Consider the following 57671-nt stretch of genomic DNA (forward strand, 5'->3'; position numbering starts at 1 on the left):
GCGTCGTTCATCGAATTCTTCGGTGAAGAAGCAAAGCGCGTTTACGGCGAGACGATCCCCGGCCACCAGCGCGACAAGCGGATCATGGTGCTGAAACAGCCGATCGGCGTTGCGGCCTCGATCACACCCTGGAACTTCCCCAATGCGATGATCACCCGCAAGGCGGCTCCGGCGCTGGCCGCGGGCTGTGCCTTTGTTGCGCGCCCTGCCAAGGAAACGCCGCTTTCGGCTCTGGTTATGGGCGTTCTGGCGGAACAGGCCGGTATCCCGGCTGGTGTATTCAACGTCCTTCCATCCTCCAGCGCGAGCGAAATCGGCAAGGAGTTCTGCGAAAACCCGGGCGTCCGCAAGCTGACCTTCACCGGCTCGACCGAAGTGGGCCGCATCCTTCTGAAGCAAGCCGCCGATCAGGTGATGAAGTGCTCGATGGAACTGGGCGGCAATGCGCCGTTCATCGTGTTTGACGATGCCGATCTGGACGCCGCCGTCGAAGGCGCGATGATGTGCAAGTTCCGCAACAACGGTCAGACCTGCGTCTGCGCCAACCGCATCTATGTGCAGGCCGGTGTGTATGACGAGTTCGCCGCCAAGCTGAAAGCCGCCGTCGAGGCGCTGAAAGTTGGTGATGGACTGGCCGAGGGCGTCACGACCGGACCGCTGATCAACGAAGAAGCCGTCGCCAAGGTTGAAGAACACATCAAGGACGTGACCGACAAGGGCGGTGCGGTTCTGACTGGTGGCCTGCCCCATGATCTGGGCGGTACCTTCTTCCAGCCGACCATCGTAACCGGCGTCACGCAGGACATGATGGTTGCGCAGGACGAAACCTTTGGCCCACTGGCCCCGCTGTTCAAGTTCGAAGACGAGGACGATGTGATCGCGATGGCCAACGACACGATTTTTGGTCTGGCGTCGTATTTCTACGCCAAGGATCTGAGCCGCGTCTACAAAGTGGCCGAAGCGCTGGAATACGGTATCGTCGGCGTGAACACCGGCATCATCTCGACCGAGCTTGGCCCGTTCGGCGGCGTCAAACAGTCCGGTCTGGGCCGCGAAGGCAGCCACCACGGGATGGAAGACTATCTTGAGATGAAATACGTCTGCCTGTCGGTCTGATCAAACAAGGCCCCGGCGCAAGCGCGCCGGGGCCATCCAGTTTGTCACAAAACTGCAAACAAACCGTCACATCCCTGCAATGACCCGCGTCCATCCCCCTTGCAGCCAAGCAAGAGAGGATACCAACCGATGTCATTGCGCTTTGTCTGCCTGACGTCTGCCCTTGCCCTGACCGCCGGTCAGGCCGTGGCAGAAATGAACTTCAACCGAATTGCGTCTTTCCCCGTCGTCAAGAACATGGCCGAGGGGGCAGATACCACCCGTGAAACCTCGCCCGAGATCATCGCGGCGACGGCGGACGGCATGACGCTGGTCTACACCGACAGCCCGCTGGGCGTGATCGGCATGGTCGACATCACCAACCCCGCAAACCCGGCCCCACTCGGCGCAATGGAAGTGGGTGGCGAACCGACATCCGTAGGCATTGTGGGCACGACAGCCTTTGTCGGCGTGAACACGTCGGAAAGTTATACAGCCCCTTCGGGAAAGCTGATCTCGGTCGATATCGCTGGCAAGGCCGAAACCGGCGCTTGTGATCTGGGCGGTCAGCCTGACAGCGTCGCCATTGCGCCGGATGGTAGCTTTGTCGCCGTAGCGATCGAGAACGAGCGCGACGAAGACCTGAACGACGGCATTATCCCGCAGCTGCCCGCCGGGTCGCTGGCTCTGGTGCCGCTGAAAGATGGCGCGCTGGATTGCGCGGCCATGAAAATGGCGTCTCTGACTGGTCTGGCCGAGGTTGCCCCAACCGACCCCGAGCCTGAGTTTGTGGACATCAACACTCTGGGCGAAACCGTCGTCACTCTGCAGGAGAACAACTACATCGCGGTGGTCGACAAGGACGGCAACGTGGTCAGCCATTTCTCAGCGGGTAGCGTGGATCTGGAAGGCATCGACGCCACAGATGAACGCGGCGCGCTGATATTCACCGAAAGCCAAAAGGGCCGTCTGCGTGAGCCGGATGCGGTGAAATGGATCGACGACAACCACTTCGCCACCGCCAACGAAGGCGATTACGAGGGCGGTTCGCGCGGCTGGACGATCTTCCACAAGGACGGCACCGTTGTTTACGAAAACGGCACCGATTTCGAGAAAGCCATCATACAGATCGGCCACTACCCCGACAAACGCTCGGACGCCAAAGGCGTTGAGCCAGAAAGCGTAACCGCTGCCACCTTTGGCGGCACGCCGATGATCTTTGTTGGGGCCGAGCGCGCCTCGGTCGTGGGTGTCTATGACGCCACCGACCCGGCAAACCCGGTACTGAAGCAGCTTCTACCGTCGGGCGTTGGGCCGGAAGGCTATGTGGCGATCCCCGAGCGCAACCTGCTGATCTCGGCCAATGAAAAGGACCTTATCGAAGATGGCGGCCCGCGTGCGCATGTCTCGATCTTCGAATATCAGGACGCCCCTGCCAACTATCCGCATCTGACCTCCGCAGGCGCGGATGAGCTGATCGGATGGGGTGCCCTGTCCGGTCTGGTCGCGGACGAGGACGGCATGATCTATGCGGTCAATGACAGCTTCTACGGTTTCCAGCCTTCGATCTTCAAGATCGACCCCAGCCAGCAGCCCGCCCGCATCGTGGACGTGATCCGCATTCACCGTCAGGACGGCAACCCGGCGCAAAAGCTGGACCTTGAGGGCATCACGCTGGACGGCAAGGGCGGCTTCTACGTCGCGTCCGAAGGCCGCACCGATCGTGTCATCCCGCACGCGATCTACCACGTCTCTGCCGAGGGCAAGATCAAGGATCGCAAGGGCGAGATTGGCCTGCCGCCGGAATTGATGGCGGTCGAGAAACGCTTTGGTTTCGAAGGCATCACTAAGGTCGGTGACACTCTGTGGATGGCCGTTCAGCGCGAATGGAAAGACGACCCAGAGAACCACGTGAAACTGGTCGCCTACAATCTGGACACCAAGGAATGGGGTGCCGTGCACTATCCCAAAGCCGACCCGGAAAAAGGATGGGTTGGGCTGTCTGAAATCGTGGCCTTCGGCGACCATGTGTATGTCATCGAACGCGACAATCAGCACGACCACCGCGCCGTGACCAAAAAGATCTACCGCATCCCGCTGTCCGACATGACCCCGGCACCGCTGGGTGGAGACCTGCCTGTCGTCAGCAAAGAAGAGGTCCGCGACCTGCTGCCCGACCTGACCTCGACCGGCGGTTACGTTCTGGACAAGATCGAAGGCCTGGCGATCCTGCCCTCGGGCGAAGCGTTCGTGATGACCGACAATGATGGCGTCGACGATGCCTCGGGCGAGACGATGTTCTGGTCGATCGGGTCGGTTACGGCTGGGAACTAATTCGTTGCCAAAACACTTAGTGACCCCGCACGAAATTGTGCGGGGTCATATTGTTTAGATCGGCAGCAATTAAGGCTTTTCAAACGCTGAGGCCTGAGCGTACGGGAAGCAAATCCTATTGTGTGGACATTTTGGGAAGTCAGTCGAATATCCGCGATGGTTTCTTTGATTGCCTTTGTGAAAACTAAGCCATTCCTACTCCCAGTTGACAGACAACGAGATGATGTTCAGTCTAAAGGTGCGGAAGGTCACCTAGGTTTAGGGGCTTGCCAATTTGGCCTTGTCCGTGGAGAAGAACTAGGGCGCTGATCCAATTAAGGCAGTGCCCGTGAATCGCAAAGCAGCCTTCACGCCCGGTTCTCGATTTGTGTCGAAACCATTGGTGTGAAATGACAAAAAAACTTAAAACTTTAAGAGACCAAAAATGCGCGAAGCAAGGCGGTCTTTGCTTCTATTGTGACCAACCGATGTGGTCCGGATCATCGAAGATATTCCAAAGGACCTATTCGATTTCCGAACCTCATGCGCGATTATTCCAGTGTACAGCAGAACACTTGATAGCAGCATCTGAAGGTGGGCTTCTCTCACCAGAAAACATCGTTGCCGCTTGCAAGTTCTGCAACCAGACGCGCCATAATTCGAAGCGACCACTGTCACCGGAGAACTACAAGAAAAAGGTACTCGGCCGATTAGCGTTGGGGCGTTGGAAGCGGCTACTTTCCTCTTCTACAACGCTGGGAAAGCACCGAAAGTAGAGGTTGCTGAGAGGTAGTATTGTGTCGGTTATGCGCAGTAACCCGTCAACTTTTTGGAACTCACGAATGACCAAATAGCCCGTCCGGCGAACACCTCATTGATACAAAAAACAACGCCCCGCGTCTGGAGGAACGCGGGGCGTATGGTGCGATAATCCAGAGAGGAACGATTATCGCGGCGTATTAGGTCGCCTTAGTTCACGGCCTTGGCGTCGACCACATCCTTTTCGATGGCCTTAGCCGACGTGATCTCAATCCGGCGCGGTTTCAGGGCCTCGGGCACCTCGCGCTTGAGGTCGATGTTCAGCATGCCGTCCTCATGGCTGGCGCCAGTGACACGCACGTGATCGGCCAGCGCAAAGCGGCGTTCGAACGCGCGGGTGGCGATGCCACGGTGCAGATAGCTGCGCTCTTTGTCTTCTGCAGCTTTCTTGCCGGCCACGATCAGAGCGTTTTCCTTCACTTCGACCGACAGGTCATTTTCAGAAAAACCGGCGACTGCAACCGAGATGCGATAGGTGTCGGCATCGGTTTTTTCGATGTTATAGGGCGGGTAGCTCGGCTGAGCCACGTCATTGGTCAGCACACGGTCCATCATGTCGGCAATCTGGTCGAAACCAACGGTGGCGCGGTGCAGGGGTGCAAAATCAAAACTACGCATGTGTCATATCCTCATATCAGAGCGATCTGTACTCTGCCCTCCGTTCGGACGGGCATCGGGTTGATCCGGGCCCCGTCTTTGGCGACCCGGTACAGTTCACATGGGTAGCGATTTGAGTGAGTTCAACCCCTGCCAGAGCTGATGAATTTTGCGCCCGAGCTGGACTTACCGGAACCGACCTGCAACCGGCGGATGTTTGCCTTTGGGCGGGGCGCATCGCGTCGCAGATCGGCCTTTAAATCCGCCACGATTCCCGACAGCTCCATGCCGAACCCCACCTTCTGGCGCCCGTTCGTCCCCACCGCGGACACGACCGAAAGAATCTGCCAGCGCGACCCGTTCCGTGCCAGCAGGGCTGAGCCGGACGAGCCAAAGGTGATGTCGCAGTTGAAGGTGATCAAACCGTCGCTGCGGTTCAGAATGCGGCAAGATCTTTCGCGGGTAATTGCCTCGGCCCGCCCGCGCCCATAGGACGCGAGGCTGACCTCGTTTCCGGCGACATTCCCCTGATGCAGGGCAAAGGGGTCTGCGATCGAATAGGGAATCGGCGATTCCAGCCGCATCAGAGCCACATCCATGCGCACGCGGGGGGCAGACACCGCCCCGTTGGCCTTGAAATCGGGATGCGCCGCGATTTGTACCACCTTGCGATCGGCGAGGGCATCATTACCGCTCAGACCGGCGCGGAAGGTGACCTTGCCCGGCGGGTATGGCTTGCCGGTGGCCTTGTCCAGCGCGCAATGCGCAGCGGTCAGAACCAGATCCTGCGCAATCAAGGTACCGGTGCAAAACCCCTGAGTTCCAATGTCCAGTCGTCCGACCGCCTCCCAGCCGTACAGATCGTCACGGTCGGTCAGTTTGCGTTTGGCGGCTTGGGCGTATGATGAGGTGGTTGAAATGGACAGAATAAGAAAAAAAATCAGAACGCGTTGAATCATGGTTTGATGAACCTTGCACCAATATTGCGGTTTGCGCCCGCTTGCGGTGATGAAGCCCTGAAACCGCGCCCCGCCGAAAGTTCGGCCTGCAACAGCTCAAGCGAGTCTTCGACCGCGGTGCCGACGGACACGCGCTGACCGTTGAACTCGGCCTTGGCCGCAACCACAGACACGATGCGAGGCTGGTCCCCTTCGAATGAAAACACCGGCGCACCGGACGATCCGAATTCCACGTCGCAAGACATGATCAGAACATTCGAACGGCGGGTCATAACCGAGCATACCTCTTGCAGCGACGGGGCCTCGGACCGGTCCTGAGCATAAGACACGACGCCAACCTCTGCCCCGCGCGCGGGGCGTTTTCCTGTCTCAAACGGGATAACGGTTGTGTTTCGGATAGGCTGCCACAGTTCGATCAGCGCGATGTCGTTGTAGATGCGCTCGGCGGTGCCTTCGACGCTGTATTCGTAATTCGGGTGAATGACCGCCCGCCGCGCCGCACGGTAAGCTGACGCGCGCCCCAGTCGCCAGGCAGCCAGAAACTCGACATCAGCCAGATCGATCCGCTGACCAGTCACCTTGTCAAACAGGCAATGTGCGGCCGTCAGAACCAGCGTCGGCGCGATCAGTGTCCCGGTGCAAAACCCGGCGCCGTTTTTGATATCAAGGCGTCCCACGGCCATCCACGCGCGGCCAGCATCAGTTGTATCCAGACTTTTTAGTCCGGTATCCTGTGCTGCGGCGGTCATCGGCATCAAAGCCATCGCCAATGCTATGATCCAATTTCGCAAACGGCTCTCCGGCTTTGCTGTTGGCATATCTTGCTACGCCGCCGGTTGGGCAAAAATAGGGCGGGACCGCCCCATTCGCATTCACTGGGAAAGTGATGCGCGACTGCATCAGCCTATTTCAGGATCGGAACTTGAGGCGTTTGTGGCTGCGCATCAAAGGCTCTGGGCTTCGGTCCACCCGTTGCCCAATCCAAGAGCTCCACCGTATGCACCACCGGCACCTCTGTTCCCGAGCCGATCTGCATCATGCAGCCGATGTTCCCCGCCGCGATTACATCGGGGTTTTTCGCCTCAAGCGTTTTAACCTTGCGCTGTTTTAACTTCCCGGAAATCTCGGGCTGCATCAGGTTGTATGTCCCGGCACTACCGCAGCACAGATGACTGTCCGCAGGCTCTAACACAGTAAAACCAGCCCGTTTCAACAGGGTTTTGGGGTGAGTCTTAATCTGTTGACCGTGTTGCAGAGAGCAGGCTGCGTGGTACGCGACGATCATCTGCTGGCTCTCACCTTCCGGCAAATCGAGTTGCATCAGCAGCTCACTTATATCCATGGCGATCGCAGAAACCTTTGCGGCGTCTTCTTCCAGCGGTCCATTGCGGAACATATGGCCGTAATCTTTGATCGTCGTGCCGCAGCCCGAGGTATTTATGACGATGGCATCCAGCCCATTCCCGGTCATTTCGTCAATCCAGGCTCTAATATTGGCTTCTGCGGCCTTATGGCTGTCATCGGTTTTGCCCATGTGATGGGTTAAGGCCCCGCAACATCCTGCCCCTTCGGCTACAACGACCTCGCATCCTAGTCGGGTCAACAGGCGAATTGTTGCGTCATTGATGTCCGTATTCAAAGCTTTCTGCGCACAGCCGGTCATCAGAGCAACACGCTTGCGCCGTGTGTCTTTGGCAGGGAAAGTCTGCGGATCGTCGTTGCGACTGACTGGCGGGATATGTTTCGGCGCCATGTCCAGCATCGCGCGCAACCGGGCATCTGGCATTAAGAACCGGAAAGGACGTCCCAGTTTTGCTCCGATCAGCGCCCATCGGAACCGCATGGGATAGGGCAGGATCTGGGCCAATACCCAGCGCAGAACACGGTCAGAGAGGGGACGTTTGTAATTCTCCTCAATGTATTCCCGCGCGTGATCGACCAGATGCATGTAATGAACACCCGAGGGGCACGTAGACATGCATGCCAGACAGGAAAGGCACCGATCGATGTGTTTGACCGTTTTCTCATCGGGCACACGCTCGTTTTCCAGCATATCCTTGATCAGATAGATGCGGCCGCGCGGGCTGTCCAATTCGTCCCCCAGCACCTGATAGGTGGGGCAAGTGGCCGTGCAAAACCCGCAATGGACACAATTTCGCAGAATCTCGTTCGAGCGCTGGATCGCCGGATCTTGGAGTTGTTTTTCAGTGAATGTTGTCTGCATTGCTCTAGCCCACAAGCCCCGAGTTAAAGACGCCGCGGGGGTCGAATCTTTGTCGAATTCCTTTTGTTAGAGCCGCAACTCCGGCGCTTTCAGGATGGAACCGCCCCAACCGGGTCACTGTGTCGGATTGCGCGCGCACCAGCGTTGCGTGACCTTCAAGGGCCCCCAGACGGGCGCGCAGATCGGTCCCTTCGGGCACCAAGGCCCAAATCAGCCCACCGCCCCAATCAAACAGCAATCGCTCGGCACCAGTGCGTGCGGCTATGTCAGGCGCATCAGTGGGCTTAACCGAAATCCGCCACACATCACCGTCCTGATTGTGAAAGGCGGTCACATCGCGCAATCCGGCCCAAAGGTTGGTCGAGCCCGTGACCTCAGCGACGTCTCCGTATCCCGACAACACCGATTTCAGTTGATCCGACCTGTAAGCGACCGAGTCCTCAAACCCCTCAAGACGCAACAAAGCCTGACCCGCGTCAGGATCATAGGCCGCACCGCTGACTTCAAACGGGGATTTCAGCGCCTCAGATAAAGCCTGAATTCCGGCCGCCGCGTCTGGGACCTGAACGGACAGAGTTACGGACGCCTCGGGTTTGGGAAGCACCTTCAAAGACACCTCAGTCAGAACGCCCAATGCCCCCCAGGATCCTGCCATCAGCTTGACCAGATCGTAACCGGTCACGTTTTTCATAACACGGCCGCCATTATTGACGATCTGCCCCATGCCGTCGACATAACGCACACCCAGCAAGAAATCGCGGCACGCCCCCGCCTGTACCCGACGTGGCCCCGAGATATTGGCCGCGACGACACCTCCGATGGTGGGCGTCCCGCTACTTCCAAGCAGCCCCCTGTGATCCATGGGTTCAAAGGCCAGTTGCTGACCTTCAGCGTCCAGCGCGCCCTCGATTTCGGCGACCGACGTTCCGGCTTGCGCGACCAGTGTCAGTGCGCCGGGTTCATACAGCGTGATCCCGCTGAGCCCGCTTGTTTCGATTGCCCGACCAGGACCTTTAACGCCCCGCGTACCGCCGCCTTGGATATGCACCGGTTCATTCAGCCCGGCTACCATCTGGGCCAGTTCGGCTTCTGTCTGTGGTTTCATGACATTTCTTCTTTGTTAGAGCCGTTTATTCAGCCGCGATCTGTGCATTACGACGCCCTGCAGAGGCTTCCAGCGGGAACACCTTCGCCGGGTTCAGCAACCAGTTCGGGTCGAATACATCCTTAACCGCCATTTGCGCCTCAAGATCAGCGGGCGTGTATTGATGAGACATCAAATCGCGCTTTTCGATCCCGACACCGTGCTCGCCCGTCAGACAACCACCCACATCCACGCAGAGTTTCAGGATTTCGGCCCCGAACGCTTCGCATTTCTCAAGATCGCCGGGTTTGTTGGCATCAAACAGGATCAGAGGGTGCATGTTTCCGTCACCCGCGTGGAACACATTGCCCACGGGCAGGCCGTAGTCTTGGCTCAGCTCACCGATCCGGCGCAGAACTTCGGGCAGCGACGACACCGGGATCGTCCCATCCAGACACATGTAATCGTTCAACTGCCCCATCGCACCAAAGGCAGATTTCCGACCCAGCCAGATTTTGGCGCTTTCCTCAGCCGACTGGCTTTCGCGCAGCTCAACGGGGTTATGGCGTTTCGCGATCTCGATGATCTTGCTCAGCTGATAGTCAATTTCAGCCTCGGACCCTTCGACTTCGACAATCAAAAGGGCTGTGCAGTCGGGGTAGCCCGCATGAGCAAAATTCTCACAGGCTTTGATGCACAGCGTATCCATGAATTCGATCGCGACCGGCAGAATGCCGGACTTGATGATGTCCGAGACGCATTGCCCGGCGACCTCGTTGTCGTCAAATCCCATCAACACGGGCCGCGCGCCTTCGGGCTTGCGAAGAATACGCAAGGTGGCTTCGGTCACGACGCCTAGTTGACCTTCGGAACCGCAGATGACGCCCAGCAGGTCCAGGCCACCTGAATCCAGATGGGCACCGCCGATTTCGGCCACGCTACCATCCATGAGGACCATCTTCACGCCCAACAAGTTGTTGGTGGTCACACCGTATTTCAGACAATGCGCACCGCCCGAATTCATCGCGATATTGCCAGCGATGGCACAGGCCAGTTGCGACGACGGGTCAGGAGCATAGAAGAAATCATCCTCTTCCACCGCACCTGTCACGCTCAGGTTGGTACGGCCGGTCTGCACGCGAATGAACCGGTTGTCATAGTCGGTCTCGAGCACGTCATTCATTCGGGCAACGCCCAGAATGACACAATCCGCAGTAGGTAATGCCCCACCTGCCAGCGAGGTGCCCGAGCCACGCGGGACCACCGGCACACCTTCTTCATTGCAGATGCGCAACACGTCCGAGACCTCTTGGGTCGTGGATGGCAGCACCGCCAGCATCGGCGGGCACTTATACGCCGTCAGCGCATCGCATTCGTAGACGCGCGTCTCGGACGGGTCGTGAATCACCGCATCCTCGGGCAAAACCTGCAACAACCGCTGCAAAACAATGGCCTTGCGGCGCAGGACATCGGGATTTGGCGTCGGCATTTCCATGGCTGATCCTCCGTTTGGTAAAATAATATTACCAATTTCCCCATCTGGCAAGTTCCCACCTCTGGCCCTAAGGTCGCGGGCATGACCTGGCTTGATCGGACACAGTTGTTTTCTCCCCTAGACTACGCGGCCATCGCAGTGCTGCTGGTGGCCTGGCTGTGGATTGGTTGGAGGATCGAGAACCCCTCGCCCAAGAAAACCTCGGTCACAATGATGATGGATGATTATCGCCGCGATTGGATGCGCGAGATGGTGACCCGGCAGCCGCGGATGTTTGACGCTCAGGTCGTAGCCGCGATGCGGCAGGGCAGCACGTTCTTCGCTTCGACCACGATGATCGCCATCGGGGGTGGGCTGGCCCTGCTGGGCAATACCGAACGCCTGGCCGGTGTCGCCAATGATCTGGCCATCGGCAGCGCCCCCGCCATGGTGTGGGAGATCAAGATCCTCATCATCATTCTACTGCTGGCCAATGCCTTCCTGAAATATGTCTGGGCACATCGTTTGTTTGGTTACTGCGCAGTCTTGATGGCCGCGGTGCCCAACGATCCATCGGATGCGCAAGCCTATCCCCGAGCGGCTCAGGCGGCAGAAATCTGCGTTACCGCGGCCCGCAGCTTCAACCGCGGCCTGCGCGCGACCTATTTCGCCCTGGCATCTGTCGCCTGGATTCTGGGACCCGTGGCCCTGATACTGGGTACGGCGATCACCTTTGGCGTTCTGTACCGGCGCGAGTTTGCGTCGCATTCCCGGCTGGTCCTGCTGTCGCAACCGCACGACACGGATTCGTGATCGCTTTGCCCCAAATCAGAGCCTAATCTTCGCTCATGCGATATTTGATTCTCAGCCTTCTGCTTGCGGGTCCGGTGCTTGCCGACCCCCCAACAATTGAAAAAGTGATCGCCAGTCAAAGCGGCGACACATGGCGCTTTGACGTGACCATCCGACACCCAGACACCGGCTGGGATGATTACGCCGATGGTTGGCGCGTACTGGACATGGACGGAAATGAGCTGGGATTGCGCGTCCTGCATCACCCGCATGTGGATGAACAGCCCTTTACCCGCTCGCTTGGTGGCGTCCCCATTCCCGCCGGCACGACTCAGGTGCAGATTCAGGCACGTGACAGTGTCGGCGGCTGGAGCGAAGGCACCACTGTGGTTGACCTGAACTGAGGCTTAAAACACGCCCAGGCTCAGACCTGCAGCCATGGCGGTTCCAATTTCACGACACTGATCAAGCTGTTCTGCCCGGATGGTCTTTTCGGCCAGAATCGCTTCGGGTGTCTGGGCGTGGGTGCAGATAATCAGAGGCGGCTGCACCTGTTTTAATCGCCAGCCGGTGGCAATCCGCGCGGTTTGGCGGGCGGCGTTTTCTCCGTCTGACCCGGCACAGACCATCTGCGCATAGGGGCGTCCTTCGATCTTGCCCAAGACAGGGTAATAGCAACGATCAAAAAACTCTTTCATCAGACCCGAAATCGCGGCCAGATTCTCAGGCGCGCAGAAGAGATAGCCATCGGCGGCCAACAGATCCTCGGGCGTGGTCTGATCTGCGGTTTTTAGAACCGTTTCCGCCTCATCCCGTGCTCCTGCAGCCGCAGTCTCGGCCATTTGCCGAGCACCGCCTGTGCGCGAGTGGTAGACGATCAAAAGCTGCGCCATGTCAGACCCGGTGATAAGGACCGCCAGACAGGATGGTTGCGGCCCGATAAAGTTGCTCGGCCAGCATCACACGGACCAGCATATGGGGCCAGACCATCGATCCGAATGAGATGGAAAAATCTGCCTCAGCCCGAAGATTAGGGTCTATTCCGTCGGCGCCGCCGATGATTAGCGCCAGATCCTGCCGCCCGACATCGCGCCAACCACTCAGCTTTTTTGCAAAATCAGGCGAGGACATCACCCGCCCCCGTTCATCCAAAGTGCAGATCACCGCACCTTTGGGCAGCGCCTTGCGCAGCAATGCCGCCTCGGCACCCATCCCTGCGTTTTTCTTGTCTTCAACCTCAATCACACGTGCGGGACCAAGGCCCAACGCACGGCCGGTCCGGTCAAATCGGGTCAGATAGTCGTCAAGCAGGGTCTTCTCCGGTCCGGCACGCAATCGCCCGACCGCACAAATGCTTATACGCATATTTCTCTCGCCGCCGACCTGTTAATGCAGGCCGGGATGGCGCCTCAGTTCGCCGAGGCGCTGCCGCCCTGAGGCAGCCACATCTTTTCCAGCTGATAGAATTCACGCACTTCGGGGCGGAAGATATGGACGATCACGTCGCCCGTATCGATCAGCACCCAGTCGCCGGCATCCTTGCCTTCGACCTTCGAGGTGAATCCAAATTCCTGCTTGATGCGATCCGTCAGTTTTTCCGCCATGGCCGAGACCTGACGGGTCGAGCGACCCGAGGCAATCACCATGTGATCCGCAACAGAAGACTTACCTTGCAGGTTGATCTGCACGACGTCTTCGGCCTTGTCATCGGAAAGTGAGGAAAGGATACGTTCAAGCAGCTTGTCGCTGATTGACTGAGAGTGGGCCATTACACCGGCCCCGTCATCGGCGGGCAAACCCGCCTGGGTATGTAGAGACAGGACATAGTCCTCCTTTGCTGCGCGCCGTGAAACCCCGGCGCCGGGGTACTAATAAGGTAACAAGCAGATTGCAACATTTCAATGAAACGCCGCGAAAGCGCCCGCACAAGCGCTCACTCTTTGGCGATCTGTTGCTGCTCTGCGCCGTCCGACAGCAACCGAACCTCGCGCTGCGGGAAGGGGATCGAGATGCCTTCGTCCTTAAATGCGTCCCAGAGCGCCAGGTAGACATTCCCGCGAATATTGGTCAGCCCCTTGGTCGGATCGCTGATCCAGAAACGCAGAACATAATCCACGCTGCTGTCGCCAAAACCGGTGATATGGCAGACCGGTTCATGCGACCCGCCGCTGAGGACCCGCGTGACGGCCTTTACCGCCCGAATGGCCGTTGCGCGCACCAGATGGGGGTCATCATCGTAACTGGTGCCAAAATCCAGATCCAGCCGCACAAACTTGTCCGAATGTGACCAGTTCACCACCTGGTTGGTGATCAGGTCTTCGTTCGGGATTAGGTACTCTCGCCCGTCCCGCGTCACGACCGAGACATAACGTGCGCCCAGCGCGTTAATCCAACCAAACGTGTCGCCCAGCGAGATCACGTCACCCGGTTTGATCGAGCGGTCCATCAGGATGATGATCCCCGAGATCAGGTTCGACACCACCTTTTGCAGGCCGAAACCGATGCCGACACCAATGGCCCCGGACAGCAATGCAATGCCTGTCAGGTCAAACCCAAGCGTGCGAATGGCGACCAAAAAGACGGCACCATACAGCAGAACCTGAATCCCCTTAGCCAGCAGCACCTGCATCGACGGGGTGATGTCGTCGTTGTTCATTAACCCACGCTCGGCGGCGCGGGTGCCCAGACGGGCCAGCGTCAGCAGGATGCCGATCAGCAGAATGGCTTTGAGTATCCCCAGCGCCGAGATGTGCAAGTCGCCAATAGAAATGGCGACGCCATCCAGAAACTCGGCCACATCATCCGTCAGATTCAGCGCAACAAGCGTTGCATAGACCCACATTGCCCATTTGAAGATCCGCCGTAGCGTGCGGTTGCGTACCAACCTCGCGACTAGGGCAATCGCCAGCCAGGCCAGCGCCAATGTGGCGACGACTCCGATGATGTAACTGCGTGACGGCCAGGTGATCTGCTGCATCAGCAGATACAGCGCCGAGGACATCAGCACAAAATAGACCAGCGTCAGGCGCTGCATCAGCTGCACCAGAATCCGCAGCCGCCACTTTGGCCAACCCGTGCGTGCGCGGGCCCAGGCCTCCCACCGGCCTTGGGTGACCAGCTTCAGGCCAAATGCCAGTGCCCACAGAACCAGAATGATGACCAGCTGATGCTGGCGCCAGCCCGGCGTTACAACCAGTTCGACAAGGTTTTCGAATTGCACGGAAAAGCCCGCGACCATGTTGTCATAGAGGTCCGACAGCGAACCGGGGATCAGGTCTTGGTTCATGGTCACAGCTTGAACAGCGTTGACCTATGATGCAAGTCCGACGCCGGATTGAACCTTGATTGACGGCAAAGCCCGATATATCTGAGGCGCATGAGACTCAACCTGGCCCCAGCACCAAAGTTGCAAGACCGCACGCGCCTGCGTGAACGGTTCTTTGGGGCCGCCCGCACGGTTCTGGCCCGCCTATAAGGCGCGTCCAGCCACTCGCCAGCTATTTCTCATTACATACGGGAGAGGACCAATGTCCCCCAAAACACTCTATGACAAGATCTGGGATGCCCATGTCGCGCACGAAGCCGATGATGGAACCTGCCTGCTGTATATCGACCGCCATCTGGTACACGAAGTGACCAGCCCGCAGGCGTTCGAAGGCCTGCGCATGGCCGGCCGTAAAGTACGCGCTCCGGAAAAAACCATCGCCGTTCCGGATCACAACGTTCCAACCACGCCGGACCGCGTAAACGGGATCGAAAACCCCGAATCGCGCATTCAGGTCGAAGCGCTGGACAAAAACGCCAAGGATTTCGGCATTCACTACTACCCGGTGAATGACGTGCGTCAGGGCATCGTGCACATCGTCGGCCCGGAGCAGGGCTGGACCCTGCCCGGCATGACCGTGGTTTGCGGCGACAGCCACACCGCCACCCACGGCGCGTTTGGTGCTTTGGCCCACGGCATTGGTACGTCCGAGGTCGAGCATGTTCTGGCGACTCAGACCCTGATCCAGAAGAAGTCGAAGAACATGAAGGTGGAGATCACCGGCAAATTGCAGCCAGGCGTGACTGCCAAGGACATCACTCTAGCCGTGATCGGTGAGACCGGTACCGCTGGCGGTACTGGCTACGTCATCGAATATTGCGGTGAAGCGATCCGCGATCTGTCGATGGAAGGTCGCATGACCGTCTGCAACATGGCGATTGAGGGCGGCGCCCGCGCCGGTCTGATTGCTCCGGACGAAACCACCTTTGAATATGTCAAAGGCCGTCCGCACGCCCCGAAAGGCGCACAATGGGAAGCCGCGATGGACTGGTGGAAAACGCTCTTCACCGATGAGGGCGCGCATTTCGACAAGGTTATCACCCTGCGCGGCGAAGACATTGCGCCGGTTGTCACCTGGGGCACCAGTCCCGAAGACGTGCTGCCGATCACTGCAACTGTACCGAACCCCGAAGACTTCGAAGGCGGCAAGGTCGACGCGGCCCGTCGTTCGATCGAGTACATGGGGCTGGAAGCAGGTCAGAAGCTGAGCGATGTCGAGATCGACACTGTCTTTATCGGGTCCTGCACGAACGGTCGTATTGAAGACTTGCGCGCTGCCGCCGAGATTCTAAAAGGCAAAAAGATCAAAGACGGCATGCGCGCCATGGTCGTACCCGGCTCGGGTCTTGTCCGCGCTCAGGCTGAAGAGGAAGGGCTTGCAGAAATCTTCAAAGAGGCCGGTTTTGAATGGCGTCTGGCAGGATGCTCGATGTGTTTGGCGATGAACCCTGACCAGTTGCAACCGGGCGAGCGCTGTGCCGCAACCTCGAACCGCAACTTTGAAGGCCGTCAGGGCCGGGGCGGACGCACCCACCTGCTGAGCCCGGCAATGGCTGCCGCAGCGGCAATCACAGGACGGCTGACAGACGTCCGTGAATTGATGTAAGGTGCCCTCATATCTAGATATTTGAGGGATTGAAAACATGAGTGACTGGGTCAAATGGCTCCTGCTGGGGCTTCTGTCCATCGCGTTCGGCATCTTCGTGCTGGGTGCACCTGTAGTGGCTTCTATCGCCGTGACACTGGTAACGGGTGTGTTGCTGCTGATCTCGGGCGTACTGCAAGTTGTTGGCGGGTTCACCGTTGAGGGAACCGGCAACAAGATTCTGTCACTCATCATGGGTGCGGTGATGCTGTTTCTGGGCTGGAACTTCATGTCCCAGCCACTCGAAGGAACCGTCACTCTGGCGATCGTCATGCTGATCCTGTTCTTGGCAGGCGGCATCGCGCGGGTCATTCTGTCGTTCCAGATGCGTGGAACGCAGTTTTTCTGGCCCACGATGATCTCGGGCATCTTGTCGATCATCCTCGCCGGTATCATCTGGACTTATGTAGGAAGCGAACCTCAGGTGCTGCTGAGCATTCTGGGAATCTTCCTGGGCATTGAGATGCTGTTCAACGGGTTCGGATTGGTCTTCATGGCGTTCTTCGTCAAGAACGCACCCGACGACGCAACAACTGAAGCGAAACAAGCTTAAACGCGGGGCACGGGCGCGGCCCTCTCCCGCAGGAGTGTGAACATGGAAAAGTTTGAAAAAGTCCACGGGGTGGCCGCCCCAATGCCGTTGATCAATATCGACACAGATATGATCATCCCGAAAGTGCACCTGAAGACCATCAAACGGTCCGGACTTGGCGTCGTGCTGTTCGACGAGATGCGCTATCACGATGACGGGCAGGAAAACGAAGAGTTCGTCCTGAACAAACCCGCCTATCGCCAGACCGAGATTCTGGTCGCGGGCGACAATTTCGGCTGCGGCTCGTCTCGGGAACACGCGCCCTGGGCCATCAAGGATTTCGGCATCAAGGTCGTGATCTCGACCAGCTTTGCCGACATCTTCTTCAACAACTGCTTCAAGAACGGCATCCTGCCCATCGTGGTAGAAGAGGAACATCACGCCGTGCTGATGGAAGATGCACATAAAGGCGAGAACGCCCGCATGACCGTGCATCTGGAAGATCAGAAGATCACCACATCGGACGGCGTCGAGATCGCGTTCGATATCGACCCCCATCGCAAACACTGCCTGCTGAACGGTTTGGACGATATTGGCCTGACGATGGAGAAAGATCACCACATCGATAAATTCGAAGATCACGCCAGTCAGGCACGCCCCTGGGTGTAGCCCCTGGGGACGAATCTGTGGACACTCAACCTATCGGGGTCGCTTCGGCGGCCCCGTTCGCATTCTTGGGGTCCAAATCCAAACAACCACAATATGTGGTGGGTGGTCGCGTTTACACGTCGAATTTGCGACACGAATGATGCAAAGGCGCACCAGTTTCGCCATCTTTTTGCCCGAAATCACGTGTTTTCTGCAGGCTGACTTGAGCGGATTGCCGCTTATCGTCAGTGTTGACGATATCAGAGGCACCCGTCGAATAAAAATATTGTCGGGCACAAGTTGGGACGAAGCCGTCACAGAAGCGGCCAATCCGGTTTGAAAGGGTTTGGATAGTGATTGCGCGCACAACAGGGGCGGCGATACGGGGATTGCTTGTTGCACTCATGGTGCTGACTCCCGCGTTGTACCTGCCTGTAACGTCTACGAATGGGACCGAGATTGTCGTCTTTCTCGCCATTCTGGCGTTCTTCCTGACGTTCGCTGAATACAACTCGGCCTTCCCCAGCTTTATCGAATTCCGCGATGCCCCGCCGGTAAACCGGCTGCGCTTTGTCGGTCTGATGACGATGATCACGTTCATGACGCTGATCTGCAAAAACGTCTATGCCCCGACAGGCCTGACGACGCTGACTTATTCCATCGGCCTTGGTGTCGCGAATGTGGTCGATTTCCCGTATTCGCCGGTGCGCCTGATCATCCTGATGCTGCCCGCAGATACGAGCGCCCCGCTAACGGAACTGGTTCGTATCTGTGCCAGCGTTGCCAATGTTGCGGCCCTCGTGACCATCGGCAGCTTCGCTTATGCAGTCCGGGTACGCGGTTGGCCCACCGGCAACGGTGCGTTTAATGTCTGGACCAACCTTCCGCTGTTTGACCCGACCAAGGGTGGCGATGTGGTGACACGACTGCAGCGGGACGGGCGTCTGAACATTTGCATCGGCATTCTGCTGCCATTCCTGATCCCGGCCCTGATCAAACTGCTGACGGATTATGCCGAGCCGATTTCGCTGAGCAATCCTCAAACCATGATCTGGACGCTTAGCGCATGGGCCTTTCTGCCGGCCAGCATGATTATGCGTGGTCTGGCAACATTGCGCATCGCCAGCCTGATCGTCGAAAAACGACGCGCCTATTCCACTGCCGAGTCCACTCAGACCGCATGATCCGCACCCTGATCCTGCTGCTGTTGCCCGTTATGGCGCAGGCAGAGACAGTTCGCATCGCCACCTACAACACAGAACTCAGCCGCGATGGGCCAGGATTGCTGTTGCGTGACATTCGCCGCGGGGATGCACAAGTCAGCGCGGTTGTCGGCGTTCTGACCGAGATCCGACCGGACATCGTCGCGCTGCAGGGCATCGACTGGGATTTCGAAGGACAAGCAGTCTCGGCGCTGGTAGGGCAATTGAAAGACGCCGGATTGGACTATCCCTTTGTCTTTGCGACCCAGCCCAATTCTGGCATTGCAACCGATCTGGACCTGGATGGTGACGGGCGCACCAGCGGACCAGGTGATGCGCAGGGTTGGGGGCGGTTTACCGGCCAAAGCGGACTGGCCGTGCTGTCGCGCTATCCCATCGCTACAGATCAGGTTCAGGACTTCTCGACACTGCTTTGGCGAGACCTTCCGGGCGCCGAATTGCCCAGTATGGACGGCGCGCCCTACCCGTCAGAACACGCACAACGCATTCAGCGACTGTCTGCCGTCGCACATTGGATAATCCCCATAGAAACACCGATCGGGCAGTTGGACCTTATGACTTTCCATGCTGCGCCACCTGTGTTCGACGGCCCCGAGGATCGCAATGGCCTGCGCAACCGGGACGAAATTCGGCTTTGGTCAGCTGTGCTGGACGGCACAGTGGGACGTGAACCAGACGGTCCTTTTGTGATCGCTGGGGACGCCAATCTGGATCCGGCACGCGGGGACGGGCGCAAAGAGGCGATCCGCGGCCTGCTAAATGATCCCCGGCTAAACGACCCGTTGCCCGTTGACCCCAATGGCGATCAAACCACTGTGGTCTGGAAAGCAGTAGACCCAATGCGGGTAGATTACGTTCTGCCATCCTCACACTGGACCGTGACGGATGCAGGCGTTCACTGGCCAACAGCCGGCACCGAAGCCCGTGATATTGCCGAAAAAGCCAGTCGCCACCGGTTGGTTTGGGTCGATTTGACCCTGCCCCGCTGACGGCCAATTCTGGCCCGCAAATCGGGTCTGACGCAATTTTCAGACGCTCAAGGGCGCACTCGGGAAACAAACCTGTGTTTTCCTTGCTTTCAGGCAGGATCGTCTCATTGACCCGGTGCGGTACAGGCGCTAGGGCCTTTGCTGTAAAACGCAAGGAGATCCTTCATGTCCAACCCCTCGCTCCTCATCCTGCCCGGAGACGGAATTGGCCCCGAAGTCATGGCCGAAGTGCGCAGAGTCATCGACTGGTTCGGTGCAAAACGTGGCCTGGAATTCGACGTGAGCGAGGATCTGGTCGGCGGTGCCGCCTATGACGCCCACGGCAAGCCGTTGTCGGACGAGACCATGGCCAAAGCGCAAGAGGTCGACGCGGTTCTTCTGGGCGCGGTTGGCGGCCCGAAATACGACGATCTGGACTTTTCCCTGAAACCCGAGCGCGGATTGCTGCGCCTGCGCAAGGAAATGGACCTGTATTCCAACCTGCGCCCTGCACAGTGCTTTGACGCGCTGGCCGATTTCTCGTCGCTGAAGAAAGACATCGTTGCGGGCCTCGACATCATGATCGTGCGCGAGCTGACCTCGGGCGTCTATTTCGGCGAGCCACGCGGTATCTTCGAAGAAGGCAACGAACGCGTCGGCATCAACACCCAGCGCTACACCGAGTCCGAGATTGAACGCGCCGCGCGTTCGGCTTTTGAGCTGGCCATGCGCCGGAACAAAAAGGTCTGCTCGATGGAGAAGGCCAACGTGATGGAATCCGGTATCCTGTGGCGAGAGGTCGTGGATCGGGTGTCCAAGGACTACCCCGAGGTCGAGCTGTCACACATGTACGCCGACAACGGCGCAATGCAGCTGGTGCGCGCACCCAAACAGTTTGACGTGATCCTGACCGACAACCTGTTCGGTGACATCCTGTCTGACTGTGCCGCGATGCTGACCGGCTCGCTGGGTATGTTGCCTTCGGCCTCTCTGGGGGCCCCTATGGCCAATGGCCGCCCCAAGGCGATGTACGAGCCCGTACACGGCTCGGCCCCGGACATCACCGGACAAGGCAAGGCCAACCCGATCGCCTGTATCCTCAGCTTTGCCATGGCGCTGCGCTATAGCTTCGATCAGGGCGAAGAAGCGGATCGTCTGGAAGCCGCGATCGAGAAGGTTCTGGCTGACGGCGTTCGCACCGGCGATCTGCTGGCCGATGAAGGCGTCACACCGGTCTCGACCACGGAAATGGGCGATGCCATTCTGGCAGCTCTCGACGAAAGCCTCTGATCAGGCACTCATTCAAATGAAAAGGCGGTGCCCGGTGCACCGCCTTTTTCTTTGCCCGCTCAATTCCCGAAGATGTTGTTCAGCAGGTTGTTGATGGCCCGGTCCAACCCGGTTTCTTTGTTGCGTCGTTGCTGCCGCTGCGGCTGAGCGGTTCTGGCCGGTGGGTCCGGGGCCAGCATCGGCAGCGGGGTCGGCGTCATGCCTTCGGTCACCCGCAGCATCGTTTCTCGCCAGATTTCGGCGGGCAGCCCCCCGCCTGTGACACCAGACAAGGGCGTGTTGTCGTCATACCCCATCCAGATACCCGTCACGTAGTCTGCGGTGAACCCGATGAACCAGGCATCGCGCGCGGCCTGAGTCGTCCCAGTCTTACCCGCGACCTGCCATCCGGGCAGTTGAGCCCGCGCACCAGTGCCTTCTGACACCACGCGCTCCATCATCCAGGTCAGCTGCTTTGCCGCCTTGTCATTGATGACCCGCTCACCGATCCCGGTGGTTGTCACCATAACCGGCGTGTCATCACCCAGCAGTTTCAATTCGGTCAGCCCATAGGGTTCCACGGCCGAGCCGCCGTTCAGGATACCTGCATAGGCACCCGTCATCTCGATAAGCGTGCTTTCCGACGCGCCCAGCGCCAGGGCCGGGCCCTGTGCCAGATCGCTGTCGATGCCAAACTCGCTGGCAACGGTGCGGACGTTGTCCAGCCCTGCGACTTCGGCCACTTTCACGGCCGGAATGTTCAACGAGTTCTTCAGCGCATCCGCCAGTGTGACCCGCCCATAGAATTTGTTGGTGTAGTTCTTGGGGCACCACTGGCCCGAACCCGGGATGTTCACGCAATAGGGCTCATCCACCACTGTATCCAAGGGCGAATACCCAAGCTCTAGCGCTGTGGCATAAACAAAGGGTTTGAATGACGAGCCTGTCTGCCGCAGGGCCTGCGTGGCGCGGTTGAACGCACCAGACACCCGCGTCTTTCGTCCACCCACCATTCCGCGCACGGCACCATCCGCTGACATCACAACGATTGCGGCCTGGGCTTCGGATCCTTCGCGGACCTTTTCCTGAAAGATGTATTGCAGAGCCTCTTCGGCCGATTTCTGAATGCGCTGATCCAGCGTGGTGCGGATCACGACGTCTTCGGTGGTGTTGCGCGTAAAGAACTCGGGCCCGCTGGCCATGACCCAATCGGCAAAATAGCCCCCAGCCCTTGCGGCCGCGGCCTCGGATAGTTGGGCGGGGTTGCTGCGGGCGCTGCTGGCCTGTGCTGAGGTCAGGTAGCCCTGCGCCTCCATCAGACCAACCACCAGCTGCGCCCGGTCTTGCGAACGTTTCAGGTTGTTCGTCGGTGCATAGCGTGTCGGCGCGACCAGCAGACCGGCCAGCATCGCCGCCTGTGCCGGGTTCACTTCGGCCGCCGAGATACCGAAATAGCGCTGGCTGGCTGCTTCAAAACCGCGTGCACCTGCGCCCAGGAACGCCCTGTTCAGATAGATGGTCAGGATTTCATCTTTGGAATATTTGACCTCCATCGCGATTGCATAGACCGCCTCTTTGGCCTTGCGCCACAGAGAGCCTTGGCGGCAGTCGGCTTCATAAGCAGCCTCGGATTCCCATTCGCTGGGTTCGTACGGCACGCCGAGGCACAACAGCTTGGCCGTTTGCTGCGTGATGGTCGAACCGCCATGGCCCGACAATGGCCCACGCCCTTCGCTCAGGTTGATGCGCACAGCGCTGGCGACGCCGCGGGGGCTGACGCCGAAATGGCGATAGAATCGCTTATCCTCGGTCGCGACGACGGCGTTCTTGAGATGGGGCGAGACGGTATCGGCCGTAATAACGCCACCGAACTGATCGCCGCGCCAGGCAAAAACCTTGCCGTCGCGATCCAGCAGGGTCACCGATCCGCGTGCGCGGCCGTCCAGCAGGGCATCCACATCGGGCAGAGAGGAATAGACGACGCCAACCGCCAGGGCCAACAGCATCGCGGCCACTGCACCCAAGCGCCAGGTAATGCCCCAGAACACGCGCCAGATCCAACGGAACATGCGACGGAAGAACCCGCCACCACCTCCGGATGATGTCTTGCGGGTCTTCTTCCTGGCCGTTTTGCGCGTCGACGTTTTGCGCGCCGTCGCCTTCTTGCCAGCAGGCTTGGCCGCGCGTTTTGTGGTCGCGGGTTTTCTCCCCTTGGATGGGTATCTTTTGTCCGCAACAAGCGGTGTCTTGCGGCGCCTGGACTCAGTCATGCTCAAACTCTGCCCGGTTATCATTTTGAGGCACCATACCCTGCCCTTGGCTTGAAGTAGAGGTGTGAATTTCCCCTATGCGCCCTCCATAGTATGCCCTCTTTTTAGGCAAAAGTGTTTTTTTGTGCAAAAATTGTGCACCTAGCCTCAATTTTCCCCTGCGTTCTGATGCCTTGACCGTTCCTTACTGCGGTCAGTCGCGCTCTTTTTCTGCAGGTGCAAACAACCGGTCCCGCCGGACAGGAAGAGGGGAAAGACGTGAAACTGATCATTGCGACAATCAAGCCGTTCAAGCTGGAGGAGGTGCGTGAGGCACTGACCGAGGCCGGCGTGCGCGGCATGATGGTGACCGAGATCAAGGGCTTCGGCTCGCAATCGGGTCACACCGAAATCTATCGTGGGGCCGAATATGCGGTGAACTTCGTGCCCAAGATCAAACTGGAAATCGTGGTGCCTGCGACGATGGCCGACCAGATCGTCGAAACAATCACCAAGACCGCCAAAACCGGCAAGATCGGTGACGGCAAGATTTTCGTCCTTGATGTCGAGCAGGCCCTGCGCGTGCGGACCGGGGAAACGAACGAAGAGGCGCTCTAAGCGCCGCCACTCACACATATTCGAGGAAGTCACATGAACCTGATGAAATCTCTCATCCCTGCCGCCGCGCTTGTCGCGCTGCCGCAGATGGGCCTTGCGCAAGAGGCCGCCGCCGGCGAGGCCGCGCTGCACACCAAGTATATCTTTACCACCTTGCTGTTCCTGATGGCAGGCTTTCTGGTCTTCTTCATGGCAGCAGGATTTGCCATGCTCGAAGGCGGTCTGGTGCGTTCCAAGAACGTGGCTATGCAAATGACCAAAAACATCGCGCTTTTTTCCATTGCGGCGATCATGTACTGGCTGGTTGGCTTCAACACGATGTATCCGGGCGACTTCAATGGTTTCTTTGCCCTTGGCGGTCCAACCGTACTTGATCCGGTTGGTGTTGACCCTGCCGAGGCTGCTTTGGACTATGCCTCGATCGGTTCGGACTTCTTCTTCCAGCTGGTCTTTGTGGCTGCAACCGCGTCGATCGTGTCGGGTGCTGTGGCCGAACGCATCAAGCTGTGGCCCTTCCTGATCTTCGTCGTTGTACTGACCGGAATCATGTACCCGATCTCGGGGTCCTGGCAGTGGGGCGGCGGCTGGTTGTCTGAAGCTGGCTTCTCGGACTTCGCCGGTTCGACCGTTGTCCACTCGGTCGGTGGCTGGGCGGCTCTGGCAGGTGTGATTGTACTGGGCCCGCGTATCGGCAAATACAAGGACGGCAAAGTTCACCCGATGCCCGGTTCGAACCTGGCACTGGCAACCTTGGGTACGTTCATCCTGTGGCTGGGTTGGTTCGGTTTCAACGGTGGCTCTCAGCTGGCGATGGGCACCGTAGGTGACGTAACCGACGTATCGCGCATTTTCGCCAACACCAACATGGCCGCCGCTTCGGGTGCTGTTGCAGCTCTGATCCTAACCCAGGTTCTGTACAAGAAGCCGGACCTGACCATGGTGCTGAACGGCGCACTGGCCGGCCTGGTATCGATCACGGCCGAACCTCTGGCCCCGACTCTGTTTGGCGCTCTGTGGATCGGTGCCGTCGGCGGTGTCATCGTGGTCTTCGCAGTTCCAATGTTGGACAAGTTCAAGCTGGACGACGTCGTCGGCGCAATTCCGGTTCACCTGTTCGCAGGTATCTGGGGTACTATTGCCGTTATCTTCTACGGTGAGGCAAGCTTGATCACCCAGCTGACCGGTATCGTCGCCTACGGTGTCTTCACCTTCGTCGGCGCACTGATCCTGTGGACCATCCTGAAGATGGTTTTGGGCATCCGTGTCAGCGAGGAAGACGAGATCAACGGCCTCGATATGGCTGAACTGGGCATGGAAGCCTACCCTGAGTTCTCGAAGGGCTAAAACCCGAGTTAACCACTCGAAAGGCCGGGCGTTCGCGCCCGGCTTTTTTGTTTGCCCGATTGTTCCCGATACAATCCCAATTCTTGACCCGGCTGTCGCCGCAAGCCATCCCATATGAGGAACTGCACAGTTTCGGAGAGCCCCATGAAAACCATTGGTATTCTCGGCGGGATGTCAGCCGCATCGACACAGATCTATTATCGCGAACTTTGTGACCTGACCCGGCAACGTCTTGGTGGGCTTCACTCACCCGAACTCCTGATCCGCTCGCTGGATTTTGCCGAGATCGAAGCGCTGCAAGTCAAAGGCAAATGGTCCGCCGCCGGTGAGATTCTGAACCGAGAAGCCAAAGCGCTTGAGAGCGGTGGTGCCGATATCCTCGTTCTCGCGACCAACACAATGCACAAACTAGCCGAACAGATGATGGACGGAGTATCCATCCCGCTGCTGCACATCGCAGACGCCACAGCAGAGGCGATCTGCGCGGCTGGCCTAAAGTCACCAGGCTTGATGGCAACCGCATTTACGATGCAGCAGAGCTTTTACACCGATCGCCTGCGCGCTACGGGTTTAACACCGATCCTGCCGTCAGAGGCGGATCAGAACACGACCCACCGGATCATCTATGATGAGCTGTGCAAGGATATCGTGACACCCAAAAGCCAAGAGGCATATGTCGGGATCGCCCAGCGCTTGGTCGATGCGGGCGCAGATTGCCTGATCCTTGGCTGTACCGAAGTCGGAATGTTGTTGAACGCGGACAATGTGCCTTGTCCGGTGTTTGACACGACCCAGATCCACTGCAGAACGGTCTTGGAAATGGCTTTGTCTTAGCTTTCGTCACCGCCTAGGAGCCGAAAAAGAAAAGGCCGCGAGTGAACCGCGGCCTTTCTGAATAGAATTTCAAAGCGCGTCAGACGCCCACATCGACAATCGCCTTTGCCAGAATCGGCACCGTGTTGGCGTTCAGGCCCGCGATGTTCAACCGGCTGTCACCGACCATATAGATACCGTGATCGGCGCGCAGCTTCTCGACAAGTTCCGGGGCTGCGCCCAGACGCGAGAACATGCCACGGTGTTGGGCGACGAAACCAAAGCGGTCAGACCCGCTAAGGCGTTGCAGTTCGTCGGCCAGTCGCTGACGCAGGCCCAGCATGGACAGGCGGATCTCTTCCAGTTCAGCCTTCCAATCGGCGCGCAGGGCTTCGTCGTTCAGGATCGTGGTCACCACGCGGGCACCATGATCGGGCGGGAACGAGTAGTTCTGGCGATTCAGAAACGCCAAAGTCGCCTGATTCAGAGCCGTTTGTGAGGCATCGTCACTGATCGCCATCAGCAAACCGGTACGCTCGCGATAGACGCCGAAATTCTTCGAACAAGACGCCGCGATCAGGCAGCGTTTTACGGACGAAGCTACCAGGCGGGTCGCCTGCGCGTCTTCTTCCAGACCGTCGCCAAAGCCCTGATAGGCAATGTCGATCATCGCCACGAGGCCCTGCGCGTTGATGAGGTTCACGACCTCTTGCCATTGCACCATGTTCAGGTTCGCGCCGGTCGGGTTGTGGCAGCATCCATGCAGCAGCACGACATCGCCCGCCTTGGCGGTTTTCAGGTCTTCAATCATTCCATCGAAATCAACACCGCGGGTTTCACCGTCGAAATAACGGTACTGGACGGTCTCCATCCCCAGATAGCTCAGTATCGACAGGTGGTTCGGCCAAGTCGGGTTCGACACGAAGACGCGGGCCGAAGGGTTAGCCATGCGGATCATCTCGAACGCTTGCCGACACGCACCAGTGCCGCCCGGAGTCGCGACAGCGGCGATGTTGGCGCGCGGTACAGAGGTGCCAAGGATCAGGCCGATCATCGCGTCAGCATAGGCCGGGTCGCCAGCCAGCCCGGTATAGGCCTTGGATTCCTGTTCTTCCAGAATACGCTTTTCGGCCGCTTTCACGGCACGCATAACGGGGGTCACGCCCTCGGCATTCTTGTAGACGCCCACGCCCAGATCGATCTTCTGATCGCGCGGGTCTTCGCGGTACGCTTGCATTAGCGCCAGAATCTTGTCGGCGGGCTGCGGTTTGAGGTTCTCGAACATCAGTTCTCTCCGGTTGCGACGGGCAGGGTCGGGAAGGCACCCCATTCAGCCCAGGAGCCGTCATAAAGCGAATGATCTTTCTTGCCCAAGCGCTCAAGCGCCAGGCTGAGGATCGCGGCAGTTACACCCGACCCGCAGGACGTGATCGCGGGTTTGGACAGGTCGACGCCAGCAGCCTCGAACACGGCGCGACACTCTTCGGGCGTCTTCATCGTACCGTTTGCGTTCAGCAGGTTTCCGAAAGGCACGTTGCGAGATCCCGGAATGTGACCCGAACGCAGGCCTTCGCGCGGTTCGGTCCCGGTTCCGGCAAAACGGTCGGCCGAGCGCGCGTCGATGATCTCGTGATCTGCCAGCTTGGCGGCTGCTGAGACTTGCGTCACATCACGGACCAGGTGGTTTTGAACCCGAACGGTCATGTGGCGGTCGCGGATCACCGGCGGCAGATCTTCAATCTCGCGCCCCTCAGACTGCCATTTTGGAAGACCGCCATCCAGAACGGCGATGTTTTCCTGACCCATCAGGCGGAACAACCACCAGACACGCGCCGCTGACATCAGACCCGCCCCATCATAGACCACGACCTGATGGCCATCGCCCACGCCCATCGCCCGCAGGCGCGACATGAACTTCTCGACCGGAGGCGCCATATGCGGCAAGTCCGAACGGTGGTCCGAAATCTCGTCGATATCAAAGAATCGCGCACCGGGGATGTGTGCGGCGTCATATTCAGCCTTGGCGTCGCGCCGTTGCTGCGGCAAATACCATGACCCGTCCAGCACCCGCAGGTCCGGATCTTTCAGATGGGCGGCAAGCCATTCGGTAGAAACGAGGGTTTTCGGATCGTCCTGCATCAAAGCCTCCCCTGAGCGAGCTTGGATTTTCCCTATATGGGTCGGGCGAAACGTTCAAGTCACGCGGCAATTCAGAACCTTCAAGGGCCGCAGTTTTTTCCACCCATCTGTCCAGCGCGCTTGACAGACGGCATTCCGTGACGGACATCTGTGCCACATGGTTCCCAAAAGGCGCATGCCCGGCGGGATGAAAAGGGAATCCGGTGCGGCCTATTCTGCCAATTCCGGAACTGCCCCCGCAACTGTAAGCGGCGTATCACCCCATCAGGGCCACTGACCGAAAGGATCGGTTGGGAAGGCCGGGGACGATCTTAATCCGCGAGTCAGGAGACCTGCCATGCGCAAACCGGGCCTCGGCCCATATCAACACATTTCTGCCGTCGGGTGTGACGGTAAGGAGAACACATTATGCATATCGAACCGGGCGTCGTGAACGGCGCAAAACTTGCCTTGAGCTATGCCACCGCAGCCGGGGCAGGGCTGTACACGCTGAAACTGGTCTGGGACAACGTCAGACATAGCGGTCTTGCCAGCCTTGCCGCACGTTCTGCCCTGACAACCGGGCTGGTCTTCACCTTTTTCGAGGTCCTGCCTCATTTCCCAGTGGGCGTTTCAGAGGTTCACTTTATCTTGGGCTCGACCCTGTTTTTGCTGTTCGGGGCTGCCCCGGCTGCGATCGGCCTGGTTCTGGGTCTTTTTGTACAAGGCTTCTTTCTGGCGCCCTTCGATCTGCCCCAGTTCGGCATGAACATGACAACGCTGCTGGTGCCGCTGTTTGCCCTGCAGGCGCTGGCAAACCTCATTATCGCGCCGAATACGGTCTATGTTGATCTGAAGTATTCTCAGGCGCTGGCGCTTTCGACCGCCTATCAGGGCGGCGTTGTGCTATGGGTGGCGTTCTGGGCGTTCTACGGTCAAGGTTTTGGTGCCGAAAACATGACCGCCGTGGCCAGCTTTGGCAGCGCTTACATGCTTGTCATCCTGGTTGAACCGCTGGCTGATCTTGCTTTTCTGGCGGCGGCAAAATCCATGAAAGGTCTGGAAAAGCTGGGCCTGTTTACGCCACGCCTTCTGAACGCGGCCTGAACACCTTGCGCCGCGTTACCCAGCGCGGCGCAACCTGAAATGCTGTATGATCCCGATCACGCTGATGATGATCCAAAACCCTTCGATCAGCATCGACGCCAGATTGAAGTTTTGAACCAGAGAGCAAACGATCAGGACCGAGCCCAGCAGGTTGACCACCGGAAAGGCCAGATCATCCGAATTCATCATCCGCATCTGGGTTCCGAAATAGGCGGCGACCACGATCAGCGCCCCGAGTGAGCCGATTGCGTCAACAATGGTCAGGTCGTTCAGAAAAGCGGCCATGAAACGTAATCCCTGAGATTATAATTTATCCACCCGAGGCCAGTTCGGTCGGTTGATTATAATGATGCATGTTCAAGAATGCGGCCCCATCTGCCCCTGCACGGTAACCATGTGGCAGGTCGGCGGCAAATCGCAGGCCCTGCCCGGCTGCCAACGGTACCCATTCACCGTCGCGCAGAATTTCAAGCGATCCGTGCAGAACGAACACCTCTTCGGTCACGCCCGTCGCGTGGGGGGGCGACTCATGGCTCTGGTTCGGGGCAAGGTCCACGTGGAACGTTTCGGCGCGCAGGGCGGGATCGAAAGGAAAAACAATCTTGACCTCGATACTGCCGGGAAAGGTCACGGTGCGGAAAACGTCGGGGGCGGCGGTATCGCGCAGGGTGTCGGACCCGATCAAGGCGCTTAGCGGCAGCTGAAACCCTTTTGCAATTTTCCACAGGGTCGCGATGGTCGGGCTCGATTCGCCCCGTTCGATCTGGCCCAGCATCGCTTTGCTGACACCGGTCATCTCAGCCACTTTGGACAGGCTCAGCCCTGCGGCCGCGCGCACATCGCGTAGTTTCAGCGTAATTTCGTCCGGTGCCATCTTGTAATCTCTCGAATCGTCTTGTGCGTTATAGCGCACATGTGGTACGTGCGCTATAACGTACACATCCCGAATATCGCAACCGGGGAAAAAGGGAAACAGCATCATGCCAATGTACCGATCCAGAACCTCTACCCATGGCCGCAACATGGCCGGTGCCCGTGGCCTGTGGCGTGCCACCGGTATGCAGGATGATGATTTCGGCAAGCCGATCATCGCCATCGTCAATTCGTTCACCCAATTCGTCCCGGGCCACGTCCACCTGAAGGATTTGGGCCAGATGGTTGCGCGCGAGGTCGAAGCCGCAGGTGGTGTTGCGAAAGAATTCAACACGATCGCAGTAGATGACGGCATCGCCATGGGTCATGACGGGATGCTGTATTCACTGCCCTCGCGCGAGGTCATCGCGGATTCAGTCGAGTATATGGTCAACGCCCACTGCGCAGACGCGATGGTCTGTATCTCGAACTGTGACAAGATCACTCCAGGTATGCTGATGGCTGCCATGCGCCTGAACATCCCGGCGATCTTTGTCTCGGGCGGCCCGATGGAGGCCGGTAAAATCGACATCGCGGATCTGGACGTGAAAAAAGTCGATCTGGTCGATGCGATGGTTGCTGCAGCGGATGACAAATACACCGACGAGCAGGTCAAACACATTGAGGAAAACGCCTGTCCGACCTGCGGGTCGTGCTCGGGCATGTTCACCGCGAACTCGATGAACTGTCTGGCCGAGGCACTGGGTCTGGCGCTACCGGGCAACGGCTCAACGCTCGCTACGCATGCCGACCGCAAGAACCTGTTCCTTGAAGCCGGTCGCCGCATCGTCGAGATCACCAAGCGCCACTACGATCTGGACGAAAAAGGCTTCCTGCCGCGCGAGATCGCCACGTTCGATGCGTTTGAGAACGCAATGAGCCTGGATATCGCCATGGGCGGGTCGACCAACACTGTTTTGCACCTACTGGCCATCGCGCACGAGGGTGAGGTGCATTTCACCATGTCCGACATGGACCGCCTCAGCCGCAAGGTTCCCTGTCTGTGTAAAGTCGCACCCAATACCGAGAATGTGCACATGGAGGACGTCCACCGCGCCGGTGGCATCTTCTCGATCCTCGGTGAGCTCAGCCGCGCCGGACTGCTGCACGAACACTGCAACACCGTTCACTCGGCCACGATGGGTGAGGCTATTGCGAACTGGGATATCAAAGTCGCCAATAACCCAGCCGCGCAAGAACTGTTCAAGGCAGCCCCGGGCGGCGTGCGCACGACGCAGGCCTTCAGCCAGTCCAACCGGTACAAAGATCTGGACACTGATCGCGAGGGCGGCGTGATCCGGTCCAAAGAGCACGCCTTTAGCCAGGACGGCGGTCTGGCGGTTCTGTTCGGAAACATCGCCCGCGACGGCTGCATCGTCAAAACGGCCGGTGTAGATGAGAACATCCTGAAGTTCACCGGCTCGGCCTATGTGTGCGAAAGCCAGGATCAAGCGGTCAACGACATCCTGACGGGCAGGGTCAAAGAGGGCGACGTGGTGGTGATCCGCTACGAAGGCCCGCGAGGCGGTCCGGGGATGCAGGAAATGCTGTACCCGACCTCGTATCTGAAATCCAAAGGTCTGGGTAAAGCCTGCGCCCTGCTGACCGACGGCCGATTCTCGGGCGGAACCTCGGGCTTGTCGATCGGCCACGTCTCTCCTGAGGCTGCCGAGGGTGGCGAAATCGGACTGGTCAAAAATGGCGACAAGATCGAGATCGACATCCCCAACCGGACCATTCATTTGGCCGTTTCCGATGAAGAACTCGCCGCGCGCCGTGAAGAGCAGGATGAAAAGGGTTGGGTGCCAGTAGCACCACGCAAGCGCAAGGTGTCCACCGCGCTCAAGGCCTATGCCAAGCTGACGACCAGCGCGGCCAAAGGGGCTGTGCGCCAGCTCTGATACAGCAGTTTCCAAGCTGTGAAACCTGACATAGGTTAAGGGCCTCGCTATGCGCAATAGCGGGGCCTCGTTTCGTTTGAGCGGCTGTTGTGGTGATAGAAAATGACAATCTGGCGTCCACATAACGGGATCCGTGTCAAAGCCATTGGCCTGCTTTGGCAAGGGCACCGACTGCTCGTGGCCGATGTTCACGATGACTCCAATATTTTGAAAGGTGTGCGCCCGCTGGGCGGAAGCGTCGAGTTTGGCGAGACTTGGCAAGACGGGCTGAAGCGCGAATTTCGCGAAGAACTTGGTGTGGAAATCGAGATCTCAAGCGCGCCGCTTGTACTCGAAAACATCTACACCCACGAAGGCGCGCCGGGTCATGAGATCATTTTCGCCGCAGACGTAACCCTTGCACATTCGGAGGAATTGCCCGATGCGCCCATCACCTTTCGCGAAGACAACGGGATCGTCAGCACGGCCAATTGGCGAGACATCCATACGTTGGATACGAGCGACGGACCGCAGCTTTTTCCCAACGGCCTCAAGCAACTCCTGATTTCGGACTGAAGCACAAAAGAGACCCTCCCGCGCCCGATCCGCGCCATCGGCTGCGCCGCTGCCACGTTCGGCCTTGGGCCCGGCGCCGCGCATCGCGCGGCGCCGGGCCCAACCAGAGAAGATGTCTCGTCAGAGACATTGACGATGGGCGGGAGCCACTGACTGCCTGTTGAAGAGTTAATCGCCAAGCTTGGCGTGGACTTCGTCCAGGTCAATTTCACCAATCGGCATTTTGTTAGCCGGGTTTTCGAAATCGTATTTGAACAGTTCGAAATCCTGTTTGTAGATTTCGTAGACAAGATGCATCGAAAGATCGTCGAAGTAGTCCTCGACCGGATGGGCACGTTTCGGTCCGTGCCCTTCGGACTCATTGAAACGCGGAATCTCGGCAAGGTTCACCGCGTGGGGCGTCTGCAATTCGTCCAGCACATTCTGCATGCCGTCATTGAATTTCTCGGTCCAGAAAATCTGATCGTAACGCCCGCCATTCACAATGAAGGTCGAAACGTGACCGGACATGGCTGACCAGTGAATGTCGGGATCCATCGGGCGCCGCCAGCGGATCGTGTCGCGCGCAAACAGCAGGAAACGGCGAAAGCTGGCGATCTGATCGAACTCTCCCTTGCCGTCATCACCACCAACCTCGATCCCGTAGTTGTAGATCAAAGTGGGGACCAGATTGCCCCGATACCGTTTGCCGTTGCGCTGGATGCCGCAAATCTTGTCGAAGAAAGAACTTAGAATCCGGGTGTAGGGATTGCGCACACAGGTAAAGGCCAGCGACTTGTGATCCCGCACATTGCCCGAAATCTGCGCCTGACTAGGGCCGAACGCCCACTTGTGCATCCCGTCTTTGGCGTCGTGAATGTCGCCATCAAAGAACCGCCCATGATCCGAGTAGTACATGATCTGACCAATGGTCGAGCACGCGCATTTAGGCACAACACGGTAAACCATGCTTTCGCTCTCGGTCATCCATGTACCGGGAAAACCCATCCGCTGCGCCTCCTTTGCTGGCCTGGTCACATAATCGACACGCCAGCATTTGACACCAAAAAACCAAAAATATTCTGTTTATTCAATCGCTCATCCTCAGTATCACGGTTGGAAACGGGCAGAAACGGAAAACAATAGGCCAAAATGGCTAGGATTGCGTATATATTGCTGTGCCACAAAGACCCTGACGCAATCATTGCGCAGGCCAACCAGCTGACGGCAGCCGGGGATTGCATGGCCATCCATTTCGATGCGCGGGCAAGCTCGGCGGCCTATGCGCGCATTCGCGAGGCCTTGAAAACCAATCCAAATGTCACTTTTGCCGCCAAACGCATCAAATGCGGTTGGGGCGCGTGGTCTCTGGTTCAGGCCACGCTTAACGCCGTAGAGGCCGCCGTCGGCGCCTTTCCCCGCGCCACCCATTTCTACATGGTGTCCGGGGATTGCATGCCAATCAAATCGGCTGAGTACATCCACGAGTTTCTGGATCATCGCGACCACGATTTCATCGAAAGCCACGACTTCTTGGAAAGCAACTGGATCAAGACCGGCATGGTCGAGGATCGCCTGATCTATCGGCACTATTTCAACGAACGCACGCAGGCCAAGCTGTTTTACGGTTCTTACAACCTGCAAAAAAAGTTTGGCCTGACGCGCGAAATTCCTTCGGACATTCAGGTCATGATCGGCAGCCAATGGTGGTGCCTGCGTCGCCGTACGATTGAAATGATCCTGGATTTTCTGAAAAAGCGACCGGATGTGAAACGGTTCTTCTCGACCACCTGGATTCCGGACGAGACCTTTTTTCAGACACTGGTGCGCCACCTGATCCCCAAAACCGAGATTGAAAACCGCACCCCGACATTCCTGATGTTCTCCGACTACGGGATGCCTGTGACGTTCTACAACGATCACTACGATCTGCTACTGGGACAAGACTATCTGTTCGCCCGCAAGGTCAGCCCCGAAGCCCACGAGCTGAAAGACAGGCTGGGCGATCTGTACGCCGCCGAAGGCGAGACTTTTCACATCTCGAACGAAGGGCGCAATCTCTACGGCTTTTTGACCGGGCGCGGCCGGGTCGGACGGCGATATGCTCAACGATTTTGGGAAGCGGGCAATACACTGGGTCCTGAGCGCGAAGTATTTCTGGTCGTGTGCAAGAAATGGCACGTGGCCAAGCGGCTGGTGGATCAGATCGTCTTGGAAACGAATATCCCCTGCGTGGAATACCTGTTCAACGAAGAAGACACTGTCCTACCCGATCTGGGCGGCATTGAATCAACGCTGGCCAAGCGAACACGCCACAGGCGCGCAGTGGTTCGGATGCTGTTCGAAAGCTTCGACTCGAACAGGCTGGTTTTTTGTGTGGACCCTGCAGATCTCGACATCATTCAGGATTTCTGCGCGGTGCAAGCCCGCAGCCATGTGCTGGATATCGAGTGTGAGTACTCCGATGACTATCTGATCGGTCACGCCCGCCGCGTGGGTCTGGCCGGAGAAAGCACCCCGCGGGACGCCGTAGCCCGGCTTGTCCCAGCGCTGCGAAACTCACTGGCGCACGAATCCGAACTGATCCGAGAGGCCGAGTTCGACGGCTATGTCCGCCTGAGAGAAAGCAACTCTCACACCGAAAACGAAGCCGCAATTGCCGAGTTTCTGGGTGTTTCACAGGACAAGGCGCACGCCATCATGCGCCTTGATTACCTGTTCGCGGATTGATCCCGCCGCTCCGGCGGGACCAGTTCAGATGTCGAATTTAACACCCTGGGCCAAAGGCAGCTCGGCCGAATAGTTCACCGTGTTGGTCTGCCGCCGCATATAGGCTTTCCAAGCGTCCGAGCCGCTTTCGCGCCCACCGCCAGTTTCTTTCTCGCCACCAAAGGCACCGCCGATTTCCGCACCCGAGGGGCCGATATTGACGTTTGCGATCCCGCAATCCGAACCAGCTGCCGTCAGGAATTGTTCCGCCTCGCGCATGTTCAGGGTGAACACGCAGGACGACAAACCTTGGGGTACGTCATTCTGCAGATCGATCGCATCGTCAAAATCGTCATAGCCCATGACATACAGGATCGGCGCGAAGGTTTCGGTTTTCACGACTGCTGTCTGGCCCGGCATCTCGACGATCGCGGGCTCCATATAGAAACCTGCCGGAACGTCTTCTGTCACACGCTTGCCGCCAAATACGGTCCCGCCTTCGGCCTTGGCGGCCTCTAGCGCTGCGGTCATGGCCGCGCCCGAGGCTTCATCCACCAGCGGGCCAACCAGGGTGCCTTCGGCCAGCGGGTTGCCGATGGGCAGACCAGCATAAGCCTTTTTCAGGCGGCCCACCAGTTCCTCGCGGATCGAATTGTGCACGATAAGGCGGCGCAACGTGGTGCAGCGCTGGCCAGCCGTACCAACAGCCGAGAATACAATCGCTCGGACAGCCATTTCCAGATCCGCCGAGGGGCCAACGATCATCGCGTTGTTGCCGCCGAGTTCCAGAATGCACTTGCCAAAGCGCTGCGCGACAATGGGTGCAACCGCACGGCCCATCCGGGTCGAGCCGGTGGCCGAGATCACGGGCACCTCTTCGCTGGCGACCAGAGCTTCACCCAGCGCGGCACCACCGATCAGCGTTTGCAGCAGCCCGTCAGGCGCATCACCAAACCGAGCCAAAGCGCGTTCAAAGATCTTTTGACAGGCCATCGCGGTCAGCGGCGTTTTCTCGGACGGTTTCCAGATCACGGGATCACCGCAGACTAACGCCAAAGCCGCATTCCATGACCAGACCGCGACCGGGAAGTTGAAGGCAGAGATCACGCCAACCGGACCCGCGGGATGCCATGTCTCCATCATCCGGTGGCCGGGGCGTTCGGAAGCGATTGTCAGACCATAAAGCTGCCGCGAAAGGCCCACGGCAAAGTCGCAGATATCGATCATCTCTTGCACTTCGCCCAGACCTTCGGATGTGATCTTGCCAGCTTCCCAGCTGACCAGCGCCCCCAGATCGTCTTTGGCGGCGCGGAGCTCCTCACCCAAAAGGCGGATCAACTCGCCGCGTTGCGGGGCCGGCACCACGCGCCAAGCTTTGAATGCTGCTTTTGCACGGGCGAACACCGCGTCCATCTCGGACGCTGGTGTCTCGTGCACCTCAGCCAATACGCTGCCGTCGATGGGCGATGTAACCTTGAGCGTACCGCCGGTCAGATCGGCCTCGGTCAGGTCCAGATTTGCCAATGTGGTTTGGGCTGTCATTACGATGTCTTTCATATCTCAGGCCGCCTTGTTCTGTTCGGTTACGTCGCCAGCCCTATAGAGCCGGCCAAATTCGGTGTTGAGGAAATCGGCAAGCTTCACCTGTTCTTGCCGGACAAAGCCTTTTGCGGGCAGCGCGCCGGTTCGCATCAGATCGACGACACCCAGAACGCCTGCGGCGGTGGTTACCTGAATGGCGCTCCAGACCTGTCCGTTGATGGTGCGGGCAAAGCTTTTGTTGATCAGGGATTTCTCGCGTAGCGCGCCATCGATCATGCCCTTTGCGGTGCAATAGACCAGCACCACATCCTGATCGGTGCGCGGCAGCGCGGTTTCAAAGATGTCTTTCAGCAGATCGCGGCGACGTTCCAACCCCAGATCATGCAGCAACAGTTTCAGGATTTCGCAATGGCCCGGGTAGCGGATTGATCGGTACGACACCGCCCTTGCCTTGCCGTCCAAGGTTTCGGGCAGGGTTCCCAAACCGCCGGAGGTGTTGAAGCATTCATACTCCACCCCATCATGACCCAGCAGTTCGTAGTCCTCCAGCGGGGCGGTCTTGACGCGTTCGCCATTCACGATGGCATCGCAGGGGTTACAGTATTCGTTGATCAGGCCATCGGTGGACCAAGTCAGATTGTATTTCAGCGCGTTGGTCGGATAAAGCGGCAGCGCCCCGACCCGCATATGCAGGCTGTCCAATTCGTCGAATTCCGAGGCCAAAGACGCTCCGGCGATCCCGACAAAACCGGGTGCCAGACCGCATTGCGGCATAAAGGCGGTTTCGCTGTCTTTCGCCAGATCGCGCACCGCATTGGTGGCCGCCACATCCTCGGTCAGGTCAAAGTAATGCGCACCAGCTGTTTTCGCCGCCTTTGCAATCTTGGGCGTCAGGAAAAACGGGGCCGCCGAAATCACGGCATCAAAGCCTATCAACCCCTGGGTCAGCTGTGTATCGTCCTCCACATCAATCTGGCGGGTCGAAACTCCCTGCTTGTTCAGGGCTGATAACGCGGCAAGATCACGATCGGCCACTGTGACCGAGTAGTTTGACGATGACTTCAGCAGGGTTGCGATCATCTGACCGATCTTTCCTGCTCCGATGATACAAATGTTCCAGCTCAAAGCGCGCCTCCTCTTTCGTTTGCGAAAAGTATGAGGCCCCACCTGTTCGAAACGTAGGCGCAATCTTGACGAAACCGAAGGTATTGTCGTCAATATGTCGAGAAATCTGACATATTGACGTATCGATGGAACGCTGCTTTTTGTCCGTGGCCGAGGCCATTTCCAACTCGCGGTTGCAACGTCACCTGACAAATCAACAAGCCCAGTGATTTTTATATTCAAATATTATACGGTGCATTCAATTGGGCCGTATTGTTCGCACATATCAAACTGTTCGGTCGGCCCGCCCAGCGCCCAAACATGGCCTGGCCGGTTACTTTTTCGTCCGGCCAATAGGGGCTGATCCAACACTATAGGGTCTAGCGTTGGGGTTTTCTGATTTTAATCGCGACGACGTTCAGGGGGGACAAGGCGTGCCAAAAGATCCAATTGAAAGCTCAACATCATTCGAACCAACCCAAGATGACCTGAAACTGATAAACGAGGTTCTGCCCGCGCAGGACCCATCGGTCATCCATTCGAAATTCGAGTATTTTGAAGTGTCCGAAGACACAACGCTGCCCTCGCTCGGTATGTTTGTCGTGCTCGGCGGCGAGGTTCAGTTGCGGCAGGGTGACAACGTTCTGGCAACTGCAGATACCGGAGATTACTTCTACGAAGAGCATCTGGAAATCTACGATATTCCCGTCAGCCTCGAGGCGCACGCAATGCCCGGCACAAGACTGGCCTATTTGTCCAGACATCAATGGTCCGCGATCCCGAAACATATCCGCGACGCCTGTTACGACACGCTTTTTGGCGATCTGGTCAGCGTCCATCTGCAAAATTATCAGCAGCCGATCAATTGCTGCAGCGTGACAGCTGCCGCGCTTAGTATGTCTGCTCTTGGCTTCAGCTACGAAGTCAACGACATCTTTCGCGAATGCGGTTTGCCGACGTCGTTTGTCGTGAATGACGGCATCTCTCTGGGCGAGCTCTACGACGTCGCCTGCACCTTTATCCACAGTCAGGGACTACGGGACGTGATCCAGGTTCAGGCCTATTTCATGGATGAGGCCACAACCTCGGCCGAACTGTTGTCGGAGGCGATCGACGAATCCAACCGGTTGGGCGGAGACAACGACATCCTTGTGGCGAACTTTCAGGTCGGCGTTGCCCACGGCAAGGACAACATGCCCGGTGGTCACTTTGCGATCATCGCCAAATGCAATCGCAGCACCGGGTTGGTGCATATGATGGATGTGCACCCCGAAAAATACGGCAAGCTGTGGGTCACCACAATCGACCGGTTATGGGCCGGGATGTCCGACCGCGACGGGACCTCGATGCGGTCGCGCGGGATGCTGCGGTTTTCAGCGCGCGAGGCTGTGAAAACGCATCTGCAAACGCTGAAACAAGACTGCAACTATGTCGACAGCACCCGCTATCTGGCCAAGGACCCAAAGAAGCGGCGCAACCTGTTCCGGCGTGCCAGCCCGAACATGAATTCGCTGGGCGTTTTGGCCGAAAGTCTGGCCATTCTTGGGGATGAGATCGTCGATGAAGACAAGCTTCTGTTCGCCACAGAGACCGATCTGAGCGATAAGCTCAGCCGGGTATCGACCGCCAAGGAAATGCACGATTTGGCGCAGCGCTATCTTGCCCAGTCACAAGTCGAGCACTTAGGCAGCGCCTTCCGCAGCTATGCCCAACGCCCCGTGGATGATCACACCACCCCGGAGGAATGGTTCTGCGACCGGTTGCGCGGGTTGAACAAGGCGCACGACCGGCACTTGATGATCAACATCGATTTCAACCGCGTCCTTGGGTTCGAAGTCATCCGCCCACCAGCAAACGTGTACCGCGAAACAGCTTTATTGGAGGAATTCTGGTGCTTGTGCATCGCCTATGACGAAGAGACCGATCTCGTGACCGTCGTGGACATGAGCCCGGCGACCTCTCAGGTCTGGCAAGCGCCACGGGAAAACATCTTTCGTGGCTTGCGCGACCTGAAGGACCCGGCGCTTTTGGTGATCGAAGAGCGCGAGCCACCCGAAGACCCCAGCGACGTGGCCACCATCGTCAAGAACAACGCGATTGTTTTGTTCTATGCCGATGAAGACCCTTGGTCCTACATGCTGCGCAGTATCCTTGCCAATATCGGCATCACGACGATCAAGCTGATCGACGTCGAAGGGCATGGTGCCAATGTCATGAAGATGCGGCGACAACTCACCGCGATGACAGGCAAGGAAACCGTCCCTTATCTGTTTTTCCAAGGTGAGTGTCTGGGGCGTCGAAACGACATCGTGGACAGCATTCTCAAGGGTCACTTTCAGAAACGGGTGTTCGAAGCCGGGCTGCCGGTCTTGCTGCGCCATCAGTCCCCCAGTCTGGACAACAATATCTTTGGCTACCCCAAAGGTGGACTGACTGAACCGCCCAGCGAAAAGCGTAATGTGCTGCTGTGTGCCTGCGGATCTTCTGCCGCCGACAAGGTGCCGCAACTGGTCAAAAAGATCACCGCAGCGGGCCACAACGTAAAGCTCATCCCTTCCGTTTCAGCCGAGAAGTTCTTTCGCGATATCGAGATCGAAAAGGGTGTCGAGATTGAAAGAGGGTATGAGCCCGAAAAGGTCGAGGACTACATTTCGCACAACGACTATTACCGCGATGACGACGAATGGAACTTCCGTTACACCAAGTTCGGGATGCCTCTGCGCGCCTCGCATCTTGCGCTGTGTGACTGGGCCGATTGCGTGATCGTGGCCCCTGTAACCTGCAACACGATGGGCAAGATCGCCAACGGGATCGCCGATAACCTGCTGACCTCGGTCTTTGTCGCGTGGCAGTACAGGAACAAGCCCGCCATCCTTTGCCCGGCGTGTAACACCAATATGTGGAACAACGTTACGACCCAGCGGAACGTCGAAAAACTGCGCGATCTGGGCGTTGATCTGGTCGGCCCGCGCAAGGGGCGGTTATCGAATGGCATGATGGGGATCGGCATGATGGCCACCCCGGACCAGATCATGGAGGTGCTTGACGAAGCTTTCGAAGAGCTGGCGGATCAAGAACACAACATTTGCAAATGGGCGCAAGAGGCCGCCGCATCTGACGACTTTGCGCAGTGGCGCCGCGTGTTCGACGCTGTCGACAAGGGCATGGCCGGGATCGACATCGTTGACGACCACAATGGCGACACGCTGCTGCACTATGCGGCGGGCGGCGAAGGTGAGTTGCACGAGAACGGGAAGGGTCTTGGAAAACCCGACCTGGAGGCCGCGCAGGAACTGATAAACCGCGGTATCAACGTAAATGCGACCAACGACCATGGATTTACCAGCCTGCATGTGGCGGTGATGAACAACTCGGTCGAGATGGTGAAAACCCTGCTGGGCGCGGAAGGCATTGATGCAAGCGCCTGTATTCACTTTTTGCAGAACCCAAAGAACGCGATGGATGTCCGGGACGCAAACATCTCGGACGACGTGCTCGGGATGCTGAGTGACTGGGCCAACACCCACACCCTGACCGAGATCGAAGAAGAGGACGAAGACGAACTGGTCGATGATCGGGAACGCACCTACCTCTACTTCACTTACGGCTCATTGAAGAAAGGCTTTCCCAACCACGAAGCCCATGCCGAGGTTTTGGACGATTTCGTGGGCGAGGCCGTCACCCGGCAACGCATGCCCCTGATCGTCCCGCACGAGCCGCATTGTGACAATCCGAACTGCGGTTTCCTGCACCGGATGGCCACGTTGGTCGACCAGAAAGGACGCGGCAAACCGATCCGTGGTGAGGTGTATCGGGTGACATCCTCTGGGTTAAAAGAACTGGACCAGCTCGAAGGTTACCACGGGCCCGGATCGCCCGAGAATGTTTATGTCCGCAAGCGGATCAACGTTCTGATTAACGGTGTAAAAAAACCGGCCTATGCCTATGTGATCGCGCACCCCACCAAGTACCTGGATCAATGGGAGGCAGGAACGTCCGGAATTGTCGCGGAATACACTTTGGACATGGCCACAGGGACGCCAAAACCGGGCTTCCAGCCGCCTAGTGCCTGACCTGAACAAAAACCTCATCCTCAGGGCCGTCCTTGAGGCTGAGGTTGTAGGCCGTGATGATCACCATGCACAAAAGGACAAACGGCCAGAACGAAGCTTTGGGGATCAGGTTGTCCTTGTAGTGGATGAACCACAAGGACGGCACCGCCTCGGAGGCGAACAGATAGGTGTTCACTGAAACTGCCAACAGCAGGAAGTACATCAGGAAAAAGAACGACTCCATATAAATCACCGGTGATCCGGCGAACCCTTCGCGCAGCTGAACATGCGCCAGAAGGATCACAAAAAACAGGACCGAACACGTACCGATGACGCTGGATGTGCTGAAATCGTGCCGCTCGACCAGTTCGGGGCGTCGGGTGACGATCATGACGGCCCCGAACAATAACATCGTCACGACGATCAGCGGGATCATGTGGACGATAAACGCGTTCGCAAAGTTCCGTTTGATGACGAAGTTATAGTGCAGCTCGGGCAGGTTGGTCTGATACTCGATCTGACCGATGCCAAGCGTCGTATCCAGATCAGACAGGCGATAGTCGAAATAGGTGTTCTCACGCTCCCACGTGCCCATCACAATGCGATTGTCGATGCCAAAGATATCGTCTGGTCCGGTGGCCGGATATGCCGAGAAGTCGGGGATTAGAGCCACATTCTTGTCAAATCTGCTCGGCCAGAAGCGGACCCAGACGGTTTTGTGGTCAAAGGGGTAACTGGTATAGTCAAAGGTCTGGCGCAGGGTCTGTTCAAAATACCAACCGATGAGTTCAGATCCACCCTGGTCGATCCGATAGGCCTCTTCAATCAGACCATTCGCGGCATCTGCGGCTTCGGGCAGAATGAACCCAACTTCGCCCTCGGCCGGTTTGATGGCGTCGTGTACCCCATCCTCGTAATGCTGCCAGATATAGCCGCTGATATGGACGTCGCTTGCCCCGGTGAAACTGAAGGATTTTATGAAGATGCCCGTTCTGACCTGATGCTCTGGCAGACTTGGGAGGTCATTCAGGTATGTGTCGACCGACGCACGATCCGGCAACTGCGTGGGATCTTCCTCGAAATGGTTCAAATCGATCCATAGCTTGATCAGCAGAAGGGCCAGACCCAGCGTGATGGCACCAGAGATCAACCAGACTTTCTTTTCGATGCTCATTCAGCCCCTCGCCCGTCTAATCCAACCGCCCGACCAGCGACTGAGTGATACCGAGGTCCTGAAAACCGGCCTTCAATGCTTCGAACCCTTCATGGGATGCCAGCGGAATGCCCCAGCCCCCGCATTCTGCCAGTGTTCGAGCCTGTTGGATTGACAAATTCACCATCGGAAGAGGTTCATCCGCAGTGAACTTTGCCAGAGCATCCGCATATCGCGTCGCCTCATCCCAGTCCTGTCGCGCCAGCATAACGGCGCTGGCATCCGTGTAGAAATGCAGGTGACTATGCCCAACGCAGCCCTCGGCGATGATCTCTTCGCCCAGTTTAAGGTGACGATCCTGCGCCTCTGGGTCTGTTTCAGCCATCGCCAACGCCGACAGCGCCTTTGGTCCCACGAAATTCCGCCCGTGTTCCAAGGCAATATCCACGGCGCGGCGACCGGTTTCGCGGGCCGCTTCGATCACTCCGGCATAGACTTGCGTACGGGCGAGATGCTCTAGCGCTTGGGCCTCAAGGCGCTTGGCCCCGACGCGATGGGCGATCTCTGCTGAAACTGAAAAACTGTCCAATGCCTGATCCAACTCGCCCAGAAACGTGTGCGCCACTCCAAGGCAGGTTTGCGCCACACATTCCGGCACAAAGGCGAAGTACTTTTGCGAGACCTCAATAGCCTCCTGTGCATCCTTTTTGCCCTGCGCCACATCGCCGGTATAGCTGCGGGCAACGCTGAGGTTGTGCAAGTTCGCGGCTAAATCCCGAACCAAACCCTTTTCCCGCGCCCGCTCAACGGCCTGCGTGTAGAACCCTGTGGCCGTTTGCATCTTGGCGTTCATGAAGTTTGCATCGCCAAATCCGCTGAGTGCACCGACCTCAAGACGTGCGGATTCTAGTTTTCTGGCCAGTGTTAAAGCCTTTTCATTGCTCTCAAGCGCCTTTTTCACCTGCCCAAGCGGGAAGTAAACATTGCCGCGGACATAGTTGATCTGGGCAATGTCACGATCGGATCCGCAACGTTCGGCGGCGGCCTCAGCGATATCGAGGCTTTCCAGCGCTTCCTGATAAAGACTGGCCTGCCGTGCGGCTTGCGCCAGCCCGATATGCACCCGACAAACCTGCTCACCCGTATCCGCCAGTTCGGCAGCTTCCTTGAACTCGCGCAACGCATCATCGGACAGACCCTGCAACCGGTGCGTCTCACCCCGGGCACAAAGCAGATCAAACCGCACTCCGGCGGGCGAAGGCAGTTCCAGCGCCCGCTCGATCAGCGGGCTGGCATCGTCGAACTGGAATGCAAGGATCAGCTTGTCGGCGGCCTCCAGATAAGCCTGCGCCGCATTGTTCGCGCCCGCACGGTCCAGATGTTGCGCGCGCAGTGTGGCGTCTCGATCTTCGAACCATTTTGCGGCCTGGCGATGCAGCCGCGCGCGTTCGGATTTCACCAGCGTCGCGTATGACCCATCGCGGATCAGCGCGTGGGCAAACATCAGATCGGCCCCGGCCTCTCGGATCAGGGCCGAACGGATCAGGGTCGAAGTGTCCAGGTGCCCCTCGCCCAAAAGGAAGTTCAGCACCTCGGGCGAGAACCGTTGACCAAGGACCGAGGCCGCCTGAATCGCCGCTCGGCTGGCCCTGTCCAGAGAATCCAGTCGAGACTGCACAATGCCCTGTATGCTGCCCGGAACAGATTCCTGCTTCAGCACGTCGATGTTGCGCAGCAATTGTTCAAGAAACAGCGGATTGCCCCCGGCGCGTTTGACGCAGGTGTCCAACAATTCGGGATCGATACCCGTGAACTCTTCGACCAGTTTTCGGGCCTGTTCGTCCCCCATGGGTGCCAGTTCCAACTTGGAAATCAGCGCGCCGTCCGTGGCCATCTGCCATTCACGGTTGATTGGATCACCCTCAACCCGGCTGGTCATCAACAAAACGCAAGGCAGATCGCGCGTCATCGCCGCGATATGGGCGCAAGCGGTCAGGATTTCCGGCGAAGCCCAATGGATGTCCTCGATCTGTATCAACAGCGGGGCTTCCGCGCTGCGGGCTGTGATCAACTCATCGATGACCTGTCGTCGCCCGCGCAGGCGGGTGGCGTTGTCCATCACCGCGTATACCTCGGCCAGACCGGGGTCTTGCTCTAACTCCAGCAAGGCGTTCAGGTGACCCGCATTAGCCGCCGAGACCCAGCCCTTGGTGATAGCGTCCGCGGCGACCGAGGCGCAGGTGGCGGCATTGTCCGTAGGCTCTAGCCCCAGAATGCTGCGCGCTACGGATTGAATTGCAGAATGCCCCTCGCGCGTTCCGAAATCCATGACGACGCCGTTGTGAATGGAATAGGACAGGCTGTCTGCCAGCTCGGCCACCTGTTCGGACAGATGGGTCTTACCTATGCCCGGCTCGCCCAGAACGATATGGACCTCACCCTTGCCGTGACGCTGACAACGGTCGAAGGTGGCCGAGAACAAGGACAGCTCTCGCTCGCGCCCTACAAAGCGATGCCGGCGCGACCGGATGTTGCGCGCCATGCGGTCCAGACGCCACAGCTCGACCGGGGTACTCAGCCCTTTGATCGCCTTTTCGCCCATCGATTCACCGACAAAAAGCGGCCCTAACGCACGCTGAATGTCGTGTGAGACCAAAACCTCACCCGGTGCGGCCATGTCGGTGATGCGCGAGGCGAGGTTCACGCCATCACCCGTAACGGTGTATTCGGTGTGCGCCTCGCTGCCTGTCGTACTGGCGATCACCTGCCCCGAGGCAAGCCCAATATGGCAGGAGAGCGGAGGGTTCAGGCTGGGCAGCACCGCATGAATTTCCAACGCCGCCCGCGCCGCGCGTTCGGTATCGTTTGTGTGTGAAATGGGCGCGCCAAACACGGCCATCACCGCGTCGCCGATATGTTTGTCGATCCGGCCGCCGTATTTCTCGACCACGTGATCGACCTTGGCAAAAAAGCCGTTGAGCAGCGCGTGCATGTCCTCGGCATCCAACTCGCTTGTCAGGCGGGTAAACCCAGTCAGATCGGCGAACATGACCGTGACCTGCCGCTTGGCAGGTTCAAGCGGGGTGTCGGGTTCATAGGGTTGAACGGTTTCGAATGTCTCAAGTTCAGAAATCGCGCGCAGCAATCTGCGGCGGTCTCCGACGGCAGTCACACCGATTTCGATCAGATCTTCGCCCGTCAGATCGGGCAAAATAGCGAAATCAATTTTATTATCCAAAAAGGCTTGCGCGTAGTCAGATAGTCCAAGTGCGCTTAGCCAGTCCCTAAGGTCCTGAGACATGTCGCCCCTCTGAAGCCCCCAACTCCAGACACAGACGTAGCACAACAGACCCGCATGAGTCTGCAAAGTTTGAATATTTTAATGTTTATGCACACCCAATTGCCCGAATGAGGGGCAATTGGGTCTTTGGCATCAGGCCTCGGCTTCCAATCCGTCGGTCGACAGATCGTCCAGCTTCGGCATCAGGCGCAGCAGTTCGGCTGTGTACTCCGTTTGAGGATTCGCAAACAACGCGTTGGTTTCTTGCAGCTCAACCACCTTGCCCTGCTTCATGACGGCCACTCGATCGCACATCTGGCGCACCACCGGCAGGTCGTGGCTGATGAACAACAAGGTCAGACCCAGATGCTCTTGAAGGTCTTTCAGGATGTTCAGAATCTGCGCCTGAATCGACACGTCCAACGCGCTGGTCGGTTCGTCACAGATCAGGAAACGCGGCTGGGTTGCCAGTGCGCGCGCGATCGAAATCCGCTGACGCTGACCGCCTGAAAACTCGTGCGGGTACTTCAGGCCAGCTTCATGACCCAAGCCCACCTGATCCAACAGCTCATCCACGCGGCGCTTGATATCGGACCCATCCATCAACTTGTGATGGCGGATCGGTTCGGCCACGATTTCATCCACGCGCATGCGCGGGTTCAGCGAGGAATAGGGATCCTGAAAGATCATCTGGATGCTCTTGCGATAGGCATCCAGAGCGGCTTTGTTGGTCAGGTCGCTGACGGTCTGGCCCTCAAATGTGATCGTGCCACCATCCACCGGGTACAGACCGGCGATCATGCGCGCGATCGTCGACTTGCCCGACCCGGACTCGCCCACTACGCCAAATACTTCGCCCGCGCGAATGTCAAAGCTGACGTCATCAACGGCGGTGAAATAGGTGCGGTCCCACGGCAGCAAGCCTTTGCGCTGCAGGAACTTCTTGGTCAGATTGCGAATCTCAAACACCGGTTTGCTGGTGTCATTGTCCACTTTGGGCCAGTGACGCGCCATGTCGTCGATGGCAAACCGGGTCTCGCGGCCGCCATAGCTGATCTGCGGGAAACGGTGTAGTTTCAGTGTCGGGCGCGGAACGGCAGCAATCAGCGACTTGGTATATTCGTGGCTGGGCTGCCCCATCACTTGCGAGGTCGGGCCTGTTTCAACCACCTTACCCGCGTACATGACGGTCACCTTGTCGGTCGTATCCGCGATCACGCCCATGTCGTGCGTGATCAGGATGACGCCAACCTGACGTTCCTGCGCCAGTTCCTTGATCAGATCCAGAATCTGCGCCTGAACCGACACATCCAGCGCAGTGGTCGGTTCGTCCGCGATGATCACATCCGGCTCGGTACACAGCGCCAGCGCGATCACAACACGCTGCCGCATCCCGCCCGAGAATTGGTGCGGATACTGATCCAGCCGCGTGTCCGGATCAGGAATGCCGACGCGATCGATCAGGTCGCGGGCACGTTTGTTCGCCTCGGCATCGGATCCACCCAGATGGGCCTGAATCGTCTCAACCAGTTGCTCACGTACGGTGAACAGAGGGTTCAGCGATGTCAGCGGGTCCTGGAAGATCATCGAGATCTTTTTACCGCGTAGACCACGCATTGCGTTGACGTCCAGTCCACTGATCTGGTCGCCGCGCAGTTTGATCGTGCCGCTGGCAATTCGGCCGGGCCGATCCAGCAGACCCATGATGGCTGCACCAATGGTGGATTTACCCGCACCGGATTCACCCACCAGTCCGTGGATTTCGCCCGGCTCAACGGACAGGTCCACATGGTCCACGGCGGTAAACAATTTGCGGCGCGTCGGGAATTCGACCGTCAGGTCGTTGATCGTAAGTAGGCTCATGAAATCACCGCAGCTTGGGGTTCAGCGCATCGCGCAGCCAGTCGCCCAGCAGGTTGACCGAAAGGGCCAGCGCCAGAAGGGTGCAGGCCGGGAAGAACAGGATCCACCACTCACCCGAGAACAGGAAGCCCTGCCCGATGCGGATCAGTGTGCCCAGTGACGGTTGCGTCGGAGGCGCACCCACACCCAGAAAGCTGAGCGTCGCCTCGGCGATAATCGCCAGCGCCAGCGAGATCGTGGCGATCACCAGAACCGGGCTGAGGACGTTGGGCAGGATATGACGGAACATGATCGGGAACGAACCGCGCCCGATCAGGCGCGCGGCCTGAACGTATTCCTTGTTTTTTTCCACCAGCGCAGCGCCGCGCACAACGCGGGCAAACTGCACCCAGTCGGACAATGCAATCGCGATGATCAGAACATAGATCGCCATCTCGTCGCGGTATTCCGGTGGGGTGACACCTTTGGCGATACCAAAAATCAGCATCGCAACAAGGATCGCAGGGAAGGTCAGCTGCACATCGGCGACGCGCATAATCAATGTCTCGATCCAGCCCCCGAAATAGGCGGCAACTAGCCCCAGAACGATTCCGATGATCAACGCCAGCAGCACTGCCGATACACCGACAAACAGCGATATGCGCATACCGTACAGGATGGTCGAGAAAACATCTCGTCCCTGATCGTCTGTACCCAGCAGGAACGTGTCCTGCGTAAAGGCATTGGGCGTACCCGGCGGTGTAAAGCCGTTCATCAGGTTCAGCGACGACGGGTCGAAAGGGTTATATGGCGCGATAAGAGGCGCAAAAATGGCAGACAGTACCAGGATCAGCACAACCAGAGACGCGATCACCGCGACCGGCGAATGCCGGAATGACCAGGCAAAATCGCTATCCCAGAACTTGGAGAAACGCGACTTGGTGGGGGCGGAAGGGGTTTCGATAGTATCGGTCATGTGGCCCTCGCGTCGACACGCAGGCGCGGGTCAATGGCATAATAGAGAAGATCGACGATCAGGTTGATCGTCACGAACATGACCGAAATCAGCATCAGATAAGCGGCCATGACGGGGATATCGACGAACTGGATCGCGTTGATGAACAGCAAACCGACGCCCGGCCACTGGAACACCGTCTCGGTGATGATGGCGAAGGCGATGATTGAGCCCAACTGCAGACCCGTAATCGTGATCACCGGAACCATGGTGTTTTTCAACGCGTGGCGGAAGTTGATCACCCGATCCGACAACCCGCGGGCGCGGGCGAACCGGACGTAATCGGCACGCAGAACCTCAAGCATTTCCGACCGCACCAGCCGCATGATCAGCGTCATCTGATACAGACCCAGCGTAATCGCAGGCAGGATCAGCGCCTTGAGACCGGAAGTCGTCAAGAAACCGGTGGACCAGTTGCCAATCATAACGGTCTCGCCCCTCCCGAAGCTGGGTAAGAGGTCTAATTCAACCGAGAAGATGTAGATAAGTAATATCCCGATCAGGAAGGTCGGCAGGGACACCCCGATCAGCGAAACGGTCATGATTATATTCGCAGCGACCCCTTGTCGTCGGATGGCTGTGAATACGCCCAAAGCGATACCCATCGTGATGGCCAGAAATCCCGAAACAAACGCCAGTTCCAACGTGGCTGGCGCGCGTTCGGCGATAATCGTCGAGACCGGACGTCCCTGACGATACGACACGCCAAAATTGCCTTGAACGGCTTCTTTCAGGAATTTGTAGTACTGAACCGGAATCGGCTGATCCAGCCCCAGCTCAGCGCGCAGCCGGTCGATATCGGCTTGCGTGCGTTCCTGACCCAGCATGTTGTCGATCGGGTCGCCAACAAACCGGAACATAGAAAATGCGACCAAACCCACGACCAGCAGTACGATCACGGATTGGAACATCCTTCGGACGATATATGCGAACATTCACTTTCCCCATTGATCCGCCTCTCTATGCACGCACTGACCAAATGGTCAAGCAATCGCCATAAATACAGCAATAGGTCTAGGCCATTTCCCGACGTCAGACCCGACGTCGCCCCGGAATGGTTGGGATTGGCCTGATCCGGTTGGGTCGGGCCAATCCTCTAGCGGCTTATTCAGTTCACCGTTACCCAGCGCAACAGGAAGAAATTGTCAGGGCGCTGCGTCAGCTCGATATTGCTGCGCGTGCCCCAAACCAGAGGCTGCACATACATCGGCACATAGACCTGTTCGTCCTGAATGATCTGGGTCACCTCATCCAGCATGGCCTGACGCTTGGCCTGATCCAGCTCGGATTGAATGGCTGGAAGCAACTCGTCTACACGCGCGTTCGAGAACCCACCGAAGTTCCAGCTGCCCAGTTTTTTCTCTTCGTTTGGCGTCGCGACCAAAAAGCGAACGGGGTGTTCGGCGTCAAAAGTACCCGGGCTCCAACCCAGCAGGTACATGTCATAGTTATCCTCGCGCAGCTCGGGCCAGTAATTGCGCACCGGCATCGCATCCAGTTCCGCCGTGATCCCGATCTGTGCCAGCATGCTCACGACAGCCTGACAGACAGCCTCGTCATTCAGATAACGGTCATTGGGGCATTTCAGCCCGAACGAGAACCCGTCCGCATATCCAGCTTCGGCCAGCAGAGCTTTGGCGGCTTCGACATCAAATGCCGGGCGTTCTGCATTCGCTTCCGAGTACCCGCTCATTGCGGGGCTGACCAGCTGAGACGCCGCTTCGGCATTGCCGCGCATGATGGTGGCCAGAATCGCATCCACATTTACCGCCTGCGCGACGGCTTTGCGCACGCGCGGGTCGCGGAAGGGGTTCGGCTTGCCCGCATCGTCGGTGTATTTCAACGTCTCGGCCTCGTGGTCAAAGCCCAGCATGATAACACGCGCCTCGATACCCTGAATGACTTCTACATCGGCGTCTTCCTGCAGACGCGCGACATCCTGGATTGGCACCGGATTGATCATGTCCACATCACCGGACAATAGCGCCGCGACCGCAGTGGCCGGGTTCTGGATCGGATTGAATTCGGCACGGGTGATGTTGTGCTCGACCTCTCCCCACCAGCCGTCAAATGGCTCCAACACGGTTTTCAGACCTGGTTCACGCTCAGTGACCTTGAAGGCGCCGGTGCCATTGGCGTTGATCGTGGCGTAGTTTCCAGTCTCTTTGTCCGGCACCGCAGCGTCATTCGCCTCGGTCCAGCCTTGATCCATGATCATCCAGTTGGCAATCGAAGACGGGAACAGCGGGTTTGGTGCAGTCATCATGAAATCAACGGTGTAGTCATCGACCACGATGACCTCGCTGACCGGGGCAAACCAGCTGCGGGTATCGGCCGCCTCGCCCGAGGCGCGCTGATAACTGAACAGGACATCCTGCGCATCAAAGGGGCTGCCGTCGTGGAACGTCACGCCCTCGCGCAGATTGAACCGCCAGCCGTCGCCCTCGCCGATCGGCTCCCAGCTGACAGCCAGTGCGGGTTGGACGCTCATATCCTTGTCGCGACGGACAAGACCTTCGTAGACGTTGTTGAGGAACCCCAGAACCGGGGCCGAGTTAACCGCGTGTGGGTCCATGGTTTGCGGGTCGGTGGTCGAGGCCCATTTGAAGTCTGCGGCATGGACCCCGGTGGCAGCCAGCATTGCAAGGCCAACGGCACTGTTTCTGAGGATCATTGTTATGTCTCCCTATTTCTGGGGCCGAGTTTTCTTGGTTTTTGCCGCGTGCGCAAGGAAATCTCAGGTCGCAACAAAAAACAGGGCGCGAAAATCGCGCCCTGTCTGATCGTCAAAAGTTTTGACTTAGTTCATGGTGAAGTATTTGACCTTAGGCTGGTCTTCGGCGTCCACTTCGATGCCAACACCGTCAGCCATGCCCCAGTTCAGAACCTGGTGGTGAATGGGGATGTACAGTGCTTCGTCCTGCACGACACGCCAGATGTCGGCGATGTCCGCGTTCCGGGCGTCCAGGTCAGTGTTCGAGGCAAGCGACTTGATCTTTGCGTCCAACGCATCGTCCTGATAGCCGGTGCCGTTCCACGTGCCGATGTCGTCTTCGCGACCATGGACAAGGAAGTTGAAGATGTATTCCGAGTCATATGTCGGAACACCCCAACCCAGCATGTAGAAGTCGGTCTTGCTGTCGGTGATCAGCGGGAAGTGCTGCGCCTTAGGCTTGGCATCCAGATTCACGGTCACGCCAATCTGGCCCAGCATGCCAACGGCTGCCTGACAGATCGCTTCGTCGTTGATGTAGCGATCGTTCGGGCAGTCCAGACGAATTGAGAAGCCATCGGGATAACCAGCCTCGGCCATCAGCGCTTTGGCCTTTTCCAGATCGGTCGACGACTCGCCGTCCATCGCTTCGGTCCAGCCGTTCACGAAGGGCGGTGCGATCATGCCAGCAGGCTGCGACTGGCCTCGCATCACGACCTGTTTGATCGCATCACGGTTGATCGCCATCGACATCGCCTGACGCACGCGCACATCGGCCAGAGGGTTCTTGCCGTCCACGTTGTCCGCTTCGATGTCATCCGAACCCTGGTTCATACCAAAGAAGATCACACGGTTCTGCGGGGCTTGTTTAACCATCAGGCCATCGGCGCCATCGACACGCTCGATGTCTTGCACCGGCATATCCTGCAGGAAGTTCACCTCACCCGACAGCATCGCCGCAACGCGGGTCGCAGCGTTCTGGATGGGGGTATAGACAATCTCTGTCACTTCCATTGGGAACTGGTCGATGCCCCAATAGTTGTCGTTGCGCACCATCACGGTTTTAACGTCAGGCTCGCGGCTCTGGAGGATGTAAGGGCCAGTACCGTTGGCGTTGGTGGTAGCATAAGTGATTTCGCCACCTTCGAAATCCTGCACATTGACAGTGTTGTTTGCCTCGGCCCAACCCTTGTCCAGAATGAACAGGTTGGTCAGGTTCGACGGCAGGATCGGGTTCGGACCGTCTGTCACGATCTCGACGGTATAGTCGTCAACCGCACGCACCTCGGTGATCGAGCCGATCAGTTCTTTCATGTCGGAATTCGGTTGCTTGGCACGTTCAAAGCTGAACACCACATCTTCGGCATTGAAATCCGCACCGTCGTGGAACTTGACGCCCTCACGCAGTTTGAAAACCCAAACGTTCGGATCATCGGCCTTGGGACCCCACTCGGTCGCCAGCGCAGGTTCAAACGCACCCGTTACGTCGCGGATGATCAGCGGCTCGTACATCTGGTGGCGAATGGTGTGTGACGGACCTTCGTTTTGCGAGTGCGGATCCAGTGTCAGAGCATCACCAGCCCGCGCCCAACGCAGGGTTTCAGCCGATGCGGCACCCGCCATCAGTGCAGTCGCGCTGGCAGCGATCATCAGGTTCTTAAGGATCATTATAGTCTCCCCATTTTCGTTAATACCGTTCCTGGAACGGCAGACCGTTTTCGACGGTCTTGGTGGTTGCCGATCATCCAGATGATTTCGGCAGTTGCAACACCAGATTGTGAACTATCCGCAATTCCGATCAATTTCGACAAGCCGAGGCACAGCGCGAGTCCAATTTAGAGACTAAACGCCCCTAGCGCAGGATGACCGATCGTTGATGTGGGTCATCCGGGAATACGCGACCGGACTGAACACATTGAAAGATATGCCGGAACACCAACCCCGCTTCACCGCCCGGCGAAACCGCGCCAAAATACTTGTGCCCGGTCGGCGTGTCATATCGGGTGTTGATGTCGTCACAATCCACCTGGAAAACATTATGCGGTGTCCGGTCGATATTCTCGGGGCCTGTGTGGCCCAAACGGCGCGAGGCCACCTTGTTCTTCAGGTTTGCTGCCTTGCTAGCCCGCAAAGCCAGATCGTCCGAGGCGAAATAGACGACCACATTGCGCGAGGCATGGCTGACCAATACGCCTTGCTCGTGTTCATGCACAGTTTCATTGACCACATCCGCCGCGACCATGAATGTATTTCGGAACAGCAACGGCACGCCCGAAGCCAGATCGTACCGATCCCATTCGATCAGCGTCTGCCGCAGAACCCGGTTACCCATCGAATGCGCAAGCAGATTGATCCGTTTCAGGCAGGGTGCGGTTTCGGGCTCGTTGTCATCACTGTTGCGCCATTCCAGAAAGCGTTCCAGCACACGGGCAAAGGAAAACCCGCTTTGATCCGCAGATTTCTGGTCGTCCCAGTATTTTTGCACAATCCCCTGTTTGGCGTCACTGGGCCAGATCAGCGGCAGCACCATGACCTCGCCTCGGTTGGCCTGATCACATAATCGCTGCAATTCTGCTGTCGTCTGAAACACATCCTCGGGCAAATTGTTAAACCCGTGCAGGTAGAGCATGACCTGCCGGCAGTCACTGTCACGAACGCGCCGCAAAAGCTCTTTGCTGGTAATCTCGGTGTGATGCTCATCGTCTCCTTTTTCACAATAGAATACAGAGTTCGACGGCGCGTTATTGTCCAGATCAAAAGTGAACCGACGACCTTTGCGAGTGCGGATGCTTTGGGTGGGAAACCTGTTGGTAATAAAAAGCACGAATAGGCCCTCCTGTTAGGGATGACGAAAGCGTAGCAAGCCTCTTGTGACCTGTCAGCACTGGCGCCTATGTGCATACCGGGAACGCGCTTGTTCGCCGTGCAGCGAACATATCTAGACATTTGTTTGAGTCCGCAGTCCATTTTGTTCAGCACATCGCCAGAATTATGTCAAAGGCGCCTACTTCCGAGGAACCATTTTTGACACAGAGATGACCAAAGGACGACGGGCCTTTATGGAACTGCATTTCAAATTGATGCCTTTCGCAACGCGCATGAGCATTTACAATTCGCGCGCAATCAATCAGTTGAAAGCTGTTCTGGCTTGAATTTATGAGGGCGAAGTTATGAAGATTGCGGTTGTAGGGCTTGGGTATGTTGGGTTGTCCAATGCGGTCCTGTTGGCACAGAATCACGACGTGACGGCGATCGACATTTCTGAGGCTCGGGTGGAGATGGTCAATTCCGGTCAATGCCCAATTGTAGACGCCGAACTGGAAGACTTTCTTGCCAATCGCACTCTTTCTCTCAGGGCGACAACGGAACCAGCCTTCCAAGACGCCGAGTTTGTGATCGTCGCGACCCCGACAAATTATGACCCCAAGACCAACTACTTCGACACGTCCAGCGTTGAAGCCGTCGCCCGGCAAGTGAATGCTGTAAACCCCGCCGCGACAGTCATCATCAAGTCGACAATACCGGTGGGCTTTGTTCGGTCATTGCGTCTCGATCTTGGCAGCGACAACTTCATATTCTCACCAGAGTTCCTGCGCGAAGGGCGGGCGTTGTATGACAACCTGCACCCCTCACGCATTATCGTTGGTGAGCGTTCGGACCGGGCGCGGGTGTTTGCCGATCTGTTGCTCGAAGGGGCCCTGACCGAGGATGTGGACATTCTGTTCACCGACCCGGACGAAGCCGAGGCGATCAAGCTGTTCTCGAACACCTACCTCGCCATGCGCGTAGCTTTCTTCAATGAACTGGACAGCTATGCGATGGCAGGTGGCATGAACACGCGGCAGATCATCGAAGGGGTCTCACTGGACCCGCGTATCGGCGACCACTACAACAACCCGTCTTTCGGCTATGGCGGCTATTGCCTGCCCAAGGACACCAAACAGCTGTTGGCCAACTATAATCACGTGCCACAAAACCTGATCCGCGCCATCGTGGACGCCAACCGAACGCGCAAGGATTTCCTGGCCGATCAGATCCTGATGAAGGGTCCTCGGGTCGTCGGCATTCACCGGTTGGTCATGAAAGCGGGCAGCGACAACTTCAGACAATCGTCGATTCAGGGCATCATGAAGCGGCTCAAGGCCAAAGGCGTCGAGGTGATTGTCTATGAACCTGCGCTTGAGGAAGATGAGTTCTTTCGCTCTCGCGTGATGCGTGATCTCGAGGCCTTCAAGTCTGAGGCCGATGTGATCGTCGCCAACCGGTTCAGCCCTGAGCTCGAGGATGTCGCGGACAAAGTGTTCACCCGCGATCTGTTTGGCGCGGACTGACCGGGATCCGTATGAATGACCTGCCGCTCAGAGATGAGCGGCAGTATCCAGTCTTACGTTTGACGACAGGGCGTCACGCCAGAACCAGCGCATGAATGCCGGTTGCCGTGGTGCCGGTCGCATGTACGCGTGCCGTACCCACGGGCAGGATCGAAAAGTCCGTCACGTTGATTGTTCGGGTTTCGCCCTGAACCGTCGTCAGAACCACCGTGCCGCCTGTTTCGACGTACAGACCGATCGCCACGTCGGTCAGGTCCGCGCTGTCCGAGGCAACAACAGGAACAATGTCACGTGCCGGGCCGGACAGACTTGAGGCGCGGTCTAGAAAGGGATTGGTCGTCATGGAAGAAGTCTCGCTGTCTGTGTCAAACAGCGGCACGTTAGGTAGAACCGTTTAATGATCCGACAGCCCACCGCGCGTTGCATCGTACCGACAGGTGTTTCCCGTGACCCTCCTGCCAGAAGGTTGCCGCACCCCTCAGACAAGAGCGCGGCAGATGATCGTCAGCCCTTGGCCCCTTGACCGCGCGCGTATTTGTCTTCGTAGCGTACGATGTCGTCCTCACCCAGATAGGTGCCGGTTTGCACCTCGATCAGGACCATGGGGACCTGGCCAGGGTTTTCCATCCGGTGGACCGCCCCAAGAGGGATGTAGACCGATTGGTTCTCTGTCACCAATTGCTCGGTATCGTCGATGGTTACGCGGGCTGTACCCTCAACCACGATCCAGTGTTCCGAGCGGTGGAAATGGCTTTGCAAGCTTAGCGACGCGCCGGGATGGACGTGAATGCGCTTCACCTGGAACCGGTCACCCACCACAAGGCTTTCAAACCACCCCCAGGGACGGTGATCTTTGGGGAATGCGGTCGCTTGTGGCGCGCCTTTTTCCTTAAGCGCGCTCACTGCCTTTTTGACGTCCTGAGCCCGCGATGTATCGGCGACCAGAACAGCGTCGTTCATCGCCACGGCGATGATGTTATCCAACCCGATCCCCACGATTTCCAGCTGCTCGCTATCCGAGCGCAAAAGCGAGTTCTGGCAATCGATCGCCGTTGCGCTGCCGCTGGTCACCACGCCCTCGGCGTCCGGCCCGCTTTCGCGCCATACGGCATCCCAGCCCCCCAGGTCCGACCAGGCCGCATCGAATGGCACCACCGACAGGTTTGTCGCTTTCTCCATGACGGCATAGTCAATCGAGATATCGTCGGCCTGCGCCCAGCTTTCGGGGTTGAGGCGGAGGAAGCCAAGATCCACTGCGGCTGTGTCGACGGCCGCTTTAACCGGCTCCATCAATTCAGGCGCATGGGCCTGAAACGCGGCGATAATGTCTGCGGCACGGAACAGGAAAATCCCCGCGTTCCATTTGT

General features: G+C 58.0%; 49 protein-coding genes and 1 riboswitch (2 of these 50 only partly in view). Of the genes, 20 read left to right on the top strand and 29 right to left on the bottom strand.

Annotation, left to right across the window (positions count from 1 at the left end; translation table 11 throughout):
* The 3 genes from GOV53_RS19785 to GOV53_RS21550 all read left to right on the top strand — a co-directional run.
* Nucleotides 1-1116 carry the 3' portion of an NAD-dependent succinate-semialdehyde dehydrogenase gene (locus GOV53_RS19785; RefSeq protein ID WP_170469805.1) on the top strand. The gene continues 360 nt to the left of window position 1, outside the view, so 1116 of the gene's 1476 nt are visible here — the last part of the coding sequence; its start codon lies off the left edge, out of view; the stop codon is at nucleotides 1114-1116.
* Between the two features lie 129 nt (nucleotides 1117-1245).
* A complete protein-coding gene (locus tag GOV53_RS19790) occupies nucleotides 1246-3429 on the top strand; it encodes an esterase-like activity of phytase family protein (RefSeq protein WP_170469808.1) in 2184 nt (727 codons plus the stop codon).
* A 467-nt stretch (nucleotides 3430-3896) separates the two neighbouring features.
* A complete protein-coding gene (locus tag GOV53_RS21550) occupies nucleotides 3897-4184 on the top strand; it encodes an HNH endonuclease (RefSeq protein WP_367648810.1) in 288 nt (95 codons plus the stop codon).
* 193 nt (nucleotides 4185-4377) lie between these two features.
* On the opposite strand, the gene GOV53_RS19800 is transcribed toward GOV53_RS21550, so the two are convergent.
* The 6 genes from GOV53_RS19800 to GOV53_RS19825 form a co-directional block, all read right to left on the bottom strand.
* Nucleotides 4378-4845, bottom strand: a complete 468-nt coding sequence (locus GOV53_RS19800; RefSeq protein ID WP_170469814.1) for an Hsp20 family protein — start codon at nucleotides 4843-4845, stop codon at nucleotides 4378-4380.
* A gap of 122 nt (nucleotides 4846-4967) precedes the next feature.
* On the bottom strand, nucleotides 4968-5783 hold the full coding sequence (locus GOV53_RS19805; RefSeq protein WP_170469817.1) for a trypsin-like serine peptidase: 816 nt from the start codon (nucleotides 5781-5783) through the stop codon (nucleotides 4968-4970).
* A complete protein-coding gene (locus tag GOV53_RS19810; protein WP_254439348.1) occupies nucleotides 5780-6574 on the bottom strand; it encodes a trypsin-like serine peptidase in 795 nt (264 codons plus the stop codon). The genes GOV53_RS19805 and GOV53_RS19810 overlap by 4 nt, the downstream gene beginning before the upstream one ends.
* A 113-nt stretch (nucleotides 6575-6687) precedes the next feature.
* Nucleotides 6688-8007 (bottom strand): glycolate oxidase subunit GlcF, encoded by a 1320-nt coding sequence (gene glcF / locus GOV53_RS19815; protein ID WP_170469824.1) that lies wholly within the window; start codon nucleotides 8005-8007, stop codon nucleotides 6688-6690.
* A gap of 4 nt (nucleotides 8008-8011) precedes the next feature.
* Nucleotides 8012-9112: an FAD-binding protein gene (locus GOV53_RS19820; RefSeq protein WP_170469826.1), complete on the bottom strand. Its 1101-nt coding sequence runs from the start codon at nucleotides 9110-9112 to the stop codon at nucleotides 8012-8014.
* Nucleotides 9113-9137: 25 nt separating this feature from the next.
* Entirely contained in the window at nucleotides 9138-10586 is a 1449-nt protein-coding gene (locus GOV53_RS19825) for an FAD-linked oxidase C-terminal domain-containing protein (RefSeq protein WP_170469830.1), read from the bottom strand.
* An 81-nt stretch (nucleotides 10587-10667) separates the two neighbouring features.
* Here GOV53_RS19825 and GOV53_RS19830 point away from each other — a divergent pair, with 81 nt between their 5' ends.
* Together GOV53_RS19830 and GOV53_RS19835 are read left to right on the top strand one after the other, a co-directional pair.
* The gene (locus tag GOV53_RS19830) at nucleotides 10668-11378 is read left to right on the top strand and encodes a DUF599 domain-containing protein (protein WP_170469833.1); all 711 of its coding nucleotides are present in this window, start codon (nucleotides 10668-10670) and stop codon (nucleotides 11376-11378) included.
* Nucleotides 11379-11413: 35 nt separating this feature from the next.
* Nucleotides 11414-11761, top strand: a complete 348-nt coding sequence (locus tag GOV53_RS19835) for a hypothetical protein (protein WP_170469836.1) — start codon at nucleotides 11414-11416, stop codon at nucleotides 11759-11761.
* Between the two features lie 3 nt (nucleotides 11762-11764).
* On the opposite strand, the gene GOV53_RS19840 is transcribed toward GOV53_RS19835, so the two are convergent.
* The 4 genes from GOV53_RS19840 to GOV53_RS19855 form a co-directional block, all read right to left on the bottom strand.
* The gene (locus GOV53_RS19840) at nucleotides 11765-12250 is read right to left on the bottom strand and encodes a flavodoxin family protein (RefSeq protein WP_170469839.1); all 486 of its coding nucleotides are present in this window, start codon (nucleotides 12248-12250) and stop codon (nucleotides 11765-11767) included.
* 1 nt (nucleotide 12251) lies between these two features.
* Nucleotides 12252-12722 carry a 23S rRNA (pseudouridine(1915)-N(3))-methyltransferase RlmH gene (rlmH, locus tag GOV53_RS19845; RefSeq protein ID WP_170469842.1) on the bottom strand — a complete coding sequence of 157 codons (471 nt, stop codon included), beginning with the start codon at nucleotides 12720-12722 and terminating at the stop codon, nucleotides 12252-12254.
* Between the two features lie 44 nt (nucleotides 12723-12766).
* Complete coding sequence (rsfS, locus tag GOV53_RS19850; RefSeq protein ID WP_058276550.1) at nucleotides 12767-13126, bottom strand: ribosome silencing factor; 360 nt, start codon at nucleotides 13124-13126, stop codon at nucleotides 12767-12769.
* A gap of 164 nt (nucleotides 13127-13290) precedes the next feature.
* Nucleotides 13291-14643: a mechanosensitive ion channel family protein gene (locus tag GOV53_RS19855; RefSeq protein ID WP_170469845.1), complete on the bottom strand. Its 1353-nt coding sequence runs from the start codon at nucleotides 14641-14643 to the stop codon at nucleotides 13291-13293.
* A gap of 241 nt (nucleotides 14644-14884) precedes the next feature.
* Here GOV53_RS19855 and leuC point away from each other — a divergent pair, with 241 nt between their 5' ends.
* From leuC to leuD, 3 genes are read left to right on the top strand one after another with little or no spacing between them, the layout of a single operon-like run.
* Entirely contained in the window at nucleotides 14885-16288 is a 1404-nt protein-coding gene (gene leuC, locus GOV53_RS19860) for a 3-isopropylmalate dehydratase large subunit (RefSeq protein WP_170469847.1), read from the top strand.
* A gap of 37 nt (nucleotides 16289-16325) precedes the next feature.
* A complete protein-coding gene (locus GOV53_RS19865) occupies nucleotides 16326-16880 on the top strand; it encodes an HdeD family acid-resistance protein (RefSeq protein ID WP_170469850.1) in 555 nt (184 codons plus the stop codon).
* A gap of 42 nt (nucleotides 16881-16922) precedes the next feature.
* On the top strand, nucleotides 16923-17528 hold the full coding sequence (leuD, locus tag GOV53_RS19870) for a 3-isopropylmalate dehydratase small subunit (protein ID WP_170469853.1): 606 nt from the start codon (nucleotides 16923-16925) through the stop codon (nucleotides 17526-17528).
* A 112-nt stretch (nucleotides 17529-17640) separates the two neighbouring features.
* Here leuD and GOV53_RS19875 read toward each other — a convergent pair whose 3' ends face one another.
* A complete protein-coding gene (locus tag GOV53_RS19875; RefSeq protein ID WP_170469674.1) occupies nucleotides 17641-17913 on the bottom strand; it encodes a hypothetical protein in 273 nt (90 codons plus the stop codon).
* Here GOV53_RS19875 and GOV53_RS19880 point away from each other — a divergent pair.
* From GOV53_RS19880 to leuB, 3 genes are all read left to right on the top strand, one after another.
* The gene (locus GOV53_RS19880; protein ID WP_174823514.1) at nucleotides 17912-18691 is read left to right on the top strand and encodes a hypothetical protein; all 780 of its coding nucleotides are present in this window, start codon (nucleotides 17912-17914) and stop codon (nucleotides 18689-18691) included. The genes GOV53_RS19875 and GOV53_RS19880 overlap by 2 nt on opposite strands.
* Complete coding sequence (locus GOV53_RS19885; protein WP_170469856.1) at nucleotides 18688-19719, top strand: endonuclease/exonuclease/phosphatase family protein; 1032 nt, start codon at nucleotides 18688-18690, stop codon at nucleotides 19717-19719. Before GOV53_RS19880 ends, GOV53_RS19885 begins: the two co-directional genes overlap by 4 nt.
* 165 nt (nucleotides 19720-19884) lie before the next feature.
* Nucleotides 19885-20988 carry a 3-isopropylmalate dehydrogenase gene (gene leuB / locus GOV53_RS19890; RefSeq protein WP_170469859.1) on the top strand — a complete coding sequence of 368 codons (1104 nt, stop codon included), beginning with the start codon at nucleotides 19885-19887 and terminating at the stop codon, nucleotides 20986-20988.
* 59 nt (nucleotides 20989-21047) lie between these two features.
* Here leuB and GOV53_RS19895 read toward each other — a convergent pair whose 3' ends face one another.
* A complete protein-coding gene (locus GOV53_RS19895; protein ID WP_170469861.1) occupies nucleotides 21048-23237 on the bottom strand; it encodes a transglycosylase domain-containing protein in 2190 nt (729 codons plus the stop codon).
* Nucleotides 23238-23495: 258 nt separating this feature from the next.
* Between GOV53_RS19895 and GOV53_RS19900 the strand changes: the two genes are divergently transcribed.
* The 3 genes from GOV53_RS19900 (at nucleotide 23496) to GOV53_RS19910 (ending at nucleotide 26012) form a co-directional block, all read left to right on the top strand.
* Nucleotides 23496-23834, top strand: coding sequence for a P-II family nitrogen regulator (locus GOV53_RS19900; RefSeq protein WP_058273036.1), 339 nt, complete (start codon nucleotides 23496-23498; stop codon nucleotides 23832-23834).
* 33 nt (nucleotides 23835-23867) lie between these two features.
* Entirely contained in the window at nucleotides 23868-25178 is a 1311-nt protein-coding gene (locus GOV53_RS19905) for an ammonium transporter (RefSeq protein ID WP_170469864.1), read from the top strand.
* Between the two features lie 144 nt (nucleotides 25179-25322).
* On the top strand, nucleotides 25323-26012 hold the full coding sequence (locus tag GOV53_RS19910; protein ID WP_170469867.1) for an aspartate/glutamate racemase family protein: 690 nt from the start codon (nucleotides 25323-25325) through the stop codon (nucleotides 26010-26012).
* A gap of 79 nt (nucleotides 26013-26091) precedes the next feature.
* Here the strand turns inward: GOV53_RS19910 and GOV53_RS19915 are convergent, their stop codons facing one another.
* Together GOV53_RS19915 and sseA are read right to left on the bottom strand one after the other, a co-directional pair.
* Nucleotides 26092-27276: an aromatic amino acid transaminase gene (locus GOV53_RS19915; protein ID WP_170469870.1), complete on the bottom strand. Its 1185-nt coding sequence runs from the start codon at nucleotides 27274-27276 to the stop codon at nucleotides 26092-26094.
* Nucleotides 27276-28130 (bottom strand): 3-mercaptopyruvate sulfurtransferase, encoded by an 855-nt coding sequence (gene sseA, locus GOV53_RS19920; RefSeq protein ID WP_170428632.1) that lies wholly within the window; start codon nucleotides 28128-28130, stop codon nucleotides 27276-27278. The genes GOV53_RS19915 and sseA overlap by 1 nt, the downstream gene beginning before the upstream one ends.
* Nucleotides 28131-28271: 141 nt before the next feature.
* A riboswitch (cobalamin riboswitch) is annotated at nucleotides 28272-28484 on the top strand.
* A gap of 54 nt (nucleotides 28485-28538) precedes the next feature.
* Between sseA and GOV53_RS19925 the strand changes: the two genes are divergently transcribed.
* Nucleotides 28539-29216, top strand: coding sequence for an energy-coupling factor ABC transporter permease (locus GOV53_RS19925; protein WP_170469873.1), 678 nt, complete (start codon nucleotides 28539-28541; stop codon nucleotides 29214-29216).
* Between the two features lie 15 nt (nucleotides 29217-29231).
* Here GOV53_RS19925 and GOV53_RS19930 read toward each other — a convergent pair whose 3' ends face one another.
* Together GOV53_RS19930 and GOV53_RS19935 are read right to left on the bottom strand one after the other, a co-directional pair.
* Nucleotides 29232-29501, bottom strand: coding sequence for a CBU_0592 family membrane protein (locus GOV53_RS19930; RefSeq protein ID WP_170469876.1), 270 nt, complete (start codon nucleotides 29499-29501; stop codon nucleotides 29232-29234).
* A 25-nt stretch (nucleotides 29502-29526) separates the two neighbouring features.
* On the bottom strand, nucleotides 29527-30090 hold the full coding sequence (locus GOV53_RS19935; RefSeq protein WP_170469879.1) for a helix-turn-helix domain-containing protein: 564 nt from the start codon (nucleotides 30088-30090) through the stop codon (nucleotides 29527-29529).
* A gap of 106 nt (nucleotides 30091-30196) precedes the next feature.
* On the opposite strand from GOV53_RS19935, the gene ilvD reads away from it, so the two are divergent.
* Nucleotides 30197-32029 carry a dihydroxy-acid dehydratase gene (gene ilvD, locus GOV53_RS19940; RefSeq protein ID WP_170469882.1) on the top strand — a complete coding sequence of 611 codons (1833 nt, stop codon included), beginning with the start codon at nucleotides 30197-30199 and terminating at the stop codon, nucleotides 32027-32029.
* Nucleotides 32030-32131: 102 nt separating this feature from the next.
* Nucleotides 32132-32584: an NUDIX hydrolase gene (locus GOV53_RS19945; RefSeq protein ID WP_170469884.1), complete on the top strand. Its 453-nt coding sequence runs from the start codon at nucleotides 32132-32134 to the stop codon at nucleotides 32582-32584.
* A 168-nt stretch (nucleotides 32585-32752) separates the two neighbouring features.
* Here the strand turns inward: GOV53_RS19945 and GOV53_RS19950 are convergent, their stop codons facing one another.
* Nucleotides 32753-33571, bottom strand: coding sequence for a sulfotransferase family protein (locus tag GOV53_RS19950; protein WP_170469887.1), 819 nt, complete (start codon nucleotides 33569-33571; stop codon nucleotides 32753-32755).
* A 144-nt stretch (nucleotides 33572-33715) separates the two neighbouring features.
* Here GOV53_RS19950 and GOV53_RS19955 point away from each other — a divergent pair, with 144 nt between their 5' ends.
* On the top strand, nucleotides 33716-35293 hold the full coding sequence (locus GOV53_RS19955; protein ID WP_170469889.1) for a DUF5928 domain-containing protein: 1578 nt from the start codon (nucleotides 33716-33718) through the stop codon (nucleotides 35291-35293).
* A gap of 24 nt (nucleotides 35294-35317) precedes the next feature.
* On the opposite strand, the gene amaB is transcribed toward GOV53_RS19955, so the two are convergent.
* Together amaB and GOV53_RS19965 are read right to left on the bottom strand one after the other, a co-directional pair.
* The gene (gene amaB, locus GOV53_RS19960) at nucleotides 35318-36814 is read right to left on the bottom strand and encodes an L-piperidine-6-carboxylate dehydrogenase (protein WP_437436804.1); all 1497 of its coding nucleotides are present in this window, start codon (nucleotides 36812-36814) and stop codon (nucleotides 35318-35320) included.
* 18 nt (nucleotides 36815-36832) lie between these two features.
* Complete coding sequence (locus GOV53_RS19965; RefSeq protein ID WP_170469895.1) at nucleotides 36833-37939, bottom strand: saccharopine dehydrogenase family protein; 1107 nt, start codon at nucleotides 37937-37939, stop codon at nucleotides 36833-36835.
* A 413-nt stretch (nucleotides 37940-38352) separates the two neighbouring features.
* On the opposite strand from GOV53_RS19965, the gene GOV53_RS19970 reads away from it, so the two are divergent.
* Nucleotides 38353-41991, top strand: a complete 3639-nt coding sequence (locus GOV53_RS19970) for a flavoprotein (protein ID WP_170469898.1) — start codon at nucleotides 38353-38355, stop codon at nucleotides 41989-41991.
* Here the strand turns inward: GOV53_RS19970 and GOV53_RS19975 are convergent.
* The 8 genes from GOV53_RS19975 to GOV53_RS20010 form a co-directional block, all read right to left on the bottom strand.
* A complete protein-coding gene (locus GOV53_RS19975; RefSeq protein WP_170469901.1) occupies nucleotides 41981-43144 on the bottom strand; it encodes a hypothetical protein in 1164 nt (387 codons plus the stop codon). The genes GOV53_RS19970 and GOV53_RS19975 overlap by 11 nt on opposite strands.
* A gap of 16 nt (nucleotides 43145-43160) precedes the next feature.
* Nucleotides 43161-46424: an adenylate/guanylate cyclase domain-containing protein gene (locus tag GOV53_RS19980; RefSeq protein WP_170469904.1), complete on the bottom strand. Its 3264-nt coding sequence runs from the start codon at nucleotides 46422-46424 to the stop codon at nucleotides 43161-43163.
* A 132-nt stretch (nucleotides 46425-46556) separates the two neighbouring features.
* On the bottom strand, nucleotides 46557-48266 hold the full coding sequence (locus GOV53_RS19985; RefSeq protein WP_170469907.1) for an ABC transporter ATP-binding protein: 1710 nt from the start codon (nucleotides 48264-48266) through the stop codon (nucleotides 46557-46559).
* Nucleotides 48267-48270: 4 nt separating this feature from the next.
* Nucleotides 48271-49221, bottom strand: a complete 951-nt coding sequence (locus GOV53_RS19990) for an ABC transporter permease (RefSeq protein WP_170428677.1) — start codon at nucleotides 49219-49221, stop codon at nucleotides 48271-48273.
* Entirely contained in the window at nucleotides 49218-50195 is a 978-nt protein-coding gene (locus GOV53_RS19995; protein ID WP_170428680.1) for an ABC transporter permease, read from the bottom strand. Before GOV53_RS19995 ends, GOV53_RS19990 begins: the two co-directional genes overlap by 4 nt.
* Before the next feature lie 173 nt (nucleotides 50196-50368).
* The gene (locus GOV53_RS20000; RefSeq protein ID WP_170469910.1) at nucleotides 50369-51934 is read right to left on the bottom strand and encodes an ABC transporter substrate-binding protein; all 1566 of its coding nucleotides are present in this window, start codon (nucleotides 51932-51934) and stop codon (nucleotides 50369-50371) included.
* A gap of 126 nt (nucleotides 51935-52060) precedes the next feature.
* Entirely contained in the window at nucleotides 52061-53641 is a 1581-nt protein-coding gene (locus GOV53_RS20005; RefSeq protein ID WP_170469913.1) for an ABC transporter substrate-binding protein, read from the bottom strand.
* A 184-nt stretch (nucleotides 53642-53825) separates the two neighbouring features.
* Nucleotides 53826-54797, bottom strand: a complete 972-nt coding sequence (locus tag GOV53_RS20010; protein WP_170469915.1) for an alpha/beta hydrolase — start codon at nucleotides 54795-54797, stop codon at nucleotides 53826-53828.
* Between the two features lie 346 nt (nucleotides 54798-55143).
* On the opposite strand from GOV53_RS20010, the gene GOV53_RS20015 reads away from it, so the two are divergent.
* Nucleotides 55144-56304 carry a nucleotide sugar dehydrogenase gene (locus GOV53_RS20015; RefSeq protein ID WP_170469918.1) on the top strand — a complete coding sequence of 387 codons (1161 nt, stop codon included), beginning with the start codon at nucleotides 55144-55146 and terminating at the stop codon, nucleotides 56302-56304.
* A gap of 73 nt (nucleotides 56305-56377) precedes the next feature.
* Here GOV53_RS20015 and GOV53_RS20020 read toward each other — a convergent pair whose 3' ends face one another.
* Entirely contained in the window at nucleotides 56378-56647 is a 270-nt protein-coding gene (locus GOV53_RS20020) for a spike base protein, RCAP_Rcc01079 family (protein WP_170469921.1), read from the bottom strand.
* Between the two features lie 161 nt (nucleotides 56648-56808).
* A protein-coding gene (locus GOV53_RS20025) for a mannose-1-phosphate guanylyltransferase/mannose-6-phosphate isomerase (RefSeq protein WP_170469922.1) crosses the window boundary here: on the bottom strand, nucleotides 56809-57671 show its 3' portion. The gene runs 586 nt beyond the window's last position; 863 of the gene's 1449 nt are visible here — the last part of the coding sequence; the start codon falls outside the window, past its right edge; its stop codon occupies nucleotides 56809-56811.

The organism is Ruegeria arenilitoris (assembly GCF_013035315.1).
Taxonomy (GTDB): domain Bacteria; phylum Pseudomonadota; class Alphaproteobacteria; order Rhodobacterales; family Rhodobacteraceae; genus Ruegeria; species Ruegeria arenilitoris_D.

Coding starts and splice junctions, on each gene's coding strand:
- sseA (WP_170428632.1), bottom strand. CDS start 28,130: ATGCAGGACGATCCGAAAACCCTCGTTTCTACCGAATGGCTTGCCGCC.
- GOV53_RS19820 (WP_170469826.1), bottom strand. CDS start 9,112: ATGAAACCACAGACAGAAGCCGAACTGGCCCAGATGGTAGCCGGGCTG.
- GOV53_RS19825 (WP_170469830.1), bottom strand. CDS start 10,586: ATGGAAATGCCGACGCCAAATCCCGATGTCCTGCGCCGCAAGGCCATT.
- leuB (WP_170469859.1), top strand. CDS start 19,885: ATGTCCAACCCCTCGCTCCTCATCCTGCCCGGAGACGGAATTGGCCCC.
- GOV53_RS19905 (WP_170469864.1), top strand. CDS start 23,868: ATGAACCTGATGAAATCTCTCATCCCTGCCGCCGCGCTTGTCGCGCTG.
- GOV53_RS19835 (WP_170469836.1), top strand. CDS start 11,414: ATGCGATATTTGATTCTCAGCCTTCTGCTTGCGGGTCCGGTGCTTGCC.
- GOV53_RS20000 (WP_170469910.1), bottom strand. CDS start 51,934: ATGATCCTCAGAAACAGTGCCGTTGGCCTTGCAATGCTGGCTGCCACC.
- GOV53_RS19840 (WP_170469839.1), bottom strand. CDS start 12,250: ATGGCGCAGCTTTTGATCGTCTACCACTCGCGCACAGGCGGTGCTCGG.
- GOV53_RS19985 (WP_170469907.1), bottom strand. CDS start 48,266: ATGAGCCTACTTACGATCAACGACCTGACGGTCGAATTCCCGACGCGC.
- GOV53_RS19805 (WP_170469817.1), bottom strand. CDS start 5,783: ATGATTCAACGCGTTCTGATTTTTTTTCTTATTCTGTCCATTTCAACC.
- GOV53_RS19875 (WP_170469674.1), bottom strand. CDS start 17,913: ATGAGTGCAACAAGCAATCCCCGTATCGCCGCCCCTGTTGTGCGCGCA.
- rsfS (WP_058276550.1), bottom strand. CDS start 13,126: ATGGCCCACTCTCAGTCAATCAGCGACAAGCTGCTTGAACGTATCCTT.
- GOV53_RS19925 (WP_170469873.1), top strand. CDS start 28,539: ATGCATATCGAACCGGGCGTCGTGAACGGCGCAAAACTTGCCTTGAGC.
- amaB (WP_437436804.1), bottom strand. CDS start 36,814: ATGACAGCCCAAACCACATTGGCAAATCTGGACCTGACCGAGGCCGAT.
- rlmH (WP_170469842.1), bottom strand. CDS start 12,722: ATGCGTATAAGCATTTGTGCGGTCGGGCGATTGCGTGCCGGACCGGAG.
- GOV53_RS19955 (WP_170469889.1), top strand. CDS start 33,716: ATGGCTAGGATTGCGTATATATTGCTGTGCCACAAAGACCCTGACGCA.
- ilvD (WP_170469882.1), top strand. CDS start 30,197: ATGCCAATGTACCGATCCAGAACCTCTACCCATGGCCGCAACATGGCC.
- GOV53_RS19950 (WP_170469887.1), bottom strand. CDS start 33,571: ATGGGTTTTCCCGGTACATGGATGACCGAGAGCGAAAGCATGGTTTAC.
- GOV53_RS19865 (WP_170469850.1), top strand. CDS start 16,326: ATGAGTGACTGGGTCAAATGGCTCCTGCTGGGGCTTCTGTCCATCGCG.
- GOV53_RS19980 (WP_170469904.1), bottom strand. CDS start 46,424: ATGTCTCAGGACCTTAGGGACTGGCTAAGCGCACTTGGACTATCTGAC.
- GOV53_RS19855 (WP_170469845.1), bottom strand. CDS start 14,643: ATGAACCAAGACCTGATCCCCGGTTCGCTGTCGGACCTCTATGACAAC.
- GOV53_RS19895 (WP_170469861.1), bottom strand. CDS start 23,237: ATGACTGAGTCCAGGCGCCGCAAGACACCGCTTGTTGCGGACAAAAGA.
- GOV53_RS19990 (WP_170428677.1), bottom strand. CDS start 49,221: ATGACCGATACTATCGAAACCCCTTCCGCCCCCACCAAGTCGCGTTTC.
- GOV53_RS19800 (WP_170469814.1), bottom strand. CDS start 4,845: ATGCGTAGTTTTGATTTTGCACCCCTGCACCGCGCCACCGTTGGTTTC.
- GOV53_RS19930 (WP_170469876.1), bottom strand. CDS start 29,501: ATGGCCGCTTTTCTGAACGACCTGACCATTGTTGACGCAATCGGCTCA.
- GOV53_RS19945 (WP_170469884.1), top strand. CDS start 32,132: ATGACAATCTGGCGTCCACATAACGGGATCCGTGTCAAAGCCATTGGC.
- leuC (WP_170469847.1), top strand. CDS start 14,885: ATGTCCCCCAAAACACTCTATGACAAGATCTGGGATGCCCATGTCGCG.
- GOV53_RS19915 (WP_170469870.1), bottom strand. CDS start 27,276: ATGTTCGAGAACCTCAAACCGCAGCCCGCCGACAAGATTCTGGCGCTA.
- GOV53_RS19880 (WP_174823514.1), top strand. CDS start 17,912: ATGGTGCTGACTCCCGCGTTGTACCTGCCTGTAACGTCTACGAATGGG.
- GOV53_RS20005 (WP_170469913.1), bottom strand. CDS start 53,641: ATGATCCTTAAGAACCTGATGATCGCTGCCAGCGCGACTGCACTGATG.
- GOV53_RS19885 (WP_170469856.1), top strand. CDS start 18,688: ATGATCCGCACCCTGATCCTGCTGCTGTTGCCCGTTATGGCGCAGGCA.
- GOV53_RS20015 (WP_170469918.1), top strand. CDS start 55,144: ATGAAGATTGCGGTTGTAGGGCTTGGGTATGTTGGGTTGTCCAATGCG.
- GOV53_RS19995 (WP_170428680.1), bottom strand. CDS start 50,195: ATGTTCGCATATATCGTCCGAAGGATGTTCCAATCCGTGATCGTACTG.
- GOV53_RS19975 (WP_170469901.1), bottom strand. CDS start 43,144: ATGAGCATCGAAAAGAAAGTCTGGTTGATCTCTGGTGCCATCACGCTG.
- leuD (WP_170469853.1), top strand. CDS start 16,923: ATGGAAAAGTTTGAAAAAGTCCACGGGGTGGCCGCCCCAATGCCGTTG.
- GOV53_RS19910 (WP_170469867.1), top strand. CDS start 25,323: ATGAAAACCATTGGTATTCTCGGCGGGATGTCAGCCGCATCGACACAG.
- GOV53_RS21550 (WP_367648810.1), top strand. CDS start 3,897: ATGTGGTCCGGATCATCGAAGATATTCCAAAGGACCTATTCGATTTCC.
- GOV53_RS20020 (WP_170469921.1), bottom strand. CDS start 56,647: ATGACGACCAATCCCTTTCTAGACCGCGCCTCAAGTCTGTCCGGCCCG.
- GOV53_RS19935 (WP_170469879.1), bottom strand. CDS start 30,090: ATGGCACCGGACGAAATTACGCTGAAACTACGCGATGTGCGCGCGGCC.
- GOV53_RS19790 (WP_170469808.1), top strand. CDS start 1,246: ATGTCATTGCGCTTTGTCTGCCTGACGTCTGCCCTTGCCCTGACCGCC.
- GOV53_RS19830 (WP_170469833.1), top strand. CDS start 10,668: ATGACCTGGCTTGATCGGACACAGTTGTTTTCTCCCCTAGACTACGCG.
- glcF (WP_170469824.1), bottom strand. CDS start 8,007: ATGCAGACAACATTCACTGAAAAACAACTCCAAGATCCGGCGATCCAG.